Annotated in this window: 48 protein-coding genes and 1 pseudogene (1 of these 49 running past the window's edge); 24 read left to right on the plus strand and 25 right to left on the minus strand. The window is 40.6% G+C overall.

Annotated elements, in window-relative coordinates:
• Positions 1 to 107 precede the first annotated feature (107 nt).
• The gene (locus tag RM368_RS18640; protein ID WP_416212243.1) at positions 108 to 752 is read left to right on the plus strand and encodes a Uma2 family endonuclease; all 645 of its coding nucleotides are present in this window, start codon (positions 108 to 110) and stop codon (positions 750 to 752) included.
• Between the two features lie 55 nt (positions 753 to 807).
• On the opposite strand, the gene miaA is transcribed toward RM368_RS18640, so the two are convergent.
• Positions 808 to 1713 (minus strand): tRNA (adenosine(37)-N6)-dimethylallyltransferase MiaA, encoded by a 906-nt coding sequence (gene miaA / locus RM368_RS18645; RefSeq protein WP_322695436.1) that lies wholly within the window; start codon positions 1711 to 1713, stop codon positions 808 to 810.
• A gap of 341 nt (positions 1714 to 2054) precedes the next feature.
• Between miaA and gyrB the strand changes: the two genes are divergently transcribed.
• Positions 2055 to 3992, plus strand: coding sequence for a DNA topoisomerase (ATP-hydrolyzing) subunit B (gyrB, locus tag RM368_RS18650; RefSeq protein WP_322695437.1), 1938 nt, complete (start codon positions 2055 to 2057; stop codon positions 3990 to 3992).
• 586 nt (positions 3993 to 4578) lie between these two features.
• Positions 4579 to 5208 carry a fasciclin domain-containing protein gene (locus RM368_RS18655; protein WP_322695438.1) on the plus strand — a complete coding sequence of 210 codons (630 nt, stop codon included), beginning with the start codon at positions 4579 to 4581 and terminating at the stop codon, positions 5206 to 5208.
• A gap of 448 nt (positions 5209 to 5656) precedes the next feature.
• On the opposite strand, the gene RM368_RS18660 is transcribed toward RM368_RS18655, so the two are convergent.
• Positions 5657 to 5839, minus strand: coding sequence for a hypothetical protein (locus RM368_RS18660; protein ID WP_322695439.1), 183 nt, complete (start codon positions 5837 to 5839; stop codon positions 5657 to 5659).
• Positions 5840 to 6731: 892 nt separating this feature from the next.
• On the opposite strand from RM368_RS18660, the gene rpoD reads away from it, so the two are divergent.
• Positions 6732 to 7901 (plus strand): RNA polymerase sigma factor RpoD, encoded by a 1170-nt coding sequence (rpoD, locus tag RM368_RS18665; protein WP_322669476.1) that lies wholly within the window; start codon positions 6732 to 6734, stop codon positions 7899 to 7901.
• A gap of 153 nt (positions 7902 to 8054) precedes the next feature.
• On the opposite strand, the gene RM368_RS18670 is transcribed toward rpoD, so the two are convergent.
• The 3 genes from RM368_RS18670 to gyrA form a co-directional block, all read right to left on the minus strand.
• Positions 8055 to 8240, minus strand: a complete 186-nt coding sequence (locus RM368_RS18670) for a chlorophyll a/b-binding protein (RefSeq protein WP_109009401.1) — start codon at positions 8238 to 8240, stop codon at positions 8055 to 8057.
• A 311-nt stretch (positions 8241 to 8551) separates the two neighbouring features.
• On the minus strand, positions 8552 to 9013 hold the full coding sequence (locus tag RM368_RS18675; protein WP_322695440.1) for a GNAT family N-acetyltransferase: 462 nt from the start codon (positions 9011 to 9013) through the stop codon (positions 8552 to 8554).
• Positions 9014 to 9022: 9 nt separating this feature from the next.
• The gene (gene gyrA / locus RM368_RS18680) at positions 9023 to 11551 is read right to left on the minus strand and encodes a DNA gyrase subunit A (RefSeq protein ID WP_322695441.1); all 2529 of its coding nucleotides are present in this window, start codon (positions 11549 to 11551) and stop codon (positions 9023 to 9025) included.
• Positions 11552 to 12049: 498 nt separating this feature from the next.
• On the opposite strand from gyrA, the gene RM368_RS18685 reads away from it, so the two are divergent.
• Positions 12050 to 12448, plus strand: a complete 399-nt coding sequence (locus RM368_RS18685; RefSeq protein ID WP_069073372.1) for a response regulator — start codon at positions 12050 to 12052, stop codon at positions 12446 to 12448.
• A gap of 199 nt (positions 12449 to 12647) precedes the next feature.
• On the opposite strand, the gene RM368_RS18690 is transcribed toward RM368_RS18685, so the two are convergent.
• On the minus strand, positions 12648 to 13562 hold the full coding sequence (locus tag RM368_RS18690; protein WP_322695442.1) for a tetratricopeptide repeat protein: 915 nt from the start codon (positions 13560 to 13562) through the stop codon (positions 12648 to 12650).
• Positions 13563 to 14000: 438 nt separating this feature from the next.
• On the opposite strand from RM368_RS18690, the gene RM368_RS18695 reads away from it, so the two are divergent.
• The 6 genes from RM368_RS18695 to RM368_RS18720 all read left to right on the plus strand — a co-directional run bounded on the left by RM368_RS18695 (position 14001) and on the right by RM368_RS18720 (position 20763).
• A complete protein-coding gene (locus RM368_RS18695) occupies positions 14001 to 14492 on the plus strand; it encodes a hypothetical protein (protein WP_322695443.1) in 492 nt (163 codons plus the stop codon).
• 101 nt (positions 14493 to 14593) lie between these two features.
• Positions 14594 to 16210 carry an efflux RND transporter periplasmic adaptor subunit gene (locus tag RM368_RS18700; RefSeq protein ID WP_322695444.1) on the plus strand — a complete coding sequence of 539 codons (1617 nt, stop codon included), beginning with the start codon at positions 14594 to 14596 and terminating at the stop codon, positions 16208 to 16210.
• Positions 16211 to 16391: 181 nt separating this feature from the next.
• Positions 16392 to 17672 (plus strand): ABC transporter permease, encoded by a 1281-nt coding sequence (locus tag RM368_RS18705; RefSeq protein WP_416212244.1) that lies wholly within the window; start codon positions 16392 to 16394, stop codon positions 17670 to 17672.
• A 56-nt stretch (positions 17673 to 17728) separates the two neighbouring features.
• Positions 17729 to 18400, plus strand: a complete 672-nt coding sequence (locus RM368_RS18710; protein WP_322695445.1) for a VOC family protein — start codon at positions 17729 to 17731, stop codon at positions 18398 to 18400.
• A 163-nt stretch (positions 18401 to 18563) separates the two neighbouring features.
• Entirely contained in the window at positions 18564 to 19235 is a 672-nt protein-coding gene (locus RM368_RS18715) for an ABC transporter ATP-binding protein (RefSeq protein ID WP_322695446.1), read from the plus strand.
• 115 nt (positions 19236 to 19350) lie between these two features.
• Complete coding sequence (locus RM368_RS18720; protein WP_322695447.1) at positions 19351 to 20763, plus strand: TolC family protein; 1413 nt, start codon at positions 19351 to 19353, stop codon at positions 20761 to 20763.
• A gap of 332 nt (positions 20764 to 21095) precedes the next feature.
• Here the strand turns inward: RM368_RS18720 and RM368_RS18725 are convergent, their stop codons facing one another.
• Together RM368_RS18725 and RM368_RS18730 are read right to left on the minus strand one after the other, a co-directional pair.
• Entirely contained in the window at positions 21096 to 23342 is a 2247-nt protein-coding gene (locus RM368_RS18725) for a cation:proton antiporter (RefSeq protein ID WP_322695448.1), read from the minus strand.
• A 187-nt stretch (positions 23343 to 23529) separates the two neighbouring features.
• Positions 23530 to 24348: a class I SAM-dependent methyltransferase gene (locus tag RM368_RS18730; RefSeq protein WP_322695449.1), complete on the minus strand. Its 819-nt coding sequence runs from the start codon at positions 24346 to 24348 to the stop codon at positions 23530 to 23532.
• A 6-nt stretch (positions 24349 to 24354) separates the two neighbouring features.
• Between RM368_RS18730 and RM368_RS18735 the strand changes: the two genes are divergently transcribed.
• Positions 24355 to 25098, plus strand: a complete 744-nt coding sequence (locus RM368_RS18735; RefSeq protein ID WP_322695450.1) for a class I SAM-dependent methyltransferase — start codon at positions 24355 to 24357, stop codon at positions 25096 to 25098.
• Positions 25099 to 25170: 72 nt separating this feature from the next.
• A complete protein-coding gene (locus RM368_RS18740; protein WP_322695451.1) occupies positions 25171 to 25824 on the plus strand; it encodes a Uma2 family endonuclease in 654 nt (217 codons plus the stop codon).
• A 122-nt stretch (positions 25825 to 25946) separates the two neighbouring features.
• Here the strand turns inward: RM368_RS18740 and RM368_RS18745 are convergent, their stop codons facing one another.
• Both RM368_RS18745 and RM368_RS18750 read right to left on the minus strand, forming a co-directional pair.
• Entirely contained in the window at positions 25947 to 26243 is a 297-nt protein-coding gene (locus RM368_RS18745) for a hypothetical protein (protein ID WP_322695452.1), read from the minus strand.
• A 28-nt stretch (positions 26244 to 26271) separates the two neighbouring features.
• The gene (locus tag RM368_RS18750) at positions 26272 to 26739 is read right to left on the minus strand and encodes a VOC family protein (protein ID WP_322695453.1); all 468 of its coding nucleotides are present in this window, start codon (positions 26737 to 26739) and stop codon (positions 26272 to 26274) included.
• A gap of 75 nt (positions 26740 to 26814) precedes the next feature.
• Between RM368_RS18750 and RM368_RS18755 the strand changes: the two genes are divergently transcribed.
• On the plus strand, positions 26815 to 27288 hold the full coding sequence (locus RM368_RS18755; protein ID WP_322695454.1) for a DUF4385 domain-containing protein: 474 nt from the start codon (positions 26815 to 26817) through the stop codon (positions 27286 to 27288).
• 291 nt (positions 27289 to 27579) lie between these two features.
• Here the strand turns inward: RM368_RS18755 and RM368_RS18760 are convergent, their stop codons facing one another.
• From RM368_RS18760 to RM368_RS18770, 3 genes are all read right to left on the minus strand, one after another.
• Positions 27580 to 28599 (minus strand): aldo/keto reductase, encoded by a 1020-nt coding sequence (locus RM368_RS18760; protein ID WP_322695455.1) that lies wholly within the window; start codon positions 28597 to 28599, stop codon positions 27580 to 27582.
• Between the two features lie 195 nt (positions 28600 to 28794).
• On the minus strand, positions 28795 to 29130 hold the full coding sequence (gene petJ / locus RM368_RS18765; protein WP_322695456.1) for a cytochrome c6 PetJ: 336 nt from the start codon (positions 29128 to 29130) through the stop codon (positions 28795 to 28797).
• 55 nt (positions 29131 to 29185) lie between these two features.
• Positions 29186 to 29410, minus strand: a complete 225-nt coding sequence (locus RM368_RS18770; RefSeq protein ID WP_322695457.1) for a hypothetical protein — start codon at positions 29408 to 29410, stop codon at positions 29186 to 29188.
• A gap of 191 nt (positions 29411 to 29601) precedes the next feature.
• Here RM368_RS18770 and RM368_RS18775 point away from each other — a divergent pair, with 191 nt between their 5' ends.
• The gene (locus RM368_RS18775) at positions 29602 to 30402 is read left to right on the plus strand and encodes a histidine kinase (protein ID WP_322695458.1); all 801 of its coding nucleotides are present in this window, start codon (positions 29602 to 29604) and stop codon (positions 30400 to 30402) included.
• A gap of 202 nt (positions 30403 to 30604) precedes the next feature.
• Here the strand turns inward: RM368_RS18775 and RM368_RS18780 are convergent, their stop codons facing one another.
• The 4 genes from RM368_RS18780 to RM368_RS18795 all read right to left on the minus strand — a co-directional run bounded on the left by RM368_RS18780 (position 30605) and on the right by RM368_RS18795 (position 34181).
• Positions 30605 to 30796 carry a YqaE/Pmp3 family membrane protein gene (locus tag RM368_RS18780; protein ID WP_322695459.1) on the minus strand — a complete coding sequence of 64 codons (192 nt, stop codon included), beginning with the start codon at positions 30794 to 30796 and terminating at the stop codon, positions 30605 to 30607.
• 126 nt (positions 30797 to 30922) lie between these two features.
• Entirely contained in the window at positions 30923 to 31324 is a 402-nt protein-coding gene (locus RM368_RS18785) for a phage holin family protein (protein ID WP_322695460.1), read from the minus strand.
• A 342-nt stretch (positions 31325 to 31666) separates the two neighbouring features.
• Entirely contained in the window at positions 31667 to 32008 is a 342-nt protein-coding gene (locus RM368_RS18790) for a 2Fe-2S iron-sulfur cluster-binding protein (RefSeq protein ID WP_322695461.1), read from the minus strand.
• 13 nt (positions 32009 to 32021) lie between these two features.
• The gene (locus RM368_RS18795; protein WP_322695462.1) at positions 32022 to 34181 is read right to left on the minus strand and encodes a Tex family protein; all 2160 of its coding nucleotides are present in this window, start codon (positions 34179 to 34181) and stop codon (positions 32022 to 32024) included.
• Between the two features lie 2555 nt (positions 34182 to 36736).
• On the opposite strand from RM368_RS18795, the gene RM368_RS18800 reads away from it, so the two are divergent.
• From RM368_RS18800 to RM368_RS18825, 6 genes are all read left to right on the plus strand, one after another.
• Positions 36737 to 37126: an EamA family transporter gene (locus tag RM368_RS18800; protein WP_322695463.1), complete on the plus strand. Its 390-nt coding sequence runs from the start codon at positions 36737 to 36739 to the stop codon at positions 37124 to 37126.
• Between the two features lie 22 nt (positions 37127 to 37148).
• Entirely contained in the window at positions 37149 to 37505 is a 357-nt protein-coding gene (locus tag RM368_RS18805; RefSeq protein WP_322695464.1) for an EamA family transporter, read from the plus strand.
• Positions 37506 to 37587: 82 nt separating this feature from the next.
• The gene (locus RM368_RS18810; RefSeq protein ID WP_322695465.1) at positions 37588 to 38892 is read left to right on the plus strand and encodes an NAD(P)/FAD-dependent oxidoreductase; all 1305 of its coding nucleotides are present in this window, start codon (positions 37588 to 37590) and stop codon (positions 38890 to 38892) included.
• Positions 38893 to 38937: 45 nt separating this feature from the next.
• Complete coding sequence (locus tag RM368_RS18815; RefSeq protein ID WP_322695466.1) at positions 38938 to 39762, plus strand: glycosyltransferase family 2 protein; 825 nt, start codon at positions 38938 to 38940, stop codon at positions 39760 to 39762.
• A 309-nt stretch (positions 39763 to 40071) separates the two neighbouring features.
• Positions 40072 to 41544: a TldD/PmbA family protein gene (locus RM368_RS18820; RefSeq protein ID WP_322695467.1), complete on the plus strand. Its 1473-nt coding sequence runs from the start codon at positions 40072 to 40074 to the stop codon at positions 41542 to 41544.
• Positions 41545 to 41775: 231 nt separating this feature from the next.
• On the plus strand, positions 41776 to 43116 hold the full coding sequence (locus RM368_RS18825; RefSeq protein WP_322695468.1) for a TldD/PmbA family protein: 1341 nt from the start codon (positions 41776 to 41778) through the stop codon (positions 43114 to 43116).
• Between the two features lie 65 nt (positions 43117 to 43181).
• Here the strand turns inward: RM368_RS18825 and RM368_RS18830 are convergent, their stop codons facing one another.
• The 5 genes from RM368_RS18830 to RM368_RS18850 all read right to left on the minus strand — a co-directional run bounded on the left by RM368_RS18830 (position 43182) and on the right by RM368_RS18850 (position 49900).
• The gene (locus RM368_RS18830; protein ID WP_322695469.1) at positions 43182 to 43622 is read right to left on the minus strand and encodes a pentapeptide repeat-containing protein; all 441 of its coding nucleotides are present in this window, start codon (positions 43620 to 43622) and stop codon (positions 43182 to 43184) included.
• Between the two features lie 295 nt (positions 43623 to 43917).
• Entirely contained in the window at positions 43918 to 44931 is a 1014-nt protein-coding gene (locus RM368_RS18835; protein ID WP_322695470.1) for an aspartate carbamoyltransferase catalytic subunit, read from the minus strand.
• A 225-nt stretch (positions 44932 to 45156) separates the two neighbouring features.
• Positions 45157 to 46509 carry a magnesium transporter gene (mgtE, locus tag RM368_RS18840; protein WP_322695471.1) on the minus strand — a complete coding sequence of 451 codons (1353 nt, stop codon included), beginning with the start codon at positions 46507 to 46509 and terminating at the stop codon, positions 45157 to 45159.
• Between the two features lie 594 nt (positions 46510 to 47103).
• Positions 47104 to 48225, minus strand: coding sequence for a glycosyltransferase (locus RM368_RS18845; protein ID WP_322695472.1), 1122 nt, complete (start codon positions 48223 to 48225; stop codon positions 47104 to 47106).
• Positions 48226 to 49741: 1516 nt separating this feature from the next.
• A complete protein-coding gene (locus RM368_RS18850) occupies positions 49742 to 49900 on the minus strand; it encodes a hypothetical protein (protein WP_322695473.1) in 159 nt (52 codons plus the stop codon).
• Between RM368_RS18850 and RM368_RS18855 the strand changes: the two genes are divergently transcribed.
• Together RM368_RS18855 and RM368_RS18860 are read left to right on the plus strand one after the other, a co-directional pair.
• Positions 49891 to 53097, plus strand: coding sequence for a glycoside hydrolase family 15 protein (locus tag RM368_RS18855; RefSeq protein WP_322695474.1), 3207 nt, complete (start codon positions 49891 to 49893; stop codon positions 53095 to 53097). The two genes, RM368_RS18850 and RM368_RS18855, sit on opposite strands and share 10 nt — an antisense overlap.
• Positions 53098 to 53138: 41 nt before the next feature.
• A pseudogene (locus tag RM368_RS18860) lies at positions 53139 to 53516 on the plus strand (GxxExxY protein).
• A 134-nt stretch (positions 53517 to 53650) separates the two neighbouring features.
• Here RM368_RS18860 and RM368_RS18865 read toward each other — a convergent pair.
• The 3 genes from RM368_RS18865 to RM368_RS18875 form a co-directional block, all read right to left on the minus strand.
• Positions 53651 to 53971, minus strand: a complete 321-nt coding sequence (locus RM368_RS18865; protein WP_322695475.1) for a YkvA family protein — start codon at positions 53969 to 53971, stop codon at positions 53651 to 53653.
• Between the two features lie 193 nt (positions 53972 to 54164).
• On the minus strand, positions 54165 to 55886 hold the full coding sequence (locus RM368_RS18870; RefSeq protein WP_322695476.1) for a serine/threonine-protein kinase: 1722 nt from the start codon (positions 55884 to 55886) through the stop codon (positions 54165 to 54167).
• Positions 55887 to 56107: 221 nt separating this feature from the next.
• Entirely contained in the window at positions 56108 to 56956 is an 849-nt protein-coding gene (locus tag RM368_RS18875; protein WP_322695491.1) for an alpha/beta hydrolase, read from the minus strand.
• Between the two features lie 347 nt (positions 56957 to 57303).
• Here RM368_RS18875 and RM368_RS18880 point away from each other — a divergent pair, with 347 nt between their 5' ends.
• Positions 57304 to 57671: the 5' end (the start) of a SagB/ThcOx family dehydrogenase gene (locus RM368_RS18880; RefSeq protein WP_322688200.1), read on the plus strand. The gene runs 1165 nt beyond the window's last position; only the first 368 of its 1533 coding nucleotides appear in the window; the start codon lies at positions 57304 to 57306; its stop codon lies beyond the right edge, outside the window.

Genomic DNA, 57671 nt, shown 5'->3' on the forward strand with positions numbered 1-57671 from the left:
ATCAAGGGTACATTTTACCTCCATTGGTAAATTCTTTCCTAGAAATCACCTAAGTACTGGATAAAGTCATGGTTCAGTAAGTTCTAATCAATGATGATGATTACTATGTGCCAGATGCTAATCAGCTAGTCACTGAAAATGAAACTTTAGATAATTTTGCTACTTCCAAACAGAAACGCCTTTTAATTAGTTCTCTTTACAGTTCTCTACAGCCGCAGACTTTTTTAGCAGCAGCTAATGTCGGCATCTACCATACAGACGGTCAACCCGTAATTGTACCTGACGTTTTTCTCAGCTTAGATGTGCAAGTATCTCAAAATTGGTGGGAAAAACAAAATCGTTGTTATATGATTTGGCGTTTTGGCAAACCTCCAGAAGTGGTACTCGAAATTGTCTCTAATAAAGAAGGTGATGAACTGGGCAAAAAACTTAAAATTTATGAACAAATGCGGGCTAGTTACTACATCGTATATGACCCAAACCAGCAATTAGGAGAAAAACTACTATGCGTTTATGAACTTAGAGGAAGGCGCTACTTTGAAACTTCAGAAAATTGGTTAGAACAAGTTGGTTTAGGTATAACTCTGTGGGAAGGTGAATTTGAAAGCAGACAAAATAATTGGTTACGCTGGTGCTACCAAGATGGTAATGTTTTATCGACTGGAGATGAACGCGCTTCCATAGCCGAACAACGTGCCCAAATGCTAGCAGAAAGGCTACGGGCTATGGGCGTAGATCCCGACAATCTGTAGAACACTAAGAGTAAAAGCGCAAAGGTTTTTGCGTCTCTGTATGAGTTTATAATTCTCACGAACTTGTGCAACTTATAAACTCATTTATCCGATGCCAAACCTTGTCTAATAAATTAGGATCATCTGCATCAAACCATTCAATTTGCGGATATGCTCGAAACCAAGTGCGTTGTCGCTTGGCAAATTGTCGCGTGTGCAAAATTGTTAATTCTTTCGCTTCATCTAAGGAAATATCCCCAGCCAAATATTGTTTAATTTCTTGATAGCCCAAAGTATTCAACAAAGACAAATCAGCGCCATATTTTTGACAAAGATACTCCACTTCAGCGACCAAACCATTTGCTATCATTTGCTCAGTACGCTGTTGAATACGAGCAAGCAACTTTTCAACATTGCAATCTAAACCAATTTGCAAAATCGGATAATTGGGCGGATTCTCCCCTTGCTGTTCTGAAATGGGATAACCAGTGACATAATATACCTCTAAGGCTCTTAAAGTTCGCACTAAATCATTGCCATGAATTTTTTGTGCGGCAACTGGATCGACTTGTTGTAAAATTGCGTGGAGTTGTGGTTGTCCAAGAGATTCAAGCTGCGATCGCAATTCCATTTGTGGTGCAACTCTCGGAATTTTCATCCCTTGGACAATCGAACTTATATATAAACCAGTGCCACCAACTAGAAACAGTGGTGTAACACCAACAGAAGCAATTAAAGCTTGTGCTTGCTGCTGATAGTCTGATACTGTCATCATATCTGCTGGATTGCAGATATCTATTAAATAGTGCGACACCAATTTTTGTTCAGCTACAGTTGGTTTAGCTGTCCCAATATCAAACTCACGGTAAACTTGACGAGAATCAGCACTCAGAATTACAGAACCCAGACGCATCGCCAAAGCCAAAGCTAAACTTGATTTACCCGTTGCCGTCGCTCCACAAATCACAATTAATTTAGTCATTTGTCATTTGTCATTTGTCATTTGTTATGGGGCATTGGGCAAAACAGTGTTGAGTAATGAGTAATGAGTAATGAGTTAGGAGTTAGGAGTTAGGAGTTTTGTTTATCTCCTTGTCCCCTTGTCTCCCCCATCTCCCTGCCCCCTGCCCCCTGCCCCCTGCTCCCTGCTCCCTCTGCTCCCCCTGCCTCCCTTGCCCTCTTCCACGGTACTGCAACCCCAGTATAAACTTCTCTTGAAAATGCCCTACAGACGCCAGCAAGGCTTTTGTGTTACAATTTTGGAGTGTTTTTACTTTTATTTGCCTTTCGGCGATTTTAAACCCACGCATCAGGAGAGTTTACATGACGAGCAGTTACAGTGCCGATCAGATTCAAGTTCTGGAAGGTCTGGAAGCCGTCCGCAAAAGACCAGGAATGTACATCGGTACCACTGGACCGCGAGGACTCCACCATTTAGTTTACGAGGTGGTGGACAATTCAATCGATGAGGCTTTGGCGGGTCATTGCACTCATATAGAAGTGGATATCAACGCTGATGGTTCGGTGACTGTAACAGATGATGGTCGCGGTATTCCCGTAGATACTCACTCGCGTACCGGGAAATCGGCTTTGGAAACCGTAATGACGGTACTGCACGCTGGTGGTAAGTTTGGCGGCGGTGGTTACAAAGTTTCTGGAGGATTGCACGGGGTTGGTATTTCTGTTGTTAATGCCTTATCTGAAGTTGTAGAAGTTACGGTTTGGCGAGATAAAAAGGTTCATCTTCAGCGCTATGAACGTGGTGTCCCAGTTAGCGAGCTGCAAGTCAAGCCTTACAAAGAAGCTAGAACTGGAACTTCTGTTAGTTTTAAGCCGGATGTCCAAATATTCACTACTAGCATTGAGTTTGATTACATCACTTTATCAGGTCGCCTACGGGAATTGGCGTATCTGAATGCAGGGGTGAAAATTACTTTTAGTGACCACCGTTTAGAACTACTAAAAAGCGATACAGCCAAGGTAGAAACCTACGAGTATAAGGGTGGCATTAAAGAGTACATTGCGTACATGAACCGTGAGAAGCAGCCACTACATGAAGAAATTATCTATGTGCAGGGAGAACGCAACAACGTACAAGTAGAAGTTTCTTTACAGTGGTGTACTGATGCTTATACGGATAATGTACTAGGTTTTGCTAACAATATTCGCACAGTAGATGGTGGTACGCACTTAGAAGGCTTGAAGGCGGTTCTGACGCGGACATTAAATGCGATCGCCCGCAAACGAAATAAAATTAAAGAGAATGAACCTAACCTCAGTGGCGAACACGTCCGCGAAGGTTTGACTGCGGTAATTTCGGTTAAAGTCCCCGATCCCGAATTTGAAGGACAAACTAAGACTAAACTCGGTAACACCGAAGTCCGGGGAATTGTCGATTCTTTGGTAGGAGAAGTCCTTACCGAGTATCTAGAATTTCATCCCAGCGTTGCTGATGCTATTTTAGATAAAGCTATCCAAGCTTTCAAAGCCGCAGAAGCCGCGCGTCATGCACGGGAATTAGTTCGCCGCAAATCCGTACTGGAATCTTCGCCATTACCCGGTAAATTGGCAGATTGTAGTTCTCGCGATCCTGGCGAATCTGAGATATTCATCGTAGAAGGAGACTCAGCCGGCGGGAGTGCAAAACAAGGACGCGATCGCCGTACTCAAGCTATCTTGCCTCTACGTGGTAAAATTCTCAACATTGAAAAAACCGACGACGCTAAAATTTATAAAAATAACGAAGTTCAAGCGTTAATTACAGCCCTCGGTTTAGGTGTCAAAGGTGATGAATTCGATTCCACCCAACTGCGCTATCACCGGATAGTCATCATGACTGATGCTGACGTAGATGGAGCGCACATTCGGACTTTGTTGTTAACATTCTTCTATCGATATCAGCGATCGCTCATCGAACAAGGCTTTATTTATATTGCTTGTCCCCCACTGTATAAAGTAGAACGGGGACGTAATCATGAGTACTGCTATAGCGATCGCGACAAAAATCAAGCGATCGCCAAATTTCCGGCTAACGCCAACTACACCATCCAACGCTTCAAAGGTTTGGGTGAAATGATGCCACAACAACTCTGGGACACCACCATGAACCCAGAAACTCGTAAAATGAAGCAAGTCGAAATTGAGGATGCCGCCGAAGCCGATCGCATCTTCACAATTTTAATGGGCGATCGGGTCGCACCCAGACGAGAATTTATCGAAACCTATGGCTCTAAACTCAACTTCACCGATCTAGATATCTAAGTACCAGCAGTCCGAAATCATTCGTAAAAAACAAGATCCCCGATTTCCTTGAGAAATCGGGGATCTTTAGCTTTCAAGTATTGCTTGACATTACTGCAACAAATTTTAACGTGAGTTCGACAGACCTCTCCCGAACAGCCTTCTTCTCCTTTTAGGCGAGGGAGGAGTAACGAGTAATACCATTTCACGAAATTTTTGATACAAATCACTTTTCTTTCTTCCCCTGCCTCCCCTGCCTCCCCTGCTCTCCCTGCCTGCCATCTGTATCAATTTGAAGGTGAAACGGTATAAGGAGGGTTTTTGCTCTCCTCTCCTCTCTTCTCTTTCAGAGACGTACTCGCATTCGAGACACTACTTAGGCTTCGCTCAGTACAAGTGCGCGAATGTAGGAGAGGGGCTGCGAGAGAGGTCAAAATAGCACTCGTCTATCTAACTCACGTTTTTTAGTAAAGACTTTATATCCAAAATTTTATAAAAACTACCTCTTTTGGTTGATGACAAATTATGTCGTTAGATAAGTGACTATATTCACAAATTCATTAACTATTGTTAATAATTACTTATTAACTGGATTCTAGACAAAGCTATGAAAGTGAGCAAAGGCATAGTAGGAAAAGCATTGTTCAACATTATTGGCATCGGTAGCTTAGTTGCTCTGTCTGCCTGCGCTCAACCTGTTGTAGAAACTCCTACAGCAACTGTCCCTTCAACAACTGTTTTGCCCGTCACGCCAACTCCTACTCCCACTATTGCTACCCAAAATTTAGCAGAATTGGCAAAGTCAACAGCTAGTCAAGGACAGTTTAAAACTCTCATCCAAGCAGTGCAAGCTGCCGGATTAACTGAACAATTGGCTACACCAGGCCCTTATACAGTATTTGCACCTACTGACGCTGCTTTCTCTGCTTTACCAAAAGCTACTCTAGACCAACTCTTACAACCAGCAAACAAACAACAATTAGTCAAGCTTCTGTCCTACCACGTCATACCTGGAGGAATTACCTCGCAGCAATTGACATCTGGAGAAGTTAAAACAGTTGAGGGTAGTCCGGTTCAAATCGCAGTCAATCGTGCCAGCAACTCAATCACAGTCAACAACGCTAAGGTGACTCAGCCAGACATCCCAGCTAGCAACGGCATCGTTCATGTAGTTGATCGGGTACTTGTGCCACCTAATTTTCCTGCAAGTCTAAACACCACCCCAACACCACGCTAGTTCTGCAAAGTTCATAGTCTCCAGTTTTCAACTTTGAAAGCCACTGTGATTTTGAATTAATCTCTAATAATCAATAAAAAAATTAAGTTGACTTGTCATACAAGTAATAGACTTCACTACAAAAAACTACAGATATTTCATTCTTCGTTTGTAGACACATATAATTTACCAATTGTCAATATTTTCGAAACAATCAATCCTCGATTGTTAGCAAAACTACCAACTTGATTGGAAAGTTAGTCCAGATAATACTCTTTGCTCTGACTCGCTGATTAATTTGAACCACTAGCTAGAAACACATTTGTTATGCTTTAAGGAAATAACTAAATATCATCTATCCAACAGCAATTAATAAGTATTTTGAGGATTTCTCATCATCAGATGACAAAAAATTACTGAAACAAAAGTATTTAAATTTACAATTAGTTTACGTAAAAAATCTTTTTAACTAAATCATCAGGTAATCTGCTGGGTTCTCTGTGTTCGAGGTAATAGCTGTTGAAAGTACACACCAGAAGGCTGAAAACTTGTTAATATCTTCATGTAGTGCTGTGGCGATCGCGATCGTCTTGTATGTATCTAATGTACTTTTGCCTAAAAGTAAGATGAAATTGGCAAGTTCGCAGGACAAATTGTTTTTGAATTGATTAAAATATCCTTGTATACAATAAAAAAAGTTTGTCAAGTTTCATAGGGCTGAAATCACCACAGTGCGCTAACGTGTGAATAAGACCGAATTAGTAAACCTAAATTGATCTCCGCTCGAGTCGATTTTGCCACCGCCTCAACTCCTCAGTTAAGGTAGGTAGTACGTAAAAGGTTAACTGCTTTCAGGCAAGCACCACCACGGTTGTTGTATTTACCCAAGGACAATACCCGTTTTAGTCTAAGGGATGCTTAATTTATGAAGGAAATGTAAAAATGGGTAGGTTAAGACGAATAGTCTGAGTTAACATATAATGCACTCTTTCTCAGTAATTAATGTTGTGTAAAATACATGAAATTCGGCATAAGCAAGCGTACTTACTTCGTAATGTAATAAGAGCGTCACTGCAATTCCGAAAAGTAAAGAAAAAATTCCAGGGTATAAATCCCGTTTTCAATGTCTTTTTGGTGAAAGTAGCTAAAAGTTGCTTAATGAATTCATGATTAATACACAAAAAGAGTGCAATTTCTGTGAAACAGGCTACAATCGGAAGAGTCTTTATACAAAAATCTGCCAACAGTATGAACTCATTTGTATAGAGTGGTAAATTTTTTGATAAAGGCGAGTCTTTCTTTTGACCAGTTAGTTGAAAGCAATATGTGATAGCAACACATATAACGTTTACTAAAGTGAGCAAGTCACCTTTAGTAGTTGCTTAAACTAAAGTAAAAACCCTCCTACCGGAGGTCTAAAACCTCTGAAAATATCTCTGGCAAATCTGCCAAAAAGCTTATTTTCGGTTGGCAATTGGCTCGTTTAAAAGAGCAGTAAACACATCTTGAGTAATTGATTCTGCAAGGAGCATGAGGAACGCGGCATGAACCAGGCTAACAACGTACTCGAAAGCATATATCAGCCTGACCTAGAAATAATGAATCAGCCTGAGCTCGAGTTAGAAGAACTCTTAATAGACGATGAAGAGGACTTGCTGATCGTAGATGAAGGTGACGAGGAATTTTTAGAGCCTCAGTCTGATGAGGACGACGCAAAGTCTGGAAAAGCCGCTAAATCGCGTCGTCGGACACAAAGCAAGAAAAAGCACTATACAGAAGATTCAATTCGGCTTTACTTGCAAGAAATTGGTAGAATTCGTCTGTTGCGGGCAGACGAAGAAATTGAATTGGCGCGGAAAATAGCCGATTTGCTGGAATTAGAGAGAGTACGCGAAAGACTCTCGGAGCAATTAGATCGCGATCCTCGAGATAGTGAATGGGCAGAAGCAGTACAACTGCCACTACCAGCCTTTCGTTATCGCCTCCATGTTGGTCGTCGGGCGAAAGACAAGATGGTGCAATCTAACCTCCGTCTTGTAGTTTCAATTGCTAAGAAATACATGAATCGTGGTTTGTCGTTCCAGGACTTAATTCAGGAAGGCAGTCTCGGTTTGATTCGTGCCGCTGAAAAGTTTGACCACGAAAAAGGTTATAAGTTTTCTACATACGCTACATGGTGGATTCGTCAAGCAATTACCCGCGCGATCGCAGATCAATCCCGCACAATTCGGCTTCCAGTTCACCTCTACGAAACCATTTCTCGGATTAAGAAAACTACCAAGTTACTATCTCAAGAAATGGGTCGCAAACCCACCGAGGAAGAAATCGCTACTCGCATGGAAATGACCATTGAGAAGTTGCGGTTTATTGCGAAATCTGCCCAGTTACCAATTTCATTAGAAACGCCAATTGGTAAAGAAGAAGATTCTCGATTGGGCGATTTTATTGAATCCGATGGTGAGACACCAGAAGACCAAGTTTCCAAAAATCTTCTGCGCGAAGACCTTGAAAAAGTCCTCGACAGTCTCAGCCCACGCGAACGCGACGTTCTCAGACTGCGTTACGGTTTGGATGATGGTCGGATGAAGACCCTTGAGGAAATCGGACAGATTTTCAACGTCACCCGCGAACGGATTCGTCAAATTGAGGCGAAGGCACTCCGCAAGTTACGCCACCCAAATCGTAACAGCGTTCTCAAAGAGTATATTCGGTAGTCATTAGTCAATAGTCATTAGTCATTGGTCATTAGTGAATAAACAAATGACAAATGACAACTGACAAATGACAAAAAAATAAAACCTGGTAGTGAATTAGCACTCCAGGTTTTTTTATTTATAGGTCATCTTAAATATTAAAACTTATTCTTATTATAGGATGCCCCAAAAATGTAGAAAGCCTTGACCAGAAAAAAGCTCAACCAAAACGGCTGCTAAAAAGCCAATCATTGCCAAGCGACCGTTCCAAATTTCTGCTTGTGGGGTAAAGCCCCAACGCCAAGCGTTGCGATCTTCAATTACGGGAGTAGTGACTTTTGTTGTGGTTGCATTTGTCATGGTTAGAACTCCAAATTCAATTTTTAATGTTTATTGCCTTATGTAAACTAATATAACAAATATTTTCATAAAGGCAACATTTTTTATATTTTTGTTTCCATAGCTTGACATAAATAGAAATAGCTATTTATACAGACTAAAACATCAACCTTCAGTGAGATTTTCTGAGGTGAAAGAAATGTTATATAGACTTTTAGCTTTATAAATAATCTCATACTATTGAGACTATTTATCAATTAATTTAGTTAAATTGCTTGATCTTAAATATTTTTTGCCTTTTAAAATAAAAAAATTATTGAGAATTTAAGTTACTACCAGACAATTTCCATTTCTTTTGCAGTCGAGACAAAACCAAGCTTCTCGTAGATATGTTTACCATCCTCAGTGGTGTGAAGCCAGAGGCGTTTTGCTTCAGTTGCTCTCACAAAGCTGATAATTTCCTTTAATAATGCTGTTGCAATTCCGTGTCCTCGCCACATCGGAATCGTATAAACGTTCATAATGTAGCCTTCTAAGCCTGAAAAATTGCCATTGTAAGGGGGTCGTTGAAAAAATACCAAGCCGCTAGTAGCAACAATTTGACTATCCACTTCAGCTACCCAAGCTAAAAACTCACCCGTGGGTATTTTTTCGCCAAGATATTTTCGAGTTGCTTCTGCTAGATTTGTGGTGTCAGAGTCACCTTTAATATCGCCAGTTTCCCGCAGGAGTTCGAGACGCAGTTGGATTAGCGCCTCTAAATCCTGCAAGTTGGCTTGTCGCAAGTTGAACATCACCTTAATTTACGATCGCACTTCCGCCACGGTGATGATTTTTTCATCGCGGTTGAGTTGGAGGATGCTTTCACCTTTGACATCTCTACCTAAGAGCGGCACTGTTTCCATAGGTATCCGCACGACCCGCTCTTTATTCGTTACTAAAGCTATCTCGGCAGATGCGTTGGCGTAGCCCGCTGTTCGCGTATTGTCTCCAAGAGTTGGCATCGCTATGACCATACCAGCTAAGTTGTCAGTTTTGCTAGCAAATTTCAGCGCTTGCGTGCCTAAATCGCCGCGATTAGCCGCTCTTAACTGACTCGCAGCCATCCGCTTGGCATATCCTTCTTGAGTAACTAGCAGCAATTGGTCATCTTTACCGACAGTGACACAGCCAACCATTTGCTGATTTCTCAATAGTCGAAATGCTTGTAAACCCATCGCTGTGCGTCCCATGATCGGCAATTGTTCATCATTGACTGCAAAGCGCAATATTCGCCCACCGGAACTAGCTAAAATCAGATGATCCCCTGGTTTGGTGAACTGGGTAAATGACAATTCATCATCGTCTTTGAGCTTCAAAATTGTGATTCCGCGCCGAGTCAGGTTAGTAAATTCTCCCAGAGACAGACGCTTAATTCTTCCCTGTTTTGTTAGGAGAATCATCTGCCTATTTTCGAGGTTTTCCGGGAGCAAAAAGCGGCTGACCACAGCTTCTTGAGCGCCTTGAGCAGTATTACTGAGCATAGTAATTAAAGGTTTTCCTCGTGGAGAACGCCCAGTAGTTAAGGGAATTTCTCCCACATTCACCGGATACACTTTGCCGCCACCAGTTAGTATTAGCAAGTCTTTCCCTGTGTCAGTCAACACAGTTTGGATAATGAAGTCATGATCGTGCAGACCATTTTCAGCTTTTGACTTTCTCCCAGATGGTTGGGTGCGACGGACATAACCCCGTTGGGTAAATTCTAAAATCGCTTCCTCTACTGGTTCCGAAGATTTAAGTTCTTCCTCCTCTGCCCCTCTGCCCTTCTGCTCCTCTGCCTTATACTTTTGCTCCTCTGCAATTTTCGTGCGTCGGGGATCGCTGTACTTGCGTTTGAGCGATCGCAAATCTTTTTTCAGCGCCTTCAATAATTCGCGGCGATCGCTCAGTAATAGCTCCAACAATCTAATTTGTTCGCTTAACTGCTCAAATTCCTGCTGCAAATTTTCCTGTTCTAAACTGGTGAGGCGGCGCAACGGCATAGCCAAAATTGCATCTCCTTGTGCCTCACTCAAATCCAGTTGGTTACAAAGATTAATTTTTGCCGTACTCCCATCGGGAGCTTGGCGCAAAATTCTAATTACCTCATCCAAATTAGACAGCGCTTTCAGCAAACCTTCTACCAAATGCACGCGACTTTGGGCTTTATCCAACTCGTAATTGTAGCGACGGTTCAGCGTCTCTTCTCGGAATCTCAAAAACTCCTGCAACAGTTGACGCAAACTTAACTGGCGGGGTTGTCCATCGACGATTGCCAGCAGAATCGCCCCAAAAGTCATTTGTAAAGCAGTTTGCTGATATAAATGCTGGAGAACTTCTTGGGGATTGGTATCGCGTTTGAGTTCAATTACCACCCGCATCCCTTCGCGATCGCTCTCATCCCGAAGATCGGAAATTCCTTGCAAGCGTCCTTGATTTACTAAGTCCGCTACCTTCTCAATCCAGGCAGCCTTATTCACTTGATAAGGCAATTCTGTAATGATAATTGCCGTCCGGCGCTTGCTTCCCCTAGCAGCGGGAATTTCCTCTACAGTTGCGACTCCCCGCAGCAGAATTCCACCTTTACCAGTGGTATATGCTTCCCGAATTCCCGCTTCACCAACTATTTCTCCACCAGTGGGGAAATCTGGCCCTGGAATTAGCTCAAATAATTTTTCATCTGGCAAATCTGGGTTGTCGATTAAAGCAATTAACCCATCGACAACTTCCCCCAAATTGTGGGGTGGTACATTTGTTGCCATTCCCACAGCAATACCAGAACAGCCATTAAGTAACAGAAACGGCAACTGAGCAGGTAACACCGTTGGTTCTTGCTGGGAATTATCAAAGTTCCCGACAAATTCCACAGTTTCTTCACCAATTTCTGTCAGCATTCCCTCATGGCTAATGGGTGCAAGGCGCGTTTCTGTGTAGCGCATCGCCGCTGGCGGGTCATTATCGACGCTGCCAAAGTTACCATGTCCTGCTAGCAAGGGATAGCGGCTAGAAAAATCCTGCACCAGCCTGACTAAAGCATCGTAAACTGATTGGTCGCCGTGGGGATGGTATTTACCTAACACATCACCCACTACACGGGCACATTTTCGATAGGGTCTATCTGGTACCAAACCGAGTTCGTGCATTGCATACAAAATGCGCCGATGCACTGGTTTTAAGCCATCACGCACGTCTGGTAGCGCTCGCCCGACAATCACGCTCATGGCATATTCTAGATAAGACCGTTGCATCTCGGTATGCAGGGCTGTTGGAATTACCTGTCCCGTTGAGAGAAGGTTTAACTGTTTTGCCATGAGTTTTTTCCCTGAAATTTAACTACACAAAAGCCGATGGAACTCAACACTGCGGCAACCACAGCATAACGGATGAAATGAGATTCATAACAAAATTTTGATAGTCACAGAAGAAAAAGCAGTAGTATCATCCTTGATGACGAAGATGCACATTGAGTATTAAAAAGGATGCACACGAGTATAATCTACATAAACTTAGTAGCCATGATACTTCCCGAAGAAAAATTTATAATTCGGGAGACAGAATTCAAAATGGATTCTGTGGGACTGGATAGAAAATTGAGGTTTAGAGCAAGCGATTTTAACGCGCGTGTTCGCTCTTAGCGTCTCCCCTTGGGAGAAGAAAAAATTCTTTCCATGACTCTTACCCCTGACTTGAGTGTTGGGGTATTCTGAATTGTGAATTCTGTCTTCTGACTTCTTTTGATCATGATTGCAAATCTTTAATTTTGTATTCTGGAATTCTTGAATCTCCTCACCTCTATAACTAAAATTCTCATGAAAACTGTTTTAATTGTCGAAGACGATCTAATTAATGCTCGTGTTTTTTCCAAAATTTTGTCCAAGCGTGGTGGCTTGGGTGTAAAACACACTGAAAATGTTGAAGAAGTCATCAAAATTGCCCAATCAGGAGAAGCCGACCTGATTTTGATGGATGTTTCTCTCTCCAGAAGTGTTTACCAAGGCAAGTCTGTTGATGGAATTAAGATTACACAAATGTTAAAATCCGATCCAAAAACAGCAAACTTACCTGTAATTCTGGTGACAGCACATGCTATGGAAGGCGATCGCGAGAACTTTCTCAAGCAAAGCGGTGCTGATGGCTACATTTCTAAACCAGTTGTTGACCATCAACAGTTCGTTGACCAAATCATCGCACTTCTACCCACAGACTAACACTGAGAATTAACTACTTATTTTCAGGAATACTTGCTTACCAATGTTTTTGGGCAACTAATTCCTGTATTTATCTAGTATAGATGTACTACGAAAAGGTACTTTTAAGCAAGTGGTAATAGGAGAATTAAGAGTTAAGAGTTATGAGTGAGCAGTTGAAATATTTAACTTTTAACTTCTAACTCCTAACTTCTAACTCCTATTGAGTCGGCTGTTTTCTAGGCGTAGGCGCTGATGATGAATTTTCTCGTTGCTGTATGGCTGCTTGAATACGTGGTAATTCTAGGAATTTTTTCGTATCAGACAGTAGACGATCGCCCCAAAGATTTTCTTTGAGGAAATTCAAATTAGCATAGCGCGAATCGATACGGAGTGCAGTTTCTCCCAAGGTTAGTCCTTGTTGGCGTAAGCGTAGCTCGCCGGAGGCATCGCCTTTAGTATATAGTGCCACTGCCAAGGCCAATAAAGGTTCTGCTGCTTGTTTGTCAAGGGTTACAGCAGATTGCCATCGCTTAATTGCTTCGGCGACATTACCCTGCTCGTAGTTGATTAAGCCAATATTGTTGAGCGCGGGCCAGAATTTTTTATCTTGGGAGACGGCTTTATCGTACTGGGCGATCGCATCTGGCAATTTACCCAGTAAATAATAAGCATTACCCAAATCAAATAATCCCTCTGGATCGTTGGGTTTTAATTTCAAACCATCTTGATAATTGACAACAGCAGCCTGGTAATTTTTCTGCTGAAAATTCGCTGAACCCAAAGCAAACAAAATATCACCATTTTTGGGGTTGAGAGATTGCGCTTTTTTCAGACTAGCGATCGCCCCATCAAACTCTTTGGATTGCAACTGCAATCCACCTAAGAGCAACCACACTTTATCATTCCCAGGAGCGAGTTGACTAGCCAGCCGCGCTCGTGGCAAAGCTAAATCAACCTGTTGAAACTGAGCTAGTTGAGCCGCCTCTTGGGCCAAGCTCAACCCCTGTTTTTCTAACTTTGTCGCATCTAGTTGCAGTGTATGGGGTATTAATGCCTGCGCGTTAGCGGCTTTTGGCATACTCCATAAACTACAGACCATTAAAAGAGAAATCAAACGAACATGTTTAGGCACACTACCGCCTTTAAGCCACTAATCAAAGAATCTTTCAGCTAGCTTAAACGATCTGCGCTGTTGACGGTAGCAAAATCTTACAAAGAAAGGCAGAAGGCAGGAGGCAGGGGGAGAAATCAATTCAAAATTCAAAATTCAAAATTCAAAAATTTTAGAACTTCTGCCTTCTGCCTCCTCTTTCCCAATGCTCTATGCCCCATGCCTAATACCCCATGCCCCATACCCAATAATTGATGACTTTGGTCATACATCAGTCTGGAATTACTAGTGACTTTGGTCATACATCAATTTGGATGTTTTGAATGATAATTATTATGTATGAATTTATACGATGAGGAAAATATTAAACACTTTGATATCAAAAAAAGCAACTGTCTAAGATTGCTTAATCCATACCTCAGCAGAATAGAACTTTAATGTAAATAAGGAGTTGATTCCATGTTGAAACCAAACCGGATATCGATTGTATTAGCTGCTGCTGCCTTGATCGTTGTTCCCACTCTCTTGACTGCACCTGCAAGTGCCCAGACGAAAGTCTACGTTAATGGCGATCGCGATCGAGATTGGAACCGCGACGGTAGATCCAATTCTAGAGAAGTCAGAAACTCTAGAGACAGGGAAAATTGGAACCGCGATCGCAGAACATATCCTGTAGAAGTCAGAAACCCTAGAGATCGAGATAATTGGAATCGTGACAACCAATTTAATAGCAGAGTAGTCAGACTTGGTAATGGTGATATCAGATATCCCAATGGGCAAATTATTCCTGCTAGATCCGTAGTCAGACTGCGCGATCGAGGTTATTTCAGACTTCCTAACGGGGATATTCTTCTTCCCAATCAGGAAATTGTTCCTGCTGGGAGATTAGTAAGAGTGCATGATGATTACTTCAGACTTCCTAGCGGATTGGTACTGCAAATAAACCTTTAAAACACTAAAAACTCAAAATCATTGTCAGTATTAGGCTACCAGGCTATAGTTTTAGCCGTGAATAACTAGCTCGGTAGCCGTTCCTTATAGACAAAATGGATATGAAAATTGATACACCAAATACCGTAGAATCCCCAGTTTTGGTTCCAGAGGTAAAGAAAAAAAAGGTCAGACGTAATTGGCTCTCTTGGCTAATTGCTCTTTGCCTTTTGGGTGGAATTGGCTATGCCGTTTATTACCAAGTAACGGTTGCTCCTCGTCAAGAAGCCAGACGCAGAGTGCTGACAAGACCTGTAGAAAGGCAGAGTTTAACAATCACAGTTTCAGCGAACGGAACGGTGAAACCTGAGCGGTCAATCAACCTTAGCCCGAAAAATTCCGGCATCTTGAAAAGCCTGCTGGCGAAAGAAGGAGATATCGTCAAACAAGGACAGATTGTCGCTTACATGGATGATTCCAACCTCCGGGGACAACTTACCTCCGCTCAAGGACAATTGGCACAAGCCGAGGCGAATTTGCAAAAAGCGATCGCAGGTAATCGTCCTCAAGATATTGCCCAATCACAGGGAGCATTAGACGAAGCCGAGGCGAATTTGCAAAAAGCGATCGCAGGTAATCGCTCTCAAGATATTGCCCAAGCACAAGCACGCTTGCAAAGCGCTCAAGCCGCCCTTCGCCAAGCCGAAGATGATTTTGCTCGCAATCAGCAACTTTACAATGCAGGTGGTATTTCCCTTCAGACTCTTAACCAAAACCGCTCCAATCGCGACAGTGCCCAAGCGAATGTAAATGAAGCACAGCAAGCACTGGCTCTGCAAAAAGCCGGATCGCGTCCAGAAGACGTTGAGCAAGCACGAGCTGTAGTGAAGCAGAGACAGCAAGCTTTGGCACTTTTGAAAGCCGGAACGCGCCAAGAAGATATTAATGCTGCTCGTGCCCAGGTAACATCGGCTCGTGGTTCGCTGCAAAACATCCAAGCCGAAATCAATGACACGATTATTCGCGCACCCTTTGATGGTGTGGTGACAAAGAAGTATGCCGATCCAGGCGCTTTCGTGACACCGACAACTGCTAGTAGTGAAGTAGCTTCTTCTTCTTCTTCTTCAATCTTGTCTCTAGCTTCCACAAATGAAGTTGTCGCCAATTTAGCGGAAACAAATATTTCTAAAATCAGCCTTGGTCAAAAAGTCTCGATTAAAGCAGATGCCTACCCAGGAAAAACCTTTGAAGGTAAAGTCAGCCAAATTGCTGCCCAAGCAATAGTAGAGCAAAACGTCACCAGTTTTGAAGTGAGAGTATCACTTTTAGACCCTCAAAGACTATTGCGGTCTGGGATGAATGCAGAAATAGATTTTCAAGTCGGTCAAGTTCAAAATGTTTTAGTAGTGCCAACAGCCTCGGTGGTACGCCAAGAAAATGCCACAGGCGTGTTTGTGCAAGGAAAAAATAACAGACCTGTGTTCACTCGCATTGAGACTGGCGTCACCGCAAATAACTTTACCGAAGTTAAGTCTGGATTGACAGGAGACGAAAGGGTATTGCTCAGTTTCCCACCAGGATCGCGTCCGCAATCAACACCAAGAGGAGGAGTTTTCCCTGGTCTAGGTGGAGGTGGAGCCGGAGGAGGAGGCGGAAGAGGAGCCGGTGGCTCAGGAGGTCGTTCTCAAGGCGGTGGTTCTGCCGGTGGTGGTCGTTCTCAAGGCAGTGGTTCTCCTTAAAGTTAGTTTTGACAATAAAGAATTCAGGAGTAAGGAGCAAAGCCAAAGACGCTACGCCTTTGCTCAGAATTCAGTATGAATTCAAGTTTGACTGGCGGGTAAATATATGAGTTTAATTCCTCCACTAATTGATTCTGAATTCTGGATTCTCAATTCTGCATTCTTCTTTAAATAAAACATTATGTTTAAGATATTTAAGGGCTTTTACAAAGCTAAGAATACCCGCACAGTACCATTGCTGGAAATTTTGACAATGGCAGCAGAGACTCTGTGGAGTAACAAATTACGCACAGGTCTAACTATGTTGGGCGTGATTATTGGGATTTCTTCAGTTATTGCCATTACTTCTGTCGGTCAGGGAGTACAAAAAGGGGTTGAGCAACAGATCCAAGCATTGGGTACAGATGTCATCCAAATTTTAGCTGGTGCGGCAAGAAGTGGAAATGTCCGTCAAGGAGTAGGTTCTAGCAGTACCTTGACCTGGGAAGATGCGAAAGCGATCGCTACACAAGCGCCATCAGCACAGCTGGTTTCTGCTTATCTCCAACGGACTGCTCAAGTTGTCTATGCAGGGCAAAACACCTCAACGACCATTTATGGCACTGATTTGAACTACCCAGAAATCAGAAATACTCACCCCCAACAAGGGAGATATTTTACTCAAGAAGAACTAGATACTGCCGCACAGCTTGCTATTCTTGGCCCGACAGTTCTAAAAACACTCTTTGCACAAGGTGTAAATCCGATCGGTGAGAGAATTCGGATTCAAGGAGAGGCTTATGAAGTAATTGGGGTGATGGAACCTAAAGGCGCTCAGGGGCCGATGGATCGAGATGATCAGATTTTTATTCCTCTAACTAGTATGTCGAAGAGACTAGTTGGGAATAATGCTTTGGTAGGCGTTTCTGTAAGTGGAATTTTAGTCAAAGGCGCGAATCAAGAGCAGTTAGAAGCCGCTCAGTTTCAAGTCACCAATCTTTTACGGCTGCGTCATAACATTTATCCGCCACAAGCTGATGATTTTCGGCTGACTAATCAAGCTGATATTGTTAGTACCTTTACTAGTATTGTGGGTTTATTTACAGTCATGGTGGTAGCGATCGCGGGAATTTCTCTGGTTGTTGGTGGCATTGGTATTGCTAACATTATGCTAGTTTCTGTAGTCGAGCGGACGCGAGAAATTGGGATTCGCAAAGCCGTAGGAGCCACTAATTCAGCAATACTTAATCAATTTTTAGCGGAAGCGATTGTGATTTCCATTGTCGGCGGAGGTATTGGCATGGTGACTGGCGTTTTATTAGCCTTTGTGGCTGCAAACGTTTTCAAATTCCCGTTTGTAATTTCTTTATTGTCAATTATTGCTGGCTTTGCACTCTCGTTAACTGTTGGCTTAATCGCTGGGGTGATTCCAGCACGGAACGCATCTAAATTAGATCCAATTACTGCTTTACGTAGTGACTAAATAATTAAAACTTGAAAATTTAAAAATTAAAAGCTTCTCTGAAAACAGGTGAATATATGCAACTTGAACTAGACCATATCTTTATCTGTGTTGAACCAGAAGCACCACCAGCAGACATACTAACTGCTTTTGGACTCACAGAAGGGACTCGGAGAATTCATCGAGGCCAAGGAACTGCAAATGTTTGCTTTTTCTTTGATAATGCTTATCTTGAGTTACTTTGGCTTTTTGACGCTAACGAAATCCAGTCTCCTCTTGTTCGCCCTACAGGTTTGTGGTCACGCTGCCGTTGGCAAGAAACACAGGCTTGTCCTTTTGGCATTTCATTCCGGTCAACAGCATCAGATTTACGAGAAATACCATTTCCTACTTGGGATTACCATGCAAAATATCGGACACCAGAAGCTTCTATTGCGATCGCAACCAATAGTGACAATTTATCAGAACCCTTGATTTTCATTTCACCCGCAACTAAAAAACCTAGAAATTTACCTTTAGAACGGCGACCTCCTTTAGTTCATCAAGTTGGATTTAAAGAAATTACAGCATTACAAGTCACCTTACCCGGCGATCAAAAATTTTCTGCTGAAGTGAGAACGCTAATCGATCTGGGATTAGTGCAATTTTCACAGTGCAGTTTTTACCAACTAGAAATAGAGTTTGATAACGCCAAAAAAGGTAATTCACAAGAATTTGACTCGCAACTACCAATTTTAATTAGATGGTGATTATGGGATTGAATTACAGTAACTACATTATATTTTCTATAACCTTGTAGATGATTTGCAAATATTTAGTGACAAAATTTGAATTATTTGCAGGTTATACAGTCAATCTAGCTTTTTGAAAATTTCCAAACAACAACTAAAAAATTATTAATCTGAAATCAATATGCCAACAATGATTTGGATGGAATCTATTACCAAAACCTACCACTTAGGAGAAGTTAGTGTTCCCATACTCAAGGGAATTGAACTCTCTATTGAGGAAGGAGAATATGTCTCAATTATGGGTGCGTCAGGTTCGGGTAAATCTACGCTGATGAATATTTTGGGATGTCTGGATCGTCCGACAACTGGAGATTATATTTTTGAAGGCAGAAACCTAACGACTTTTGATGATGATGAATTAGCCTATATCCGCAACCAAAGGATAGGTTTTGTGTTTCAACAATTTAACTTATTGGCACGGGCGACAGCGTTAGAAAACGTTATGTTGCCAATGGTTTACGCCAATTTACCCAAGCCAAAACGCCGAGAAAGGGCATTAGAAGCCTTAGAAAGGGTAGGATTAGGGGGACGTATAGCTAACCGTCCTAGTCAACTCTCTGGCGGACAACAGCAACGAGTAGCGATCGCTCGTGCTTTGGTCAACCGACCTGCATTAGTTTTGGCAGATGAGCCAACAGGAGCTTTAGATACTGAAACTTCCCATGAGGTGATGAGTTTACTGACTGAACTTAATGACCAAGGGATCACAATTGTGATTGTCACTCATGAACCTGATATCGCTGCTCAAACCAGAAGGATTATTCGAGTTCAGGATGGTTTGATTGTCGGCTAATTTGTTAAGATTAACCTTCTAAGGAGGAATTTAAGATTTAAACATCTTAGGTCAATCAGGATGAAAACTTTTAATTATATCCTCAAAAAACCTAATTAATGACTATATCTAGATTATGAATTTCAGCTTATTCTTCGTGCATTCTGCCTGGGTTCCTGTCGCGTTGGCGATTCTTCTTCCAAATGCAGTAAGTGCAGCAACTCCGCTAAAAGCACAGAATTCTTCAAGCTCTGTACAAGTTCCCGATCGCCTCAACCCCAATCCCAACCCTCTGCAATTTCCAACTAAACCGGAGGAAGTAAGGATTCAGGGAACTGTGCCAATCAGTTTGGCACAAGCTTTGGAACTCGCAAAACGCAACAATCGAGATTTACAGGTAGCTATATTACAGCTAGAACGCAGTCGTTCGGCACTACGCGAGTCTCAAGCTGCCTTATTTCCGACTCTGGGAATAAACAGTAGTGTGACTAATAGTGGTAATGGTTTTACTAACAATTCATCTCAAGCTAGCACCACTTTTAATGGTTCAGCACAACTGAATTATAATCTCTATAGTTCTGGGAACACACTAGCAAGTATCCGAGCCGCAGAAGAACAGCTACGGGTAGATGAATTAAATGTTGAAAGTCAGTCTTTGACAATTAGCTTGAATGCCACAACTCTATACTACGATTTGCAACAAGCAGATCAACTAGTCAGAATTAATCAGTCTGCTGTGATCAATGCCCAGGCCAGTTTGCGGGATACTCAAGCCAGAGAACAGGCTGGAGTGGGTACGCGGTTCGATGTGCTGCAAGCTCAGGTGAATTTAGCAAACTCCCAACAACAACTGACTAATGCGATCTCACAGCAGCAAATTGCCCGTCGTCAGCTTGCCACGTTGTTAAGTTTGTCGCAGTCAGTTGATATTACTGCCTCAGATCCTGTACAATTAGCGGGTCTTTGGTCGCAGACGGTAGAACAAAGTATTGTCCAAGCGTTTCAAAATCGTCCAGAGTTGCAACAGTATTTGGCACAACGTAATATTTCCGAGCAACAGCGACGACAGGCACTTTCACAGCTAGGGCCGCAAGTTAGTTTGGTAGGCAACTACAATCTGCTAGATCGGTATAATGATGGCGCGAGCATTACTGATGGTTATTCAGTAGGACTTCAAGGCAATCTAACTTTATTTGAAGGGGGAGCAGCAAGAGCAAGAGCGGCTCAGTCGAGAGCTAATATTGCGATCGCAGAGACTCAATTTGCTAGCCAGCGCGACCAAATTCGTTTTGATGTAGAACAGTATTATGCTCAATTGCAATCCAATTTAAATAATGTGCAGACTTCTAGTGTGGCTTTAAATCAAGCCAGGGAAGCTCTGAATTTAGCAAGGTTGAGGTTTCAAGCTGGTGTGGGTACTCAAACAGAGGTAATTGATGCTGAAAATGACCTGACAAGAGCAGAAGGTAATCGAGTCACAGCTATTTTGGATTACAATCGCGCTCTAGCTAATTTACAAAGATCCGTAACATCCAGAGCTTCGCGCTAAGATCGAATCATTAGACATTTGGTGAAATTAAATATGCGTTATCTAGAACCCTTGTAGAGAAGTAGCATTGCTACATCTCTACATTCTTTTTTGCAATGTCTATGACATAAATATATAGCTGTAGTCAGATATGTTATGCCAATTCAATTAATGATTGGAACATATTCTTGGGTAAAGACGCGATGAATCGCGTCTCTACAAATGGTTTATTTGTCGCATTCTTTTTTCCAATTGGTATTAGGACAGTGTTGATTGCTCAAAGCTTTAGAGCAACTGGGTTTATATTTAGCACTGGCTAAACGCCCCGCTATCGCTAACAGCACTTAGCACTTTTATGGCACAGTAATTACTGCTACTGGGCAATGAGCTTTACTCAGAATTGTATCGACTCTATGACCGAAGAAAACGCGACCCGTAACCATTCGGATACTACTCCCTAGAAGAATTAAGTCAACTTCCTGAGTTTTGGCAAACTTGAGGATTTCCTTTTCTGGGCTGGTTCCTTGAAGAATATAGGTTTTGACATCAGCACCCAGATTGCGGGCAATTTCTGCTTGCTGTTCGAGCATATCGTGAGCAATTTCTTTGACTGGAGCTAGCGATCGCTGTTCGTAAAGAATATACTCAACCTGTGGCAAATTAATTACGTTAACGATCGTAACTAATGCCCCGGTTTGAGCTGCGATCGTACTTGCCATCTCTACAGCATTTTTACTATATTCTGTCCCCACCGTTGGCACCAAAATCTTTTTGAGCTGTTGTTGAGGAATTTTGCATATCTCGCCTTTCGGTTGGGGTAGATGCGACTTTACTACCATCGTTGCACAAGGTGCTTCTTGGACAACCCGATCGACAAGCAAATTGAACAATGCTTTCTGGGGGCGGATCTGTTCTGAAGCTCCCAATACAATCAAGTCATAGTTTTTGTTTGCTTCATTCAAAATTACCTCCGCTTTATTACGCCCCGACTCCGTTTTTGTTTGTAGGGTGGTATCAGCAGGTAGCTGCATTTCCTCAGTCACAGCAGTCAGAGCTTGTTCGGCGGCAGTATCTTTAACCTGGGTTGCCTCTATCCGGCGCGCTTTGCTTTGAGGTTGCTTATCACTCAGAGCATATAAAGATGTAACTTCTATCGAGTTTTGGTGAGCCATGTAACCGACTAGTTGTGCCGCCAGTTGGATGTTGGGACCACCACTAGTAGGTATTAGGACACGGTGAATCTGCTTGATAAAGCTGCGGCTATCCTGTTCTTCTTGTTCCAAACGTCGAGCTTCCTCTTCACCCATAACCACCTTCGACAAACACCAGCGCAGCAGTGGTGGAGCCATTAGGGAAGTGACGATCGCTACCATGACAATAATCGAGTACATCTGGGGATTCAGCACTCCCAAAGATAAACCAATGGTGGCAACGACAATTTCCATCGCCCCGCGAGCATTCATCCCGGAACCCATCGCCAAACCTTCCCAATGACTCAAGCCGCCCGCACGAGAACCAAGGTAAGCACCTGTAAATTTGCCAACACAGGCGACAACCAGAACAATCAAGCCGAATATCAGCGTTTTAGGGACTAACAGAGTTTCCAAGTTAACTTTCAAGCCAGCTGAGGCAAAGAAAATTGGCGCTAGAAAGCTTGCTGTAAAAACTTCTAGCATGTGTCCAGCTTCATTGCTAAAGCGGCGGGATTGACCTGCCAGAATCCCTAGCACGAAAGCACCTAATGCTGCTTCTAATCCTAATGCGTGGGTAAGTGCTGCTGCCGAGAGCGAAAGAATCAGCACAACCGACATACTCGCGGCAATTCCACCAACATAGTCATCAACCCAGCGCAAAATCTGGTCTACAATGGTACGCCCAATTGTAAAGGCGATCCCTAGAAATAATATAGCTGCGGTTACAGAATGGAAAATTGTCCCAAAGTCAAATTTGCCGCTACTAGCTAAACCTGAAACCACAGAAAGCAAAATCCAGCCGATAGTGTCGTCAGTCATCCCAGCGGCTAAGGTAACTTGACCAATGTCACGGCGAATCAGATTTAAGTCCATCAGCACCTTCGCAATCACTGGTACTGCTGAAATACTCATTGCTGTGGCGATAAATAGACTAAATACCAATCGCTTTTCTGGGTCGGCTAAAAAACTATCTGGCAATAGCCAGCCCAGTCCAAATCCGGTGATAAACGGGACAATAATTCCGCCCAGTGAAATCAAAAGAGCCGTTTTACCCTTACGAAGAATCAGCTTGAGATCCGTCTCCAACCCAGTCACAATCAGCAAAAATAACACGCCTAACCAAGAAATCACCGAAAGTAAATTAGACTGTTCTTGACTTTTGGGAAAGATGTGCGCCTGTAAATCTGGAAAAAGCAAACCAAATAAAGAAGGGCCAAGCAGCACACCCGCCAGTAATTCTCCAACAACAGGCGGTAGGTTAATCCGGCGCATCAACTCACCTAATCCCCGCGCTACCAAAAGCAATAGTGACAGTTCCACTAGCACCAACAGCAGCTCGTGATGACCAAGAGGTTTAATTAAACCGTCACCGGCTGCTTTCTGGGCAGCGAGTACAGGCACTAACATTAGCGACAGGTTTTGCATAACGTTGAAAGGGTGGATTACAAATTTTTAAAGGGGCTGTTTAAGTAAATCCTGAAAATGTTTACTTCCACATCGGCCTATGAGATTAAACTGTGATTGTGATTATTAATGGCAAGATTATCATGTGCGATCGCCCTGATGTGTCAGTTCAGGAGCAAAGCTCATCAACTTATTTTCGAGCGCGAACAAATAACTTTGTAGTGTCTTGCCAAAGACCTCGATCGGTTGCTAGTTTCTCAATTTCTGTAGTGTATTCAACTTCCAACTGATTTAATTGTTCTGGTGATAATTTTGACAATAACGGATTACCTTTAAAATTTATATTAATTGCTGTCCAAGATAATTTGTTATCGCTAAGAGGGCGATAACGTCCTGATGGCTCAATCTTGATTTCGATATCTCTAAAACCTGCCTGATTGAGCAAATTTCGACATTTTTCTGGAGTCCCCAGTGGTTCAAGAATATGTGGTAATGATTCGCCCAATACTCTAGCGCAGATCCTCTGCTGAAGAGATGCCATATAAGCAGTTTCCGGAGGACAGGTAAATGCCACATACCCTCCTGTTTTTAAGAAGCCATACCACTTTTGCAAAGTAGCAAGGATATCAGGAAAAAGTACAATTACCTCACAGCAAAAGACAGCATCAAAACTACGATCGCTAAAGTTGAAATATTCTGCATCCGCCTCAATCAACTCGATATTTTGTAATTTTGCTGCTGCAATTTTAAGTCTTGCTTGATGTAACATTCCAGGGGTCATATCAATCCCAATCACGTAGCCCTCTGAACCAACTTTTTGGGCTGCGGGTATTGCAACTAAACCCGTTCCAGTCGCCACATCAAGGATTTTCTGTCCCGAATGTAACGGCACAAATTCAAGTAGAAGCTTGGCTTCTAGAGGATGGCGAGTACCTTCTTCATGGTCATAAGTCGTTCTACTACCATAAAATTCTTTTAGTCGCTGCTTATAACTATCCAAATCAGTCATAACCAAATGCCAAATTTTCTCCACTTTATAGTAACTTTTGTTGTGATATTAAGTTGCTCCCTGCTGAACCCAACCCTGACAGCACAAGCCGCAACTGTCACAGTTTATGAACACCGGATAATCCACAGTCCAGATGGTATCGGCAAATACTACATAGGGCGCGAAATTGCCCAAGTTATGGGATACACTGGCGCTGGCTGGCTAGAACGTCCCAGCCGAGAGCGAGAAGAACAGCCAAGTAAGGTAATCAGCCTCCTCAATCTCAAACCTAATGATGTGGTGGCGGATATTGGCGCTGGTACAGGTTACTTAAGCTTTCGCATCGCGCCGTTATTAACAACAGGTAAGGTGTTAGCTGTAGATGTTCAACCAGAAATGTTGGAAATCATTGAGTTGTTCAAAAAAGAGAAAAATATCACCAATATTGAGCCTGTTTTAGCCACTTTTACTGACCCTAATTTACCATCTGAAAGTATCGATTTAGCTTTGATGGTGGATGCTTATCATGAACTTGAGTATCCCCAAGAAGTGATGCAAGGAATTGTGAAAGCACTTAAACCAGGTGGGAAGGTAGTGCTGGTTGAGTATCGGGGTGAAAATCCTTTTATTATGATTAAACGTCTGCACAAAATGACTCAAAAACAAGTCCGTAAAGAAATGCAAGCTGTTGGTTTGGTTTGGCGGGAAACTAAAAACTTGTTACCTCAACAGCATTTAATGGTGTTTGAGAAACCCAGCACTAATTCGTAATTCGTAATTCGTAATTCGTAATTAAGGTATCAAGCCATAATAAAGTAAGACTCCTTGCTAGAGCAGAAAATCATGGTCAACCTATCATTCAAGCAGCGAATTCCTCATTTAGAAAATGGCGATCGCCTTACTCGCTACGAATTTGAGCGACGCTATCAAGCAATGCCCCGTCATCAAAAGGCAGAATTAATTGAAGGAGTTGTATACTTGGCATCCCCATTACGCTTTGAAAGTCATGCTGAACCACATGGCCATCTTATCGGTTGGTTGTGGACTTACCAAATTGCTACTCCTGGTGTGAGATTAGGAATTGAGCCAACAGTCCGCTTAGATCGAGACAATGAACCGCAACCAGATGGAGTGTTATTAATCACACCAATATCCCAAGGACAATCTCGTTTGAGCGATGATGATTACATCGAAGGTGCGCCAGAACTGGTAATAGAGATAGCAGCTAGCAGCGTTGCTATTGATTTACATGACAAGAAAAAAGTTTATGGTCGTAATGGAGTCAAAGAATATATTGTTTGGCAAATATTTGAAAACAAATTAGATTGGTTTAGCCTGCAACAAGGAGAATATATATCCTTAGAAGTGGACGCAGATGGAATTATCAAAAGTCAAGTATTTCCTGGTTTGTGGTTGTCAATGTCCGATTTAATTGCTGGCAATATGCAGCAAGTATTGGCTGTATTACAGTTAGGATTAAATTCACCAGAACATTAAATATTTGTGCAGCAGTTGTCTAGTCACAATTCAGGAGTCAGAATGGGCTAAACGCCCCGCTATCGCTAACATGAATCAGAATAGTTACAGAATCAGGGAAATATTTGATGACTATTTTGGTATCAATCTATCTTTTGGGGAATGAGACTGGCGCTTTTGGTGACACTATCCCAAACAATCCAGTTAAGAGAATTATCTAAATCATCGGGGCTGTTTGCAACTTTGAAATATAGCTTTTCTTCACGTTTTCTTTCAATGGCAAAGTCGGCATTTTGAGCATAAGAGACTATAAAACCTTTGTCTCGTAAACAATACATCGCCCAGGCTTTCAATGATTGCTTGTATGGTTCGTGTGGAATTGGTGGTTTTGTAATTGTGTCTTCAATTACTTTAAATATTTCCGTGAGTTTGGCGGTCATAGTAGATACTTTTGTTATTACCCTTAAGTTAACTAGCTTCTGGATCGCAACGAATTTCAATCATAAAGCCATCTGGATCGTAAAAATACACTCCTCTACCAGTAGGACGAGTGACTGGGCCATGTGCGATCGCTATTTTATTTTCTCTAATTACTGTCACCGCGCGATCGAATAACTGCGGATCGATGTCAAAGGCTAGATGGTAAGCCCTAGTAAAGGTCTTTTCGGGGTCTTGATTTGGTGGCGATAATTCTGGTTCTCCAAATAAATCTAGAATTGTACCATCAGGGGTGATGAAGTTGGCTACTTTCCCAGATGCAACTAGTTCCACTAGGGTTGCGGGTACTTCGTCACCTGTGAGTTCGTGTAAACCCAGGATTGTGCCATAAAAATAGCGCGAGGCTTGCATATCCTTGACGTTGAGAGCAATGTGATGTACTCTACGCAGACTTCCTGGTGCAATAACACTGTTTAGAGATTGGGTGCTAGATAGCATAATTAACAAAATCTCAATACTTAGATAGAAGTTGAACTTTTTTTGAAAGTTTACTATTCCTAATAAAAATCTATCATGGCTTTTAACTATTCTTTAGACTTTAAAAATATTGATTTTCGCCAACATCCTGAACTCTATCGCGTTGGCAAGGGTGAACAGGGTGTACTTTTGGTTGAACCATACAAATCAGAAATTCTTCCTTACTGGCGGTTCAAAACTCCTGATATTGCTAAAGAGTCGAGTGAGAAAATTTACGAGCTTTTTCTTGATTATTTAGAGAAAAATGATTTTGTCGGAGCCGATATGGCACGGAAATTTATCCAAATGGGTTATACTCGCTCCCGCCGTTATGCTAATCATAAAAGCGGTAGGAAGTATAAACAAAATTCGGAAGATTCAGGTTCTAAAAAAGAGATTCTTCCCTATGAAGTAGATCCAGTTAAAGCCGAGTCAGCAGCAATATTTAAAGCTAAGTGGGTAGAAGCAAAGACAAACGAGAAATATCAAGAGCTTTTAGCCAAACATAAGCAGATGTATGAAGTAGATTAGTAACTTTCGTAGTGTGTGTTACCTTGCTAACGCACCCTCCAAGATATTTTTGGTACGTTAGCAACAGCTAACGCACCTTACCAAACAGCTGACGAGTCTTTTATACTCGTGAATGAGTCTTTGATACTCATGAATGTATCTAGAGGACTGATTGCAGAAACTTTTTACATTGTCGCCAATTAATTTAAGATTAACGCGATCGCATTTCCCCACTCAGCGATCCAATACTAATCATAGTTGCATAAGAAGATGTTGGAAAAGTGTCGTATATTGTTGAACTGTTCAAAAGTTTTATCGCCGATATTCGTCGCCGCAATCGCCGATTAGCTGGTACAAATCGCGTGATTGGCGAGATACTGCATTGATGCGATCGCGATCGTCTTCATCTAAACTAAAACTAAATACTTTGGCGTTATCTTCTATATGTTCAGATACTCCAAGTCTGGCACCAACTATCACACCGCCCACAGTTGGTCGATCTAAAATGTAACGCACTGCCACATTTGAAATGCTGACTCCATGCTTATTAGCAATTTCCTTCAGGATAGCCAGCAACTCTTGAAATAATCGCCAACCACCCCAAGCATCGATCATATTTTTATATTTTTTCAAACTAGCAGTAGAAAGATCAAATCCTCGCGGTTCCGGTTTACCTAAATAGTTTTCTGATAACAAACCGCCGCACAGCGTACCATAAGTAAAAAGCTTTATATCATGCTGCTGACAAAACTCCACCATATTAACTTCAGGACGGCGGTCAACTAGGGAAAATTGCACTTGGTTAGAAACAATTTTGATGCCTGCTTCAGTAATAAGCTTCAAGTTTTCCGTGTCAAAATTAGTTAAACCTAGATGCTTAATTTTACCCTCAGTCTGAAGTTCTGCCATATATTTGAGGGCATCCAGGTAATTTTTATCTTGATATTCCCACCAGTGGAATTGCATCAAATCTAACGATTGCATATTCATCCTTCTCAAGGAAATATCAATATTTTCCTCAACGAGTTTTTTTGTCATTTTGCCTGGACGAGGTACCCATTTCGTAAAAGCTTGTACTTGAGATAAAGCATCTTTCCCACGAGTATCAATTAGTTGGCAACGAAACTCACCAATAAAGTCTTCTGCGGGGCCATAATGATCTGCTAAATCCCAAGTAGTAAAACCTGCATCTAAATATTTGAACATAGTCTCAATAGCGGCTTGGGGATTGATCTGCCCGTGTGCGCCGGAGACTTGCCACATCCCATTTAATATGCGGCAGATGTTCAAATCGGGAGTAAATTGGAGACGACTAGCTACGGGTAAGTTCATTTTCAATTTATGAGTGAGGAGTTATAAGTTAGGAGTTAAGAGTTAGGAGTGAGAAGAGTTAATAATTAGTGAGTTGACAAGGGGGTTTTACAGCCTTTTTAACTGTTCTACTTTATTATGAATGATTTAAGACTGCCAGAGCTAATAACAGCTAAAGTCTTAACTTCTAACTTCCAACTCCCAACTCCTAACTTTTTAACGCCAGCCTTTTTCAGCTTGTTCGAGAACGTAAGCAGCAACGTCTTGAATTTGCTGTTCGGTGAGACGCTCTTTGTAGGCTGACATATTATTTTTACCATTGGTAACTATAGATGTAACTGCCTCTATTGAATCCATGCCATACTTTTTCAAGGCTTGTTTTTTGAGATTTTTACCTCGCCTGATGATATTGCTACCGTTGATATGACAACCAGCACAATGAACGCTAAATATTTGTTCGCCGTTAACTGTGTCTGCTGCCCTAACAGGCAAAGTAAAAGTACTGATTAATAACAAAAAAGTTACTAATACTAATGTCAGTAGTTTTTTCAATTAATTTCTCCAGATTTGAACATATTAGTTGTAGACATAAGTATCAAAATCAATACTAGAGGGATTCAAAGTCAGTTATAAATCCAGTAAAATTTGCACAATCTTCTTGAAAAGCTTCGGCATCGCTCACATCTTCAATTTTATAAGACATGATGCGCGTACCATTTGGCATTTTTTTTGAACTAATTAATTCACCTTGATATTTCGCTGCGATCGCTTTAAAATCAACACCATAGATTTTCCAGGCATCATCCGAACAAGTAATATTTACTTGCCACATATTTTACTTCCAATTACTACCACTAAATATTCATCATCTCACAAATGGGCAACATCTTACACATCACCTCTTTGGGACTACAATTTTATATCTAAAGGAAGTACCAAGCCAGTTTGGGCTACGCCATAATATGGATGTAGGAACATTAAGAGAAAATATTATCCCAACTAGTTAAATTCTCCGAGTTGAAAATGCCTAACAATATCAAACAACAAATTCAAGCCGACCTGCAACAAGCAAAAGAAACCGGACAATTAAGAACTGAGCGGATTCGAGAAATAGTAAAATCCGCAGTTTCTCAAGTAGCTTCTGAGTTTAAACAAGGTTCTACTGAAGTTCGTAGCATTGTGAAAGATGCTGTTTCTGCTGTAATTGAAAACTTCCAAGAAAAAGGCAGCGAACTCAAAGATGAAGTGGCAGCTTCCATTGAAGGAGCGCTGGAAGGAATTAATAGCAAAAGACACGAAGACATTGCTAAAACTCAAACAGATATTAAGCGGCTACAGGCTCAATTGGATGGTGAAGAAGAACAACTCCAACAAGAGGTTGATGTAATTCTGGCAGAAATTGAAGAGACGGGTAAGGAAAAACCTGCCAGTACCAAAACTGCGATTGATTCTGCTGTCAATGCGATTAAAGATAGTGAAGAAGTCGGATTGTTAAAGAAACGTTACGCGCAACTGCAAGCGCAACTAGCCATTGTCCGAGCTAATATGGCTGCACGCTATGGTGGGCGGAATATGGAAGTTCAAGATTATCTAGACGAGGCGAAACACTGGTATGATAAAGCTCGTCCCCAAGCAGAATCGATGGCTGTACAGGTAGAACAGAAGCGATCGCAGCTAGAAGAGCAATTAGGTGAAGCTGGTACATCTTTAGCCAGAAAAGAGCGCCAAATAAAACAAACGTTGAGGCAGTTACTCTTAACGGCGGCTGATTTGTTCAAAGATAAGCAACCTGCTGATAAAGAACGCGAGACTATTCATAAATAAGCTGTTTTAGCGTTTAATTGACTTAGAAAAAATAGGGTGGTAAATTCTCACCCTATTTTTTTGTTGAAATAGCATTTTTTATTAGACTTATCACATGAATTAAAGTCCCTCTCCCAAGCTTGGAAGAGGGACTTTAAAATTGACTCCTCCTTCTCCCAAATTGGGAGAAGGGGTTGGAGGATGAGGGCTTTAATATTGCGTATTAGTAAATACGACCTTCTCGATTAAGTTGTTCGTCATGCTTGGCTATAACCCAAATTGCATGAATACTACCAGGAAGCCAACCTAAAACAGTGAGCAAAATGTTAATCAACAGGGTGGGGCCAACTCCAACTGTCAAGAAAACACCTAAAGGAGGAACTAACAAACCTAGAAGAAAACGAACTAATTTCATGATTTTACAACTTTGTGATTTTGTTTAATTACATTCATTTGAGGATGCCGAATTAGGAAATCCACCTTCGGAGATTTTATGTAGGTGAGAAACGTGATTTAACTGGCGTTTCTATTCGTTCTAAACTTATCTAGAAGAAGGTAATTCAGCTTGATTTTTTACATCACCACTGCTGGTTAAAAGGTTTCTTTCAACAAAGTAGTTGTTAATAAAGGTGTTCGCAAAAGTTAAAATTACTGGCCCAAGCAGGAAACCAATAATTCCGTGAACTCCGAACCCAGGAACTAGCACTGCTGCTAACCAAAAACACAAACCGTTGACGACGAGGGAAAATGCTCCAAATGAGAGAAAGTTAAGTGGTAAAGAAAGACCAGACAAAACTGGTTTAACTGAACCGTTAATTAGACCAATTACTACAGCAGCAATTATAGCGGCGGGGAAATTAGCAATATTAACGCCTGGAACAACGATATCAACAATCAACAAGCTCAAAGCTGTAGCTAGCGCGGTTAAAAATGGAGTCAACATTGTTTTTACCTAATAACTAGAGATTTTTTTTGCGACTTCTTATATCATCTTTAACTATTTGCTAGGGTTTCACCTCCCTTGCAAGATAGAATTTCTTTCTACCATTAGGCCTATCGTTGAGAAAAATATAGCGGTTCTAAATATATTTTCTGGGCGCATCTGTACGCCTATACATTAGACATAGGAGTAAAGACATAGCAGTACTACCTCTCTATAAGGATTGTAGATAACACATATTAATTTCTGAAGATGTCTAACATATTGCAATGTTTTAAAGGGTGCGTTAAACAAACTTAACACACCCTAGAAATTTAAGATTAATTTAATGTTACAAGGCAAAAATCACTCAGGTTTTCCCGACTCAGGCTTATAGTAAAGGGCTGATTTATATAAGACTTGTTCTTGATGGGTTTCTAAAGTGCAATCAGACAAAGGATAAGTTACACAAGTAACAACATAACCAGCCTGTATTTCATTTGGACGCAGAAATTTTTGCTCGCTTTGATCGATTTCACCACTAATAAGTTTAGCAATACACGCAGAACATTCGCCTTGTTTACACCCAGATGGTAAGCGGATACCAGCTTCTTCCGCCATATCTAGAATATATTGATCGTCTGGTACTGGAATGGTGCGATCTAATCCAAGTGTAGGATTGATAAATCGAACTTGATAAATTGCCATCTGCTGTTTCTAATTATTGTTTAACTGCTTTCATCGACAAACTAATCCGCTTGAGTTTCTCGTTGATTTCTAATACCTGCACTTTCACTACTTGTCCAACTTTGACAATTTTGTTGGGATCGTCTACAAATCTATCAGCAAGTTGGGATATATGCACCAAGCCATCTTGATGTACGCCGATATCGACAAAAGCACCGAAGTTGGCGACGTTCGTCACGATTCCCTCTAGTTCCATTCCCACCTTTAAGTGCTTGATTTCGTTAATCCCTTCTCTGAAGGTGGCATACTTAAACTCAGCCCGAGGATCTCTACCTGGTTTTTCTAGTTCGCTGAGGATGTCGAGCAGTGTGGGTTCGCCAACGCTATTGGTAACATATTTCTTCAGGTTGGCCTTTTTGAGTTTTTCGGCAATTTGTGTTACCTGATTTAATGGCACATTTAGATCGGATGCGATCGCTTCTACTACAGAATAACTCTCTGGATGCACTGCTGTATTATCCAAAGGGTTATCACCGCCGCGAATCCGCAGAAAACCCGCTGCTTGTTCAAAAGCTTTTGGCCCCAACTTCGGAACTTTCAACAGTTGTCGGCGATTTTTAAAGGCTCCATGCTGGTTGCGATGAGCGACAATATTATTGGCTACTGTTGCCGTAATCCCAGAGACGGAAGTTAAAAGTTCTTTGGATGCGGTGTTTAAGTCTACGCCGACGTAGTTAACGCAGCTTTCTACAGTGTCATCCAATTTCTTTTTCAACAATTTCTGATCGACATCGTGCTGATATTGTCCCACACCAATCGATTTGGGATCGATTTTCACTAGTTCTGCTAAGGGGTCTTGCAAACGGCGGCCAATACTAATTGCACCGCGCACGGTAACATCTAAATCGGGAAACTCTTCTAGCGCTACAGTACTTGCAGAATATATAGATGCGCCAGATTCATTCACCATCACCTTAACTGGTTTGCGTTCTATATTTTGTAGTACTTGCGTGACAAACTCCTCTGTCTCGCGGGACGCTGTACCGTTACCAATGGCGATTAACTCAATCTTGTATTTTTCAATTAAATTTTTGACAATTTGTGCAGCTTTGAGTCGTTGTTCAGCCGCTTGGTGAGGAAAAACCGCTTGATATTCCAAAAATTTTCCCGTTTGGTCGAGGACAGCAACTTTACACCCAGTTCTAAAACCAGGGTCTATCGCCAGGGTTGGTTTCATCCCTGCTGGTGCAGATAGCAGCAACTCCCGCAGATTAGTTTCAAATGTCTTAATTGATTCTATGTCTGCGTAAACTTTTTTCTCAGCAATAACCTCTCCCATAAGAGAGACTTTCATCAAACGATTGAATGCATCCTTCAGCATCGCCTGATAAAAATCTCGAATTGTCCGGACTTTGGTTTTGATCTCTTTCGACTCAAGATAGTAAAGTACCGCATCTTCATCGAAAGCAATTTCAAAGCTTAATATTTTTTCAGTTTCACCCCGACACAACGCCAGCATATTGTGTGGTGCAATATTTTTTACCTTAATTTGATAGTTACGGTACATCTCAAATTTGGTTGTACCTTCAGGATAATCATCTTTGATGCGGGAGACAAATACCCCTTCTTCTAAAAGATAGTCGCGGATATATGCGCGTAACTCAGCTTTTTCAGCTACTTCTTCCGCTAAAATGTCAGCAGCACCTTTGAGTGCTTCTTCTGCTGTTTTTACTACCTGCGCTTCCGAAATATACTTAGCCGCTTCTGACTCCAAGGATGCAATTGCAGCATTTTTGGTATTTAGCGACTTGATGAACTCTGCTAGTGGTTCGAGTCCTTTTTCTCTGGCGATAGTGGCGCGGGTGCGGCGCTTTGGGCGATAGGGTAGATATAAATCCTCAAGTTCGGTTTTTTGTAAGCAGGATGAGATTTTGGCTTTGAGTTCATCTGTAAGTTTACCTTGTTGAGCGATCGCACTTAAAATAACCGATTTTCGTTCTTCCAGTTCTGTCAAATAAGTATAGCGATCGGCCAGTTCGCGTAGTTGCACTTCATTCATCTCATCGGTGCGTTCTTTGCGGTAACGTGCAATAAAGGGAATTGTTGCACCCTCCGCCAAAAGTTCCAGCGCGTTTTGCACCTGATGGGATTTGAGGTTGATTTCAGTTGCCAGTATTTGAGGAATGTTCAGCATTAGGTGTCTAAAATGAAAATGCTACTTCTAAAGGTAATATGCTAGATCCTTATCCTGGCGCAAGTCCAAAGTTTTAAGCTAATTTACCAGATGATTGTTCGCAAGAGTGTAATTGGCCAAATAGACAAAACCCAGCTACGCAAGTTTTATAACCCTTTCAATTTAGCTTGGTTGAGTCAGGAGAAGGACAAAAGTAGCATCACCCACAGAAATTGTCTGTTACTAAACACTATCCAATCTCACGTAGCATCTCGTACCAAATTTTAAATCTTGCTACGCACACACTCGAACACAGAAAAAATAGTTGTCAAGCTTTAGGCGCTTCATCTATTGCAATAATTATTCCAATTGGCATAAAATACAGCCTTGCATAATCTTGATTTTCTATCATATTTATTTCGCTCGACTGTTGTAGCCAAAACCTTATTGGATGTAAGATTAACCACACTTCCAAAAAATTTGTTCTAAAAACACTATAACCTTTAGTTCAGAGGTTAGTAAAATGCTTTTGTTTTTCTTGATACCACTATGTACTGCTTTAGCTACAGGCTACTTGTTCAAAAAGAGTACTGATGAAATAGCATATCTTGCAGGTGTATTCGCAGCGATTAGCTTGATCTTAAGTTTAATATTAGCACCTTGGCAGATTCAGTTTGGATTCTTAATCATTGTCTTCGTCATTACCAACAGACTTTTGCAAAACAATGAGTCCAAACAATAGGAAAACAACCTAGAGAAACCTCTATTCAACCAAGAGAACTTAACGTTGTTTTTCTTTATACCATTATGTACTGTTTGAGCTACTACCTGGTTGTTCAAAAAGAGTGCCAATGAAATTGCCTACTTTGCAGCGATTAGCTTGATTTTATCTCAAGCATTAATATCTTGGCACATTCAGTTTGGATTGGTAATAATTATTACCAACAGACTTTGATGAAGATAATCAGTCTAAATAATAAAAAAACCTCTACCCAGCGAAGGAAAATTGGCAGACTACTAACTTTATCTGAAATATGTAAATTTAGATGAATATTTTGTGAATAGATAAAAAATAATTCCAACTCTCGATTATCATCTTAAAATTTAGTTTATAATTTAGTGTAACTTGTGTAACACTGTCAACGTAAGTAGTATTATTTAAGTTTCAATTTTCCTTGGGTCAACTCTTAGCTTTGCATTATCGAATCTAATAGTAACTCTTTACTTATACAAGTTTAGTACCATAAATTACTTCATAAATGTACAAATTTCCCAGGCAAAAATTAATAAGAGAGGAAGATTTTTATTTTATGAAGTTTTTGTTTAATTGTATTTGTCAGTAAATAAATTTTTGATAAAGTATCACGATAAATTTGCAACATACCTTTCTCATGGTATTCTAGTAAGTAATTACATGTAACAATAAATTTGGAGGAAAGAACCTATTTAAAAAATTACCCAGAAAAGTCAAGCAAAAATAATACTAGATGATGTAGAAATATCTCAAATTCAATGCAAACAATCTCAATTTTCTCAATTTAAAGTTGATTGGCGAACTCTACTTTGCATTAGTTGTTTTGTAAAAAAGCTCCGTTTGGACATCCAGTAAAATTCCCCATAAATCTGTAAAGCGTATTACTGTAGTGTAGATTGATTTATCTCTCTATTGATTTACGCAGCCAGTCAGACTTGTATTACTTCTTGTGTTCCCATGCCCAAAAAGAGCACGTATACATACTCGATTTGAGTAAAAACCATTACTTTTATAAATCGGCTTAATTGCCAGCCGAGATTACAGATATGTCTGTGAGCCGGGAGAAGTTTTATGATATGTCAGTACATTAATCCACTTTTTTGGAGCAAATAGAGAATATTTCTCAATCCAGCTAGGTTTTATAGCTTGAGAATATCAATAGTATCTTCAAAAGATTTCTACAGCAGGATACAACTGATAGAAAGTTAATGAATGGATTAATCAAAAATTATGGTAATCCATTTTGATTTAGGTGCATCTGTTGAATATGTGGGTGGAATCAAAGTTCAACATCAGCGATGTCTACGACTGGCTACACCTACGCACACTGCAAACTTTGTGTATGTATAGAGAATTTGTGACAAATTTCTCAAATTTCTCTATGTCTGCATCCAGTATTAGATTATCGAGATCGCGCTAAAAATAGTGTCGGAGCAAACCTGGATAACACAAAAAATATCTGTAATTTACAGTTAAGCAAACTCTAAATTGATTGTGCCAATTGTCAAGCAATAAACTGGTTTGGTTGGGAGTATAATCCAGTCAAACAATTAAGCGTGCTTTACTACCAATCATATCGAACGCTGCCATCATAGAGCAACTATCCTGGAATACTACATAGGATTTAGTGTTTAACTCTAGGGTATGAGCTTCAAAGATCGTTTTGATATCAGTCACTTCAACATAGCCTTCTTAATTTTTTGTCTATTTACTGAAGTGGAGATCGAATTGTAGAGAAGTGTTGCCGAGATATGAAACGTTTAGAACGACTGGTTTTTTACTATCCGGTTCATACCTACTATATTTATTAAGGGAAAGTACTATGAAATCCATATCGCAAAGTTCAAACTTTAAAATAATCCCTTATATTATTTTATTTGTAAGTATTTTACTTAGTATCTGTGGACAACTGCTAATGAAACATGCCATGATTTATACAAATGAGGGAGTATTTACTTGGGATTTTCTGCAAAAATTATCATTAGCTATTACTGTTTACTGTTTAGGAATAGTAAATTGGATATTGGCTCTGCGCTCTGTAAAATTAAGTATTGCTTATCCACTGACGAGTTTAAATTATGTGGGAATACTTTTCGGCTCATATTACTTTTTTAATGAGGTGATTACGGTAACTCGAATAGTAGGAGTCATCACTATATTCTTGGGTGTTCTTTTAGTAGTTAACCCCATAAAAAAGCTCAAGTTTAGATAATTAATTACTTGAAAAATTAAAAATGAGTATTTTTACTTGGCTAAATTTAATGCTTGTTGTTTTGTTTGGAACAACTGCTCAACTCTCACTCAAGTATGGACTTTACATCTCTAACTCTAATAAAGGAGAAAGCGGCTCTATCAAAAATCTCTTATTATCTCGTTATTTTTTGATTTGGTTTATCTGCTATACATTTATGACTATATTGTGGCTTTATGTATTGCGGACAATTCCTTTAAGTCAAGCCTTTCCAGTTTTAGGATTAATGTATGCATTTGTACCCATTGCTTCTCACTATCTTTTAAAAGAAGAAGTTGTTTTTAGCCAATGGTTAGGGATTTCCGTTATTATAACTGGCGTAATTCTAGTTGTACATTAATCTTTTATGATTCAAATTATTAATATTAACAGTTTTTGAACATCATCCTCTAAAATATTTTCACAAAATCTAAATTTAATTTATGAATATAGGTATCGTTGGCGGAGGCATCACTGGGCTAGTATTAGCTCAACGTCTTTCACATCAAGGACATAAAGTCACTGTTTTTGATAGTAATAAGCAGCTTGGTGGACTTACTACTTATCATGATTACGGATTATTTATCTGGGATCGCTTTTATCACGTCATCTTACCTTCTGATACTCACTTAATAAATTTTATCAGAGATATTGGTCTTGGAGATAAACTGCGCTGGCATAGAAGTTTAACAGGCTTTTATGACAATAGAAAGTTTTATTCTATTAGTAACACTATAGAATTTCTGCGTTTTCCTCTATTTGGACTTCTAGATAAAATTAGATTAGCTTTTACTCTTCTATATGGTTCGCGCCTTAATAACTGGCGGCGCTTAGAGAAGATTTTAGTTGAAGATTGGCTATTAAAACTTGGTGGTAAAAACACATACGAAAAGCTCTGGAAACCTTTGCTTTTATCAAAATTAGGAGAAAACTATAAGCGAATATCAGCAGTTTTTATCTGGGCTTACATCAAACGATTATTTTCAGCCCGCGATTCTTCATTAAATAAAGAACAACTAGGTTATGTCTCAGGCGGTTATAAAACTGTTTTTGACCATATAGAAAAATTAATTTATGCGTCTGGAGGTCATATCCACAAAGGTGTTGCGGTTGAATATATCGCACCTCATCCAGGAGGTGGAATGTGGGTAGAATATCAGGCTAAAAAAGAGCATTTTGATAAAGTCATCTTTACTGGACCAGTTAATATCTTGCAACAGGTTGCTGCGAGGGAACTGGTGAAAGTTGCAGACACTACTGAAACAGTAGAATACCTGGGTGTAATCTGCATGGTACTGATTACTCGTAAGCCTCTAATTCCTTATTACGTAGTGAATATTGCCGATAAAAATATTCCTTTTACCGGAGTTATCGGTATGAGTAATTTAGTTTCTTTACAAGAGACAGCAGGGTATCACATGACATTCCTACCAAAATATATCCTTTCCACTGACTTGTTGTTAAAACAACCAGATGACGAATTACGTCCAATATTTTTCCAAGGTATACGTTTAATGTTCCCCGAACTCAAAGCCGATGACATTGTAGCGGCACATATTAATCGAGCGATTAAAGTACAGCCACTACAAGTTTTAAATTATTCCAGCTTTGTTCCCAAAGTGAGTACTGAAAACGATGATTTTTTCGTTGTCAATACCTCACAGCTGGTCAATGATAGCGTCAATAACAACGCAGTAGTTCGACAAGTCGATGAATTTCTCAAAAAATCACCATTACTGAATTCTTGAAATTTGAGTAATCACATTTTCATTGAAAAATCACACGAGGTTTTTATGAGTCTTTTTGTTCTTTTACCCGCATATAATGAGGAAGAATCTATTCGCCCCTTGTTCAAAAAGTTTCAAACATTGCAGCAAATCTTTAATATAGAGATAGAACTGATTCTTGTAGATGATGGCAGTAGCGATAGAACTGCTCAGACTGCAATAGATGAATCTCAATCACTAGGTATATTACTAAAATTAGTCCAACATCCCAAAAATGCTGGTTTAGGTCAAGCAATTAAAACAGGTTTTACGACTTTCTTGGAAATTTCTAAAGAAGGTGATTTCTTAGCCGCGATGGATTGCGATAATACTCAACCACCAGAGCTATTAATAAAAATGTATGACACTATGATAGCTGGGAGCTATGATATTGCGATCGCGTCTAGATATCGAAAAGGTTCTAAAGTTATAGGCTTATCAAAATTTAGAGAGCTAATGAGTTACGGAGCCAGCTGGCTTTTTAGAATTGCCGCTCGTGTACCAGGCGTAAAAGACTATACTTGTGGTTACAGACTATATAACCGTACTTTCCTCAGTAAACTGGATATGTATTATGGCGACAATCTATTCACTGAAAGTGGATTTGCTTGCATGATAGATTTACTGCTGAAAGCCAAAGTTCTCAAACCAAAAATCGTAGAAATTCCAATGGTTTTGAGATACGATGAAAAACCGACTGCTAGCAAAATGAAAATTCTTAAAACTATTACTCGAACACTAAAACTCTTGTTTAAGAATCTAGCATCAACACAGCCAACTTCTAATTTAAGTCAGACTTTCAAACAGCAAGAAACAGTTAGAATTCCACTAAGAATGGCAAACCGTAAATAAACCTGAGAAGAAAAGTCTGGATTCTTTAGTCGAGAAGAGTGTCAGTAAATATATAAATAGAATTGTATTTTATTCTACACTGATACAAAAGCGGAGCAAGCAAAGCTCCGCTTTTGTATTTTGACTTCTGAATTTTTCGTCAAATAGCTCCAAATTTTTAATCTGTGAGCGGATTTGCCAAGACGTTGTTAAAGGGGAGGGAAATCCACACGTTTTTCTAGCAACTGTGGCTTTTGCTCATTTGTTAGACTGAACACACCAGGATTTTTCAGTCAAATCTCTGAACTACGCCAGCAGACGAGGCTACTCATGCTTACAAGTACGCTACTTCTCTCGAATCAACTTCCCACTCTCCAATATTCCTCCACACCAGAGCGTTTCGATGAAACCTGGGAAGCCCCCCTGGCTACCCTTCTGGGACTAGGACGCGCCGCTGGTGCTGACTTTATTGAATTATTTTTAGAGCGTCGCAACTATATTAGTTCTCTTGCAGAAGATGACGCTATCACGAGTATTTCACCCAGTCTGTCTACAGGCGCGGGAGTCAGAGTATTTCGCGGTAAAGCTGACTGCTACGTTAGCACCAATGACCTTTCGTTTTCAGGTTTGAAAGCAGCCTTAGAAAAAGGTCTTTCTATCTTGGGATTACAACTACCCACTGCTAAAGCTTTCATCCCAGAAATTAACCTAGAATTACTTAGAGATTACGCTACTAAAAGAGGTAAAGATGCATGGCTACCAATGTGTAGCTCCATCCGAGAAATGGGAGAAATCCTTTTAGATGGTACAGCCCACCTAAAGCAAAAAGCCAGCCACATCCAATCGCGCCGTGCTAGCTATTTCCGGGATTGGCAAGAAGTTTTAATCGCTGCCAGTGACGGGACTTTTGCCCGTGATATTCGCCTCACGCAATCAGTAGGATTTAACTTGTTGTGTGCTGATGGTGCTAATCGTACCTCAATTGGCGATCGCGCGGGTAATACTAGTGATGCCAACTTCTTGAGAACTTGGGATTCTCAACAAGCCGCCGAGAAAATAGCAGAATCGGCTGGAAAAATGCTCTACGCAGATTACGTGGAGTCGGGTACTTATCCCATCATTATGGCCAATCACTTTGGCGGCGTAATCTTCCACGAAGCTTGCGGACACCTACTAGAAACCACTCAAATAGAACGCAATACCACTCCCTTTGCTGACAAAAAAGGCGAAAAAATTGCCCACGAAAGTTTGACAGCCTGGGATGAAGGGCGTTCTGAAAATGCTTTCGGAACAATTGACATGGATGACGAAGGTATGCCGGCTCAAAGAACCCTCTTAATTGAAAAAGGCGTTCTGAAAAACTTCTTAGCAGATAGAACAGGTTCCTCGCGCACCGGACACCCCAGAACTGGAAGTGGACGCCGCCAAAACTATACCTATGCCGCTGCTAGCCGGATGCGTAATACTTATATTGATTCTGGCGAATATAGCAATGATGAATTATTTGCCTCCGTTGATAAAGGTATTTACTGTAAAAAGATGGGTGGTGGTAGCGTTGGTGCTACAGGTCAATTTAACTTTAGTGTTGATGAAGCTTATTTAATTGAAAATGGCAAAATCACCAAACCACTCAAAGGAGCAATTCTCATCGGTGAAGCCAAGGAAATTATGAATAAAATTTCCATGTGTTCTCAAGATTTGGAAATTGCACCAGGCTTTTGTGGCTCAGTCAGTGGCAGTATTTACACCACAGTCGGACAACCCCACATCAAGGTTGATTCTATTACCGTTGGTGGAAGATAAGAATTTTAGATTTAGATTTTGGATTTTGAATATTGTAATTCAAAATCCAAAATGCTCAAGTTACCTGATTGTTCCGTTAGTTAAATCTAAAATCTCAAATCCAAAATTGCTTGAGTACTCCTTCATTCAAAACTCTATGAGAGAAGTACAAGCAATAACATCCAAAATCTAATTATTCAAAATAGAATCGCTTCCAATCCAAAATCTAAAATCCAAAATCCAAAATTGACTATGCCGAATATCAATGAGATTGCAAATTCTGCTAAGGATAATGCTGATAAACTTGGCATTAAAAAATTTGACATTTATGGCTCAACAGTAGATGACACTAGCGTGCAAGTAGACCAAGGTGAGCCAAAACAGGTCAAAGCTTCAAACCGCTCTGGTGTTACTGTTCGTGTTTGGAATGAAGATAATACAATGGGTGTGACCAGCACCACAGATGTAGACCCCAAGGGACTGGAATTAGCTTTGAAAACTGCCTACGAAGCCAGTTTCTTTGGTGTTAAAGAGAATGTTCCTGATTTTAGTCCAGAGGCTACTGTTCCGATTCCAAATAAACCCCTGCATAAAGCACCTCAAGCACCTGTTGCTGAACTTATAGAAAAATTGTTGGTAGCTGAAAAAGAATTACTAGCAGCTCACCCAGCAATTAAAGGTGTACCTTATAATGGTTTGTCTCAAAGAGATATTGACAGATTTTATCTCAATAGCGACGGTGCAGTAAGAACTGAATCTCACTCTTTGGCATCAGTTTATCTTTATAGCAAAACTGAGGAAGATGGCAAAAAACCTCGCAGTGCAGGCGCTTTTAGAATCAACCAAAGTTTAGATAAACTAGATATTAATGGTTGCATCAAAGAAACTGCCGATAAAACTATCAGTCACTTGAATTATGAAAAAATCAAAACTGGTAAATATCGAGTTGTTTTTTCTGCGGAAGCTTTCTTAAGTTTGTTGGGCGCTTTTTCTAACTTGTTCAATGCCCAAAGTATTTTAGACAATCAAAGTCTATCTACTCCTGATGATTTAGGTAAGGAAATTGCTTCTCCTCTACTTTCAGTTTATGATGATGCACTGCACCCGGCTAACGTTGGTGCAGAAAGTTTCGATGGCGAAGGAACACCCACTCGTCAAATTTCGCTGATTGAAAATGGCGTTTTAACAGGATTTCTTCATAGTGCTGGCACCGCTAAAAGGTTAAATGCCCAACCAACGGGTAATGCTAGTATTGGTGCAAAAGTCAGCGTTAGTCCCAATTTTTATCACGTGTTTTCAACAGCAACTCCAGAGCAAGAGTTGAGCTTAGAAACTGCTGAAAATGTGATTTTTATTGATGATTTACAAGCTCTCCATGCTGGAGTTAAATCCTTGCAAGGTTCTTTTTCTTTGCCGTTTGATGGTTGGCTAATTAATCAGGGTGTGAGGACGAGTATTGAGTCAGCAACTGTTGCTGGCGATTTCTTGGAACTCTTGAAGTCAATTATTTATGTAGAAAAAGAGCCAGAGTTAACCCCAGGTGGAGTTTGCCCGAAAATTTGGGTTAATGAACTATCGATTACTGGCGAATAAAGCTTAAATAGTCCAGAGTTAAGAGTTTAACTCTTAACTCTTAACTTGGAAAGCATGACTCACCATTAGTACTCACCACCAATGCTAATGGCAGTATTAAATACATCAGCGCCGCTTAAATCAATACCAGCTAAAACAGCACCATCTACGTCACTATTATATAAACGGGAATTACTCAAATTCACGTTGGTAAGATTGGCATTATTTAAGATGGTATCGCTGACGAATGCTTCTGTGAGATTGGCAGACTTTAAATTAGCACCGGTTAAATCTGCACCTTCTAAGTTAGCACCTTCGAGATTAGCTCCTTTTAAATTTGCATTTCTCAAGTCAACACCGATTAGATGAGCGCCTTTAAGGTTAGCTCCTACTAGATTGCATCCAGAACATTCTCTAGTTTCTAACAAGCGGCGAACAGGGGCGGAATTTTCTGCTTTGACGGGAATGGGAGCAGCTAAAGATAGCGTGCTGAGTAAGGCTGCTGCCGTCAAAAAAATTCGTTTCATAATTTACCTCGGACACTTCTAGAAGTCGTTGAATCCCGATCTTCTACGATACCAGTGTGCCAAGATTAGAGAATTTTGTCCTCATGCGATCGGAGGAATACATAATTTCTATAAGATTATGTATTTTTCTGTGAGTTAGTCCGATAGGATTAAAATTCAAGGATTTTAAGTCATAACTTTAGGCATATAGCATTGGTAACAAGTTAAAAATGAGCCAATTTTGTCAATATGCCCAAGTATAGAAATTAAGCCAATCTAAGAATGATAACCAAAAAAACTTGAGTTTATCCTGTTATTAAGACTTACCACTGCCCAATAAATACAACAGTGCCATCCGAACAGCGACACCGCTGGTAACTTGTGATTGAATGAGACTAAATTCTGGGTCATCCATCAATTCAGAACTAATTTCAACACCACGGTTGACTGGACCTGGATGCAAAACTTTGACGTTTGGTTTACAAAGTTGCAGTTTTGTGCATGTAATGCCAAACAGTTGGTGATATTCTCGCAAACTTGGCAGCAAATGAGCCGTCATTCGTTCCTTTTGCAGACGTAAAGTCATGACAAAATCTGCATTCTGCAAAGCTGGTTCTAGCTGCCAATGTAGAAATAGTTGGGGATTGGGGGAATAATTTCTGTCTTCTACTTCCTCCGAGATAAACTCGGCAAAGAATTTAGGTAAGAGGGTTGGCGGTGCTGCCAGATGCACTTCAGCACCACTAGCAATTAAACTCCAAATATTCGATCGCGCCACACGAGAATGGAGAATATCCCCAACAATGGCAATCTTTTTCCCCTTTAAAAGTTCCAGTCGCGGATGATCTGGGTCAATTAGAGTAGTTATGGTAAATAAATCTAGCAGTCCTTGAGAAGGATGTTCATGTTGACCATCACCAGCATTGAGGACGCTAACTCGGACACCGAGGCGATCCATTTCAGCCGCGATCGCATTTGGTACTCCTGCCTCTCGATGGCGGACTACCATAATATCAGTTCCCATCGCCAAATAGGTTTTCGCTGTGTCGAGAATTGTTTCTCCCTTAGTCATAGAAGATGTGGCGGCGGCAAAGTTCAGCGTATCCGCACTTAAACGTTTGGCTGCTAGTTCAAAACTGCTGCGAGTTCGGGTAGACGATTCAAAAAATAAATTCGCCACCACTTGTCCCTGCAAAGTTGGCACTTTCTTTGTCCGCCGTGATAGCACTTCTTGAAAACTGGCAGCAGTTTGCAAAACTGTATCGTATTCGGTAGTAGTAAAGTCAGCCAGGGAAAGAATGTGATGACGATTCCAGGTAGTAGTAGGCATAGGATTTGGGGACTGGGGGCTGGGGACTGGGGACTGGGGACTGAGGGAGATGATGGAGACAAGAGGACAGGGGGGACAAGGAGGACAAGGGGACAAGGGGAAAGAAAAAACCTTTAACCTTTACCCTTTAACCTTTTCCCCAAAACCCGACAAGTCTCCCCCCTCTTCCTTGTCTACCTTGTCTCTTCTCCATGCCCAATCCCCAGTCCCCAATGCCCAATCCCTTCAAGTTGGTAAATGGAAAACGTTTAAAGCTAGAGAAATTAGGCTGAGGAATGTTAAAAACCCAATTGTATCTAGCATTGTAGTCACTAACGGGCCACTGACCAAAGCAGGGTCAAGCTTCAGCCGTGTCAAACCCATTGGCAGTAAAGTACCGAGTGTAACAGCCACAATTGTATTAGTTGCCATTACCATTCCAGCAATTAAAGCCACCCATCGTTCTTGGGGTCGCGCCCAAATTAAAGAAAGCAGGAACATCGTTGTGGCTAAAGCTAAGGCTGTACCTAAACCAGCTAGAAGTTCCTTGCGAAGAATTTTCAAGGTATCTTTGGCTGTTACTTCTCCCACTCCTAAGCCACGAATTGTTACCGTTAATGATTGAATACCGACAGTACCACCAGTGTTAGAAAATATTGGCATGATCACTGCAAGAACTGGCACTGCGGCAATTACAGATTGAAAAGGAGCGATCGCACTGGCTGCACCAATATACAGAGCCATGATCCCCAACAGCCAAGGTAAGCGGTTGCGAATGGTGAGTAAGGGAGAGGATAAAGCGGCTTCATCACCACTCACACCCGCTAGTTTTTGGATATCTTCTGTGGCTTCTTCTTCCAAAATATCCATGACATCATCAATGGTGACGATGCCCACCAATCGGTCTTCTCGGTCAACCACGGGGATCGCGATTAAGTCGTAGCGCTGCATAATTCGCGCTACTTCTTCTTGAGGGGTTTCGGTTTTAACTTTAATGACGCGATCGCTAGCAATATCTTTAATGAAAACATCGGGAAAAGTAAACAGCAATTGCCGCAGTGAAACTACTCTCACCAGTGTCCGGTTATCATCTGTGACGTAGGCGTAATAAATCGTCTCCTTGTCTTCATCCTGACGGCGAATTTTGCTCAGAGCTTCACCTACAGTTAATCCTTGGCGCAAGCGGACATATTCGGTTGTCATCACCCGCCCAGCCGTACCTTCTGGATAGCCGAGAATCGTTGCTGTTGCTTGCCTTTCTTCTAGACTGAGTTGTTGTAATAACCGTTTGATTACTCCAGCCGGTAGTTCATCAAACAATTCTGCCCGTTCGTCGGGACTCATCGCTTCTACAAGTTGTACTACCTGGACATCATGCAGAGAATTAATTAGTTCTTCCTGCACCTCTGTCGGCAGATATTCAAATACATCAATTGCCTGAGCTTTGTTGAGTAAACGGAATGCGATCGCCCGTTGTTGTTCGGGCAATTGTGTAATGTAGTCTCCCACATCCACAGGTTGCAACCGATTTAAATCCCATTTCAACTGGTTTAAATCGGTAGTATCAGTCAACAAATCACGAATATCTTCTGTGAGCATGATATATATCTCCTAAGTCTCCCCCGCGCTGGGAGACTTCCTCACCACAGCTCAGAGGAGGTTGATACTGCCATCTTGTGGACTATGGTCCATAAAATTTCAACAAATCAATATCGATAGCTAAATTAAAGCATTGCTAGTCATCATCCTAACCCGTAACAGCGCTCTCCGGTAGATACAGAGAAAATTTTATATCTTTAGTAGCTTTAAACCTCATCTAAGTTGAAACCTAGAGTTTTTGAAAAAATATATTTTGTAGGTTGGGTGGAGTGAAACGCAACCCAACATTACCACCAAATTTTATGTCGGGTTACGCTATTGCTGCACCCAACCTACAAAACTACAGTTCTCAAGGTAGACAAGGTTTATATAAATTTTTAGCTTGCTACCTTGATTTTTTTGCGGAATTATTCTGCGATCATAGTCAGTTTTGCTACTAATATAATCTGTGAGAACTAGCGATCGCGAATAAATAACCATACGGATGGCTAAAAAAAGGGAGTTGTCTCTAAATAAGGGATTAGAAAACTTCTGCTCATTAACAAATGCTTGAGGTTCAGCGATCTAAATTGAGATACTCTTACTTGAGTGTCGTTAACTAATTACTAAGTCATAAATAGCTTCTAGCTTGGCAGTTTGCTTGCGAATATCAAAATTTTCGCAAATAAACTCTCGTCCTTTTTTACCCATACTTTTAGCCAAAGCCCGATCGGACAAAAGAATATCTAATTTTTCCGCGAGAGAGCGATCGTCTTTTTCATCAACTAAAAAGCCAGTTTCTCCATCTAAAATAGCATCAGGGATAGCGCTATGCCAGGTAGAAGCTATTGGTAAACCAGAAGCGGCGGCTTCCAATATTGAAAGCGGTAAACCTTCGCTATCACCGTTTTTTGCTGTTTGACTGGGTAGAGAAAATATTTCTGCATTTCTCATAGTTTTTTGAATCACTTCATAAGGTTTTGCTCCCATAAAATTGACTCTATTACTAATACCAAGCTCATCTGCTAGACTTTTAAAGTTTTCAGTCAGTGTGCCATTTCCAATTTGGATAACTGACACATCTGGATGCTTATTGGCAATTCGGGCAAAGGCTTTTAATAAGGTATCAATTCCTTTTTTTTCAGTATGTCTGCCTACACATAAAATATATCTTTCACCTTTTAATTCACTGGCTGGAGCAAATTTTTCTAAATCTATCCCACTATTGAGTTTAATAATTTTATCTTCAGGATAACCATATTCAATCATCTTTTTATACAAAAAACTAGAAAAAGCGATAAATTTAGATGCTTTTTGTTTTAATTCTTCTTCGTGCAAAAGAAATTGATAGAATGCTGGATTACCTGACAGCCACATAGATCGACGTGAAACTGTGATATCAAAACCGTAAAATGTAACGATGAAAGGAATATTTAATTTCTCTGCCAATCGCATTGCATAAATACCATCTGGCCCAAAATGTCCGTGAATTAATTTTAGATTTTTTAGTTCAGCTTCTTTGCCAAACATATTTGGTGAAGCAGAAATTATATGAAATAATTGCTTAATCTTCCATTGGTCATTATTACTAATAGCAATATTGTCAAAAGGAATTTCTGCTAAGAGTTTACAAGTCAGAAATAACGGTTTGTATGTTTGTAAATTATGGGCTTGTTCTCCGATAAAAGTTTCTGATACTCTCGGATAAGCTCGACGATACATCCCAACTGTTTTCATAGTGTTACTCCTATTTATTTAAGATTAATATTTCTTTTTCCAAAAAATAAACAATATATTAGGTAAAAAGCTTTTAAATTCTTTATGTATTTACGCCCTTTATTCTATCTGCTGCTATTTTGGATAAAATAGTAATTACTTGATTTATTCAGAACAGCAATAACAATTGTTAGTTTTTTCAAGCTAATATCTAGATCGGGGCTTCAATTATTGATGTTAGTAAGTAAAATAATAATTATTCCTAAAACTCTATTTAGTAAATATCTTAGAGTGTAATAAAGCAAACTAGGATATTTATTATGTAAACAAACTAATTAATTTTTTATGACTTAAGCATTGCCAGATAAGCCAAGATAGCTAACTATGGTTTTCAAGGCTTCTAGGTAGATTTTTGCGATGCCTGCGGTCAATGCTCGCCTACGCAACTAATAAAATATGCTTTGTAAAAGGCTGAACCGATGTCTAGATGGTAATGCACAAGATGATTTATTTGTAAAGTGCATAACCCCTATTTTTTATCAAATTTGATTGGGTTGAGGATAGCCTCCCTTTCTTGACTGCAATTATTTGCTGAATCAATATTTAACACAAACACATTAATCTTAAAACAGATTTACATTAGAATTATATTTATTTAATAAATATTTTTGTTCAAAAATGATTTAATTTATATCAGCATAAGCATAACCTCAAAGTAGTGATTTAGTTTAGACTACCATAAGCTCATCCTTCAAAGTTAAGCACTCTTGATTTTTTGACCTCATCCCAGCACTGAATAACTCTTGAGAGTTCCTCTTTCTAAGGACTTCTTGGGAGGGATTTTTCCACCCACGCAGAGATCGATATTTCTAGAGAAGATTTACGTATCCCTATGCTTTACGGTACAGAATCCCATCTCAATGTCCCATTCTCCATAGCCCAAGTGCAAGAAACCCACTCCTTTAAGGTGTGAAATTTTGCAAGTATTTCTAAACCCAACCATTAAAACATCTACCAAATTTCGAGTTAGTCTGGAGTCTTACCACATCTATACAAGTAGTATTTTGCATCAAGCAACTTCATGCATAGTCACCTGGACGACGAACAATCAGAAATGGGTTGGCTGGTTTCACTTCATAGTCGCAGTAAGGTGTTTGAGCTTTAGCGATCGCAAAACTTTAAAGAGTTTTAGTGGCGATAAATATTTTTTTCTCTCATCTTCAGATAGCTCGATCCAAGGTAAGGAAGCTTTGCTGTCTAGCCCATAAGAGAAAAATTCATCATTCATAACTTTGTTTATTGGATTTAGATTGCAGGCTTTCAGTAGTAGTGCTGTAAAAGATATTGTAATAAATTCTTTCCGCTTCATAACATCCTAAACGTTCTGCGATCGCTCGCTGAAATTAGCACTTGTTTATCTAATTTAAACTATCAACAAAAAGAATTCGTTATGCCTTAAGAAAATCCAAAATTAAGTATAAAATATTACAAACTATAAGAAGAGTTTGAGCAAGTATCATATTTTAGTTCGGAATCACTAAAATTCAGTACCCAGAGGCGTATTAACAGGAGATAATAATAAACTCACATCACCCTTAGCTGTTGTCCCATCAACCATTACAGAACTTGTTCTGGCTTGGTTTAGAGTCACAGTGTGAAATTTTGCAAGTTGTTCTGAACCAAGCCATGAAAACATCTACCAAATTGCTATCTCGCCTAGACTATTACTACCAGCAAATCAAAACAATCATCCTGACTCGGCAAAATCCAATTACGGGTTTACTACCTGCAAGCACAGCGATTACAGCCCACGGCGATTATACAGATGCCTGGGTGCGAGACAACGTTTACAGCATTTTGGCAGTTTGGGGTTTAGGACTTGCATACCGCAAGATTGATGACGACAAAGGACGCACCTATGAACTAGAACACAGTGTCATTAAACTGATGCGCGGATTACTATTTGCGATGATGCGACAGGCTCATAAAGTCGAGACATTTAAACATACTCAGTCGCTACTAGATGGACTGCACGCTAAATATAATACCGCGACTGGTGACATTGTTGTTGGAGATAACGAATGGGGACATTTGCAACTTGATGCCACATCTATATTTTTGCTGATGTTGGCGCAAATGACGGCTGCGGGATTGCCAATAATTTATACAATTGATGAAGTAAATTTCGTCCAAAATTTGGTTTACTATATTGGACGAGCTTACCGCACGCCAGATTACGGTATTTGGGAACGCGGTAATAAAATTAATCGGGGAAATGCTGAATTAAATGCCAGTTCTGTAGGCATAGCAAAAGCTGCTTTAGAAGCTATCAACGGACTGGATTTGTTTGGTGTGCGTGGGAGTCAAGCATCGGTGATTCATGTGCTACCAGATGAAATCGCCCGCGCCCGGATTACACTAGAATCCCTATTGCCGAGAGAATCTGGTTCCAAAGAAATTGATGCAGCGCTGTTAAGTATTATTAGTTATCCTGCCTTTGCAGTGGAAGATTTGGAGTTACGCGATCGCACCTTAAACGATATTATCAATAAACTTGCAGGTAAATACGGTTGCAAACGCTTCTTGCGTGATGGACACCAAACCGTTTTAGAAGATAGTCAGCGCTTACACTACGAACCGTGGGAACTCAAGCAATTTGAGCATATTGAATGCGAATGGCCGTTATTTTTCACTTATTTAGTTTTAGATGGATTATTTCGCGGCGATCGAGAACAAGTTAAAAAATACCAAAATCTTTTAGAATCATTACTTATAGAACAAAATGGTTTGCGTTTATTGCCAGAACTTTATTATGTTTTGGCAGAAAACATAGAAGCAGAAAAATTAACACCTCAAACGCAACCACGTTTGCCCAATGAAAATATTCCCTTGGTGTGGGCGCAGAGTTTATATTTTCTTGGTGAAATGTTAAGTGAAGGATTACTGGCGGTTGGTGATATCGACCCTTTAGGAAGACATTTGTGTGTGGGCAAACAGCGCGAAGCATTGGTACAAATTGCCTTGTTAGCAGAAGATGAAGATTTACAAACGAAACTAGAAGTTCACGGAATTGAAGCGCAAACGCCTACCCAAGTAGAACCGATTCAGGTAAGAAAAGCTGAAGAATTTTCAGCTATTTATACCCAAATTGGACGTAACGATAAACTTGGTTTAACTGGGCGGCCAGTGCGACGGTTGCGGAGTTTGACAACATCTAGAATCTTTCGGATTAGCGGTGAAACAATTGTATTTTTGCCTTCCTTTTCAGACTCTCAACAGTTTTATTTAACCCTTGATTACCATTTTTTACTGGATCAAATTAGAAGCGAACTAGCTTACATTCAAAAATATTGGAGCGATTTAGGTCGTCCTACCTTAACTTTAATGTTGACGCACACGATGTTAGAAAGTGGTTCTGAAGCATTACTAGAACTGATGCAAGAACTCAAAGATGGTGTTTGTAACGGCGTGCAGGTAAAATTAGGGCGGCTAAATCAGCTAATGTTAACAGCCGGAATCCAAAGAATTGATTTTCTACCAAATGCAGAATTCGCGCGATCGCCAGTGAAAAATGCTAGCCCACGTTGCTATTATTTAGCATATCATCCTGATAAAAACTGGCGCTTAGGACATACCCAAGAATTTCAAATGGAGTACGAAACTAACTTGGGGTTATTGCTTTCTTACTTGCGTTCATCAGAGAATATTTACGAGCAAATCGAGTTATTGCAAACATTAACTCGCTTGCAGGGAATGAAATTTGATACGGGGTATGGCGGCCCAGGATATCCTGTCACCGTAGGCGATTTACTAGATGAAGTTTACACCAAAGCCGGAGATTTAGGCATTTGGGCAGTAGTGCGTCGGGCTGCGGGGTTGCGCCAAATGGTTGATATTAGCTTATCAGATGCAGTCACGAGTATTTTGGTGCGGGGTAAGCAAATTGCTGTGGGTAAAGCTTACAGTGAAGCGTCCTTGATTAGCGTACCCATGTCCCATGATGAAATTGCGGATAAAATTAATCATTTTTGTCGTGAGGATATCCGCGACCGCGTCCTCACTCAAGAGATTTTAATCTATGTTGGTATCTTAATTCGCTCAGAACCCGAACTATTCCAAGGACTACTAACGTTGAGAGTTGGCTATCTGATCTTATTAATCACCAGCGAACTAGCGCGGGAATTGCATGTCACTCAAGATGAAGCTTACGACCGCTTAATGCAACTTTCACCCTTTGAAGTAAAAATGCGCTTGCGTCAGGTATTAACTGGATATACTGGTATGAGTAACCTGTTGCGCCAGCAAGAATCGCTGCACGTCAAACAAAAAGAAAGTGATATTGCTTGGGTAGTGTCACCAGGAATCGCCGAAGGGATAGAAGTTCCGCCGGGTGGTTGGCGGCGGTTTCGCCAAGCCGAGGGTGCGACGGGACGCGTACCAAAAGAATTTTTTAAACAAGTTTGGCTATTAATGCAACATTGCAAGGGTCTAGTAATTGGCGATAAATTAGAGCGGCGCAATCGTTTAGATAGTGAGATAATGCTGTCGGAAATGACAGCCGGGGAAAGGAATTTTGCGCTATTAGTTGAGCATTTACTAAATAAAATTGAAGCTCCAGAATACCGCCAAGTTAATATTGAAGCATTAATCGAATTAGGAGCGATCGCGGCTAATAATCCCAAGCTGCAAATTGAAGGATATATCGTATTGGATGTGTTAATTGGCCATGCGGTGCGATTGGCTTGGCTGGAAAATCATAGTCAACGCAGCGATCGCTATGATGAGGATAAGGCGAGTGCATGGCGATCGTTTTACAATACTTCTCCTAGAGATTGCGCTAGTTATATTTTGAAAGCATTCAGGTTCTTAACGGAATTTGTGAAAGATTTTTAAATGCAGAGGAACGCAAAGGAAAGCGCAGAGGAACGCAGAGGATGAGAGAGAATGAGTTGAGTGGGGTGATTATTGGGTGTGCAATGAGGGTGCATAATGCTTTAGGGCCTGGTTTATTGTAGTCGGCTTATGAGGAATGCTTGGATTATGAGTTGAATAAAGCCGGATTGAATGTTGGTAAGCAAATTCCATTGCCCTTAGTTTATCAAGATGTGCAATTGGAATGTGTTTATCGATTAGATTTGATGGTCGAAAACCAAGTAATTGTAGAGATTAAATCTGTAGAGTCCTTCCACCCAATTCATTCCGTTCAACTTTTAACTTATCTCAAACTCGCAAATTGCAAACTAGGTCTTCTCCTCAACTTTAACATCCTCCACCTCAAAGAAGGTATTAAACGCGTAGCCAACAACCTCTAACTCCTCCTCTGAATCTCTTTCATCCTCTTTGCGTTCCTCTGCGCTTCCCTTCGCGTTCCTTTGCGTTAAAAAAATATCCCCTACCTTAAGACGCCAAAAGCAGGGGTTTATTCAACTTTATTTTGTTGTTAAAACTACTTAACAGAAACAGCATCAACATCAATGGTGCTTCCACTAGAGTTAGAGCTAGAACCCTCAGTATTATTAGGTACTTCAGTACCCACCTCACCCTTACGAGCTTTCCAACCTTCAATCACTAGCCCAGACACCTCACCAACTAGCAGAGTCAAGAGGAAAACATCATCAATCTCTCCCACAACGGGTATAAAATCTGGGAGAACATCAAATGGGCTAACCAAATAAACCAACGTTCCTAAAATTACCCACCAACGGTATTTGGGGTTACGGAGTACACTGCGATACCAGGTGTAAAGTGATTGGATTGAAAATTTCATATTTTGAACCTCCAGTTATCATTTATTTTGACAAATTATTCTAAAAATTTACGGTGTGAATAACCGTCCTAGTTAGTTGGGAAGATGCTACTAGTAATCTGTCAACAAAGACAAATACAGTATCTGATGCTGATATCTGCTGGTCTTGCCATAAGAGATATGCCTATATACTGATTTTACTTTGCTAGAGACTTTAAAAATTGCTCGGTATAGTCTTAAACTTCTGTGCAGATCCCAAAGAATAATCTTCTAATTTAAAATCAGCAAAAGGCTTCTTTTCTAACCTATTCCGTAGCGCCTCGTCAAGAATGACACCTGATGATTCTCTTTTAACACCAATAATTATCACACTTGTTTGATATGTCGTTAAATCTTGATTTGCCTGACAATCACTTCGTTGAAATTGACCCAAATTCAATAAGCGGTAAATTTTGACACTTGGTGTATTAATAAATAATTTTTTAATCAAAAGTTGTATTTGTTTAGAACGTTCTAAAGCCACACGTTCTTGAATTAATCTATCACTTTTACAAGAAGCCGTGCCGACAGAGATAATTTCATTGGGAGCTTCCATGATATTCTCTATACCTTCTTGTTCTAAATTCAACTTTAAAAGGTCAATGCTAATAATTTCATCATTGGATTTAAGTTGAAAGTTGCTACCTAAAAGCCATTTATATTTTAGTGATAAAACCGCTATATTAAATTCCGCTATCCTTCCCTGACTATCCTTTCCTTCTTGATAAGGAAAGTAATCGATATTACCTTTTTTTTCTGGATATTGTCTGTAATAAGATGTGTCAGGTAAATCTGATTTGCGTATGGCTAAAGTCACTATACTAAGTAGTCCTAATATTACTAATAAAACTGCAAAAAATGTCAATAGCGGCACTTTTTCTGGCTGCTTCTTTGGAGGTGATGAGTTTTTATTAATACCTATAGTTAAATGCTCAATATTAGAAGATTCTAAGATATTACTATTTGTCAGAGTTGTGTCTGTTAATTGAGTTTCTATTTCTTCTAAAGAATGCAATATTTCTTGAGTACTGGCAGGACGTTTTTCTATATCTGATGCTGTTAGCCAATCAATTAAATTCAATAGTAAGGGTGAAATGTGGGTCGCATGATTTTGCCAGTGCAACAAATTTTGCTGGACATCATACATCTCCAAAGGATGATATCCTGTCAGCAAAAAGACAAAAGTGCGTCCCAAAGCAAAGAAATCTGATTGCGGTACTGCTTGACCATTCATTTGTTCTGGGGCACTGTAGCCAGATGACATAAGTGCTGTCATCTTGTCGCCATTGCTTAGTTGGTCTTGGCGGGTTTTCTTAATTTCATTGGCGGTACCAAAATCAATCAGTACTAGATTCCCCCAACCCCGCTCAAGGGGGGATCTAATCATAATGTTAGATGGCTTAATATCTCGATGTAGGTACTGTTTGCTATGTACTACATCTAAAATTTCTATCAACTGTCTTAACCAGTCTATGGCTTGTTCTTGAGATATGGGGCTATTTTGCTGCTGTAACCACTGTTCTAAGTTGTAGCCATCGATTTTTTCCATTGCAATGCAATGCAACACTAAACCATTTCGGGTTTGATACTGGAAGTAACTATCTTCTTTGGGAATTCCAGGATGCTTGAATTTTCCCAACACCCTTATTTCTTGCTGAAATAGTTCTACTGCTTTGGCGTCGCCTGATAAATCTTCTTTGAGTATTTTGAGAATTTTGGGGGTATCTTGTTCGTATGCCTCATAAACTTTACTAAAACCTGTTTTGTCACTCAACAGGCACGTCACCCGATAACGCCCTAGCAATTCTAGATGGGAACCACAACTTTGACAAAAGCGGTTTTGCTGATTATTCGGGTGATTTGGTTGAGGGCAAACGGGATTGATACAAAGGCTCATGACAAGATAGTGGGGAGATGAGGGGGCAGGGGAGGCAGGGGAGCAGGGGAAAAGGTTAAAGGTTAAAGGTTAAAGGTTAAAGGGAAAAGGAATAAATTCAATCTTTCCCCTTTTCCCCTTACCCTTTTCCCCTTACCCCTTTCCCTTTCCCAATGCCTAATCCCCCTAGACATCGCTCCTATTAATTCTTCTGTTGCTGTATGACTAATCCCGTCTAATAATCATGAGATTTTTGATCTATGTTCTGCCAAAAAAGCTGCCACAGTTTGGTTAAATGCCTCTGGTTGTGTCAAAAACGGCCAATGATTGCCGGGAACTTGGCAGATACGTAAGTTTTGAAGATAGGTTTTGTAGGGTTGAATTTGCCAATTTTGGCGGTTTAATCCTTGTTTTGGTTGGATGAATAGGGCAGGGATGTCAAGGGGAATTGTAAAACCAGGCACTTGCATGACTGCCTCAAAAATTCCGTCGCGGGCGGCTATAGTAAATTTGCTGCCCCAACTTCCATCGGGTTTTTGTTCTATTCCTGCTTGGAAGACTTGCTCTTGTAAAGAAGTCCATCCTTGATATTGCTTTAATTGCCGTGCTTGTTGTTCGGCTTCTTGTTGACTGGCAAAGGGCCCCATGCTTTTAAGAAAAGGCAAGAAGCGATATAACATCGGGAAAGTTACCCTGAAAAGACTGGGCATTTTCCAGATAAAAATCGGATCGACGAGAATTATACTCCGTAAACGCTTTGGGTTTTGTCTTGCCCAGATGACGGCTAATTTACCTGTCCAAGAGTGACTTACAATATGGGCAAAAGTCCATCCAAGACTATCCATAAGCACTTCCAGGTCTGCGATCGCACTCTCAAAGCTATAATCTATCTCTGGTTTACTACTTTGGCCATGTCCCCGCATATCTGGCGCAACTATGTGGTAATCCGCCGCCAGATAATCTCCTAAACTAGACCACACCAAAGCATGATCGCCTAAGCCATGTAACAGCAGTAAAGGTTCTTGACCTTGATTCCATTCTAAATAAGAAAGTTGGATATCAGGTTTTGATAAAGTTTGACGTACAGGCATCATTGCACATCCAGGCTTAGATAGTTTTGCGTTTATATGGTACTGCGAAAGAAGATGGGGAGCAGGGAGGCAGAGGGGCAGGGGAGCAGAGGAGGCAGGGGGGCAGGGGGGCAGGGGGGCAGGGGAAAAGGTTAAAGGTTAAAGGGAAAAGGAATAAATTGAATCTTTCCCTTTTTCCCCTTACCCCTTTCCCTTTCCCCATGCCCAATCCCCAATCTCCAATCTCCAATTCAATTGTTACCAAATACCACTTTATGACTCTGAGGATTGTACCAATTGACACGAAATAATGAGGCTAATGAATGCCAAGATCAATAAAAGGATGCCCCAAGGATATTAAAAGTACTATGCCAGAATTACACCAATCAATTGCCCAGCATTATCACGAACGAACTAAATACAACCCTGATACTCTCGCCTCTAAAAACCAGCGATTAGACTGGACTAAACAGCCAGTACCCTTTAAAGAGTACAAAATTGGCTCTACTTTTGATCTCAAACCCTATATCCAAGAAAAAACAGAGGCATTTGCTAATAACCCAGATACTCAGTGGTGGCAAAGACTTTCACGGCTATTGTTTCGTAGTTATGGATTGACAGCAAGAATGCCTTCTATGGGTAGTGCAGTGTATTTACGCGCTGCTCCCAGTGCAGGCGGACTATACCCTGCCGAGGTGTATGTGGTTTCTCGTGGTACGTCGTTATTGCCGCCTGG

Origin of the sequence: Nostoc sp. DedSLP03 (genome assembly GCF_034530815.1) — a bacterium.
Taxonomy (GTDB): Bacteria; Cyanobacteriota; Cyanobacteriia; order Cyanobacteriales; family Nostocaceae; genus Nostoc.

What these genes read in the sequence shown, in the direction of transcription:
- RM368_RS18675 (WP_322695440.1), bottom strand. Translation starts at nt 9,013, where the DNA reads ATGTTCAACTTGCGACAAGCCAACTTGCAGGATTTAGAGGCGCTAATC.
- RM368_RS18790 (WP_322695461.1), bottom strand. Translation starts at nt 32,008, where the DNA reads ATGGCAATTTATCAAGTTCGATTTATCAATCCTACACTTGGATTAGAT.
- RM368_RS18760 (WP_322695455.1), bottom strand. Translation starts at nt 28,599, where the DNA reads ATGAACTTACCCGTAGCTAGTCGTCTCCAATTTACTCCCGATTTGAAC.
- RM368_RS18740 (WP_322695451.1), top strand. Translation starts at nt 25,171, where the DNA reads ATGGTCAACCTATCATTCAAGCAGCGAATTCCTCATTTAGAAAATGGC.
- RM368_RS18700 (WP_322695444.1), top strand. Translation starts at nt 14,594, where the DNA reads ATGAAAATTGATACACCAAATACCGTAGAATCCCCAGTTTTGGTTCCA.
- RM368_RS18845 (WP_322695472.1), bottom strand. Translation starts at nt 48,225, where the DNA reads ATGAAAACAGTTGGGATGTATCGTCGAGCTTATCCGAGAGTATCAGAA.
- miaA (WP_322695436.1), bottom strand. Translation starts at nt 1,713, where the DNA reads ATGACTAAATTAATTGTGATTTGTGGAGCGACGGCAACGGGTAAATCA.
- RM368_RS18655 (WP_322695438.1), top strand. Translation starts at nt 4,579, where the DNA reads ATGAAAGTGAGCAAAGGCATAGTAGGAAAAGCATTGTTCAACATTATT.
- RM368_RS18745 (WP_322695452.1), bottom strand. Translation starts at nt 26,243, where the DNA reads ATGACCGCCAAACTCACGGAAATATTTAAAGTAATTGAAGACACAATT.
- RM368_RS18835 (WP_322695470.1), bottom strand. Translation starts at nt 44,931, where the DNA reads ATGCCTACTACTACCTGGAATCGTCATCACATTCTTTCCCTGGCTGAC.
- RM368_RS18820 (WP_322695467.1), top strand. Translation starts at nt 40,072, where the DNA reads ATGCTTACAAGTACGCTACTTCTCTCGAATCAACTTCCCACTCTCCAA.
- RM368_RS18855 (WP_322695474.1), top strand. Translation starts at nt 49,891, where the DNA reads ATGAAAACATCTACCAAATTGCTATCTCGCCTAGACTATTACTACCAG.
- RM368_RS18670 (WP_109009401.1), bottom strand. Translation starts at nt 8,240, where the DNA reads ATGACAAATGCAACCACAACAAAAGTCACTACTCCCGTAATTGAAGAT.
- RM368_RS18685 (WP_069073372.1), top strand. Translation starts at nt 12,050, where the DNA reads ATGAAAACTGTTTTAATTGTCGAAGACGATCTAATTAATGCTCGTGTT.
- RM368_RS18825 (WP_322695468.1), top strand. Translation starts at nt 41,776, where the DNA reads ATGCCGAATATCAATGAGATTGCAAATTCTGCTAAGGATAATGCTGAT.
- RM368_RS18725 (WP_322695448.1), bottom strand. Translation starts at nt 23,342, where the DNA reads ATGTTAGTGCCTGTACTCGCTGCCCAGAAAGCAGCCGGTGACGGTTTA.
- gyrA (WP_322695441.1), bottom strand. Translation starts at nt 11,551, where the DNA reads ATGGCAAAACAGTTAAACCTTCTCTCAACGGGACAGGTAATTCCAACA.
- RM368_RS18750 (WP_322695453.1), bottom strand. Translation starts at nt 26,739, where the DNA reads ATGCTATCTAGCACCCAATCTCTAAACAGTGTTATTGCACCAGGAAGT.
- RM368_RS18815 (WP_322695466.1), top strand. Translation starts at nt 38,938, where the DNA reads ATGAGTCTTTTTGTTCTTTTACCCGCATATAATGAGGAAGAATCTATT.
- RM368_RS18875 (WP_322695491.1), bottom strand. Translation starts at nt 56,956, where the DNA reads ATGCCTGTACGTCAAACTTTATCAAAACCTGATATCCAACTTTCTTAT.
- RM368_RS18865 (WP_322695475.1), bottom strand. Translation starts at nt 53,971, where the DNA reads ATGAAATTTTCAATCCAATCACTTTACACCTGGTATCGCAGTGTACTC.
- RM368_RS18770 (WP_322695457.1), bottom strand. Translation starts at nt 29,410, where the DNA reads ATGTGGCAAGTAAATATTACTTGTTCGGATGATGCCTGGAAAATCTAT.
- RM368_RS18735 (WP_322695450.1), top strand. Translation starts at nt 24,355, where the DNA reads ATGCCAAATTTTCTCCACTTTATAGTAACTTTTGTTGTGATATTAAGT.
- RM368_RS18800 (WP_322695463.1), top strand. Translation starts at nt 36,737, where the DNA reads ATGAAATCCATATCGCAAAGTTCAAACTTTAAAATAATCCCTTATATT.
- rpoD (WP_322669476.1), top strand. Translation starts at nt 6,732, where the DNA reads ATGAACCAGGCTAACAACGTACTCGAAAGCATATATCAGCCTGACCTA.
- RM368_RS18755 (WP_322695454.1), top strand. Translation starts at nt 26,815, where the DNA reads ATGGCTTTTAACTATTCTTTAGACTTTAAAAATATTGATTTTCGCCAA.
- RM368_RS18795 (WP_322695462.1), bottom strand. Translation starts at nt 34,181, where the DNA reads ATGCTGAACATTCCTCAAATACTGGCAACTGAAATCAACCTCAAATCC.
- RM368_RS18850 (WP_322695473.1), bottom strand. Translation starts at nt 49,900, where the DNA reads ATGTTTTCATGGCTTGGTTCAGAACAACTTGCAAAATTTCACACTGTG.
- RM368_RS18720 (WP_322695447.1), top strand. Translation starts at nt 19,351, where the DNA reads ATGAATTTCAGCTTATTCTTCGTGCATTCTGCCTGGGTTCCTGTCGCG.
- RM368_RS18785 (WP_322695460.1), bottom strand. Translation starts at nt 31,324, where the DNA reads ATGTTGACTCCATTTTTAACCGCGCTAGCTACAGCTTTGAGCTTGTTG.
- RM368_RS18805 (WP_322695464.1), top strand. Translation starts at nt 37,149, where the DNA reads ATGAGTATTTTTACTTGGCTAAATTTAATGCTTGTTGTTTTGTTTGGA.
- RM368_RS18695 (WP_322695443.1), top strand. Translation starts at nt 14,001, where the DNA reads ATGTTGAAACCAAACCGGATATCGATTGTATTAGCTGCTGCTGCCTTG.
- RM368_RS18780 (WP_322695459.1), bottom strand. Translation starts at nt 30,796, where the DNA reads ATGAAATTAGTTCGTTTTCTTCTAGGTTTGTTAGTTCCTCCTTTAGGT.
- RM368_RS18710 (WP_322695445.1), top strand. Translation starts at nt 17,729, where the DNA reads ATGCAACTTGAACTAGACCATATCTTTATCTGTGTTGAACCAGAAGCA.
- RM368_RS18870 (WP_322695476.1), bottom strand. Translation starts at nt 55,886, where the DNA reads ATGAGCCTTTGTATCAATCCCGTTTGCCCTCAACCAAATCACCCGAAT.
- RM368_RS18715 (WP_322695446.1), top strand. Translation starts at nt 18,564, where the DNA reads ATGCCAACAATGATTTGGATGGAATCTATTACCAAAACCTACCACTTA.
- RM368_RS18705 (WP_416212244.1), top strand. Translation starts at nt 16,392, where the DNA reads ATGTTTAAGATATTTAAGGGCTTTTACAAAGCTAAGAATACCCGCACA.
- RM368_RS18775 (WP_322695458.1), top strand. Translation starts at nt 29,602, where the DNA reads ATGCCTAACAATATCAAACAACAAATTCAAGCCGACCTGCAACAAGCA.
- RM368_RS18730 (WP_322695449.1), bottom strand. Translation starts at nt 24,348, where the DNA reads ATGACTGATTTGGATAGTTATAAGCAGCGACTAAAAGAATTTTATGGT.
- gyrB (WP_322695437.1), top strand. Translation starts at nt 2,055, where the DNA reads ATGACGAGCAGTTACAGTGCCGATCAGATTCAAGTTCTGGAAGGTCTG.
- RM368_RS18810 (WP_322695465.1), top strand. Translation starts at nt 37,588, where the DNA reads ATGAATATAGGTATCGTTGGCGGAGGCATCACTGGGCTAGTATTAGCT.
- RM368_RS18830 (WP_322695469.1), bottom strand. Translation starts at nt 43,622, where the DNA reads ATGAAACGAATTTTTTTGACGGCAGCAGCCTTACTCAGCACGCTATCT.
- mgtE (WP_322695471.1), bottom strand. Translation starts at nt 46,509, where the DNA reads ATGCTCACAGAAGATATTCGTGATTTGTTGACTGATACTACCGATTTA.